Source organism: Xenorhabdus sp. PB30.3, assembly GCF_963895965.1.
In the GTDB taxonomy this organism is placed as follows: domain Bacteria; phylum Pseudomonadota; class Gammaproteobacteria; order Enterobacterales; family Enterobacteriaceae; genus Xenorhabdus; species Xenorhabdus stockiae.
In genome coordinates, this window is the sequence record NZ_CAWQMW010000111.1 from 57,672 (window position 1) to 115,342 (window position 57,671).

The window sequence follows — 57,671 nt, forward strand, 5'->3', positions numbered from 1 at the left end:
CATATGCAAGTCTCCATATACAAGGGCATCTTTAGCATGCCCTTCGTTTCCACTAGGTAGATATTACTTCTGCAATGCTCAATAAATTTTGTCATAATATCCGCTATCCTGAAGTTAAGAATAAAATCAGATGTCTAATATAAAAGATCAAAACATGCTCAGTGGGCGCTTTCGTGGCTATTATCCCGTTGTTATTGATGTAGAAACCGCGGGGTTTAATGCGCGGACAGATGCTTTACTTGAAATAGCTGCAACGACGTTAAAAATGGATGAAGAAGGTTGGCTCGCGCCGGCTGATACGCTGCACTTCCATATTGAGCCCTTTGAAGGAGCCAACCTTGATCCCGCCGCGCTGGCATTTACAGGTATTGACCCGACTAATCCATTACGGGGTGCCGTCAGCGAATATACTGCGCTGCATGCCATTTTTAAGATGGTCCGTAAAGGTATGAAAGGGAGTAATTGCAATCGTGCCATTATAGTTGCTCATAATGCCAGTTTTGATCACAATTTTGTTATGGCAGCGGCTGAACGCTCTGGTTTAAAACGTAATCCATTCCATCCTTTTGCCACGTTTGATACGGCTGCGCTGAGTGGTTTGGTACTTGGTCAGACTATTCTGGCAAAAGCCTGCATTACAGCAGAAATCCCTTTTGACAGTAATCAGGCACACAGTGCTCTCTATGATACAGATCGGACGAGTCTGCTTTTCTGCGAATTGGTTAATCGCTGGAAGCGACTAGGTGGTTGGCCTATGGCCACTCCGGACGGCGAAGCCTGATAAACTAAGAGCCTATTTTATTAGGCTCTTAGCTCCAATAATGATTATCAAATATTACTGGTTGTCTTCTTGCTCACGGTATTTATCCGCAGTTTCTTTAATCAATGTTTGTAGTTCACCGCGTTGATACATCTCCATCAGGATGTCACATCCCCCGACTAACTCACCATCAACCCAAAGCTGAGGGAATGTCGGCCAGTTAGCATACTTAGGTAATTCAGCACGGATATCCGGGTTTTGCAAAATATCCACGTAAGCAAAACGTTCACCGCAGGCAGATAAAGCCTGAACAGCCTGAGCAGAGAAACCACAGCTTGGCAGCTTCGGTGAGCCTTTCATGTACAGCAAAATCGGGTTTTCATTAATTTGGCGTTCGATTTTCTCAATTGTCGTCATTTTTACTTCCTTAAACCGCAGGTGCTGTTTATCAGCATCAGAAAAGATTGATTCAGAATACCACTTTCTGGTGCTGATTTTCTACAGCGAACGTGCTGCTACAAATTTTTATCATGAACAACATTTTGTAATCGCTGAGGTTTCCATACCCTATAAATATTTAATCCATTAAAACTGAACAGTTCTACATCAGCTCATCATTAAATCGCATCTTTTTCCCTGTTATTTAGCAGAAAAGTTGTTAAGATAATCACTAAAATAGCAACATGATAATAAGCTTAAATTTGCTCTATCCATGATTAATACTTTACGAATCATGGTTTATAAAGCCAAAAACCCGATATTAAAAGGAGTATGCAATGTCTTTTGAATTACCAGCATTACCTTATGCTAAAGATGCCTTAGAACCTCATATCTCAGCAGAAACTCTGGAATATCATTACGGCAAACATCACAATGCTTATGTTGTGAACCTGAACAACCTGATTAAAGGTACAGAATTTGCCGGAAAAACACTGGAAGAAATCATCAAAACTTCTGATGGCGGTATCTTCAATAATGCTGCGCAAGTATGGAACCACACTTTCTACTGGCACAGCCTGTCACCAAACGGTGGTGGTGAACCTACCGGCAAAGTGGCAGAAGCAATTAACAAAGCTTTCGGCTCTTTTGCTGAATTTAAACAGCAATTTACTGATGCAGCCCTGAAAAACTTCGGCTCCGGCTGGACATGGCTGGTCAAGAAAACTGATGGTAGCCTGGCTATCGCTAATACTTCCAATGCAGCAACTCCGCTGACTGGTGAAGATAAGCCTGTTCTGACTGTTGATGTTTGGGAACATGCTTATTACATCGATTACCGCAATGCACGCCCTCAATATCTGGAGCATTTCTGGGCTCTGGTTAACTGGCAGTTTGTGGAAGAAAATCTGGCTTAATTAGCCTATCAGTTAAATACAAGGGTAAGTTTTTCCGGTTCTGCACACGTGTCCCATTCATGGATACTTTCTGAAATCGTGAAAAACTTCCCCTTGAAAAAATAGATGGCGTTTCACCACAATATTATTTCCGGACTTAAGGTTATTTCCGGACTCAAGCGATCAAACAGAGACTCGCCAGAAAAACAATCATGACTAACGCACTACAGGCAGTCAATAATCCCAATTTCAGATCTGTATCCATAAACCATCCTCATCGTGAAAATTAAGACTCAGCAACATCATAAATTTTAAGTGGTTATTTATCTCAAAGATTAAAAATCGCACTGTGATATTTAATACATATACTTTATAGCATCGATTACTGCTTTCACTTTTGAGCTAGATCAGACAAAATTCACGGTTTCTCGCTAAATTATTGCCAGTTATCTTCCTATATACAAATATAATACTGGCAAATGATTAACAAAGTTCTATATCCAGATAAAGGGTATACAAATTTAGACCAAAAGGTCAGGAGTCCTTTTTATCATGGCAACGATTAAAGATGTGGCTAAACGCGCTGGTGTTTCAACCACAACCGTATCCCATGTTATTAATAAAACCCGTTTCGTCGCCGAAGATACGAAGGCCGCAGTATGGGCTGCCATTAAGGAACTGAATTATTCTCCCAGTGCTGTTGCCCGAAGCTTAAAAGTCAACCACACAAAATCTATCGGGTTATTGGCAACCTCAAGTGAAGCACCCTATTTTGCTGAAATAATCGAGTCTGTCGAAAATAGTTGTTATAGCAAAGGCTATACATTGATTTTATGTAATTCCCATAACAACCTCGACAAACAAAAAGCTTATCTCGCGATGCTGGCGCAAAAGCGCGTAGATGGTTTATTAGTTATGTGTTCAGAATATCCTCAACAATTGCTGGGGATGCTGGAGGATTATCGCAATATTCCTATGGTTGTCATGGATTGGGGGGAATCCAGAGGGGACTTTACGGATGCCATTATTGATAATGCCTTCCACGGTGGTTATTTAGCTGGCCGGTATTTGATTGAACGTGGGCATCGTGATATTGCCTCCATTCCCGGTCCACTAGCCAGAAACACCGGTGGCGGACGTCATCAGGGTTTTCTCAAGGCACTGAAAGAAGCCAATATCACTATTCGGGATGAATGGGTTGTTCAGGGGGATTTTGAGCCTGAATCAGGTTATCAGGCAATGTGTAAGATCTTAAACCAGAAACATCGCCCTACTGCTGTGTTCTGTGGCGGGGATGTGATGGCAATGGGAGCTATTTGTGCTGCCGATGAAATGGGTTTACGCGTTCCTCAGGATATTTCCATCATTGGTTATGACAATATCCGTAATGCACGCTATTTCACACCAGCACTGACAACCATTCATCAACCTAAAGAGCGGCTGGGACAAATGGCTTTCTCCACGCTACTTGATAGAATTATCAATAAACGTGAAGATGCCCAAACTATTGAGGTCCACCCGCGTCTTGTAGAGCGTCGCTCTGTTGCCGATGGTCCTTTTATTGATTATCGCCGCTAACAGTTAGTCTTCTTGTAGCCATTCAGCATTAAGCGTTGTGTTATCACCAAGATACTCAAGCAACCAGCTTAATGCAGGTGAATGGCTTTTTTGCGACCATGTCAGACAGCACGGGCTATCAGGTAACGGCTGCTCAAGTTCAAGCACACACAATTTTCCCTGACGAATAAGCGGTAATGCCCGGTGTTTAGGTACCATTCCCACACACAATCCCTCCATTAGACAGGATAACCCCGCTTCCCAGTCAGGAACAACCAGCCGCCGCTGATTATCTAAAGCCCATGTATCACGTTTAGGCAGGGCACGTGATGTATCCTCAAGACATAAACTGGCATAAGGCCGCAATTGGTCATCATTTAATTTTTCCGTTACGAGCACCAACTCATGCTCAGGGCTGGCAACACACAGCCATGGCATAAAACCCATATCCCTGAAACTGTATCGCTCGCCAACCGGAGAAGCGCGTGTTGCTCCAATAGCAACATCAACACGCCCATCCACCAGCGCATCCCATACACCATTAAAAACTTCGGGATAGATAAATAACTCAATATCCGGAAAATGACGATAGAAATCCAAAATAAGCTGACGTGTCCGTTCTGGTTTAACAACCTGATCAACAGCGATACTGAGTTGTCCGCGCCATCCGTTTGCTACCTGCTGACATTGGTGCCGGGTATGATTCATTTTTTTGATAACAGAACGGGCATCCTTAACAAAAATGGCTCCTGCTTCAGTTAACTCTACGTCACGGTGACGGCGTTCGAACAGAGAAACTGCCAGCCATTCTTCAAGTTGCTTTATCGTATAACTGACAGCAGAAGGCACACGATGAAGCTCTGATGCAGCCGCACTGAAACTTCCTGTTCTTGCCACCGCATCAACAACTTCCAGAGAATATTCAGACCACATGTTTCTTCCTTTTAATTTTTTTCATCGCATGGTACAAATAATACCGTTTCACAATCAAAAATCACGCCATATAAAATAAGCTCCATATTTCTTTATCAATTACCACACCGATTGACTAACGCGATTTATTAACACAATGACAACAAATAAAAACTCTCTTCCATTTATGTTTTATCTTGCTGGCCTGAGTATGCTCGGCTACTTAGCCATTGATATGTATCTACCCGCCTTTGATGCTATGAGTAAAGATTTAAACACATCAAAAGGTGCTATCAGTGCAAGCCTTAGCATTTTTCTCGGCGGTTTTGCCGTTGCTCAGCTTTTATGGGGATTACTTTCTGATCGTCTGGGAAGAAAGCCTGTTCTGATTATCGGTTTATCCCTGTTTTGCCTCAGCTGTCTGGGCATACTTTGGATAACAGATGCGACTCAATTACTTGTCCTGAGATTTATTCAGGCTGTTGGGGTCTGCTCTGCTGCCGTTTCCTGGCAGGCTCTGGTTGTCGACAGATATGATGCTGAACGCACGAAACGTGTTTTCGCTATGATTATGCCATTAGTGGCGCTTTCCCCTGCCCTTGCACCATTATTAGGCGCATGGTTACTGTCACACACAAGCTGGAGGGTTATCTTTCTTGTCTTGATGGTGGTAACGCTGTTACTACTGATACCCACACTTTTTCTGGCGAACAAACGTGTTCCCATTGATACCAGCGCAGATAATCATAGTGCTTCTTTCTTCACCTTATTGAAGTCATCAGTTTTTAGCGGCAATGTTTTGATTTATGCTTCCTGTAGCGCCGGCTTTTTTGCCTGGTTAACAGGTTCACCAACTATTTTGAATAGTATGGGTTATGACGCGACAGATATCGGTTTAAGTTATATTCCACAAACTTTGGCATTTATGGTGGGTGGGTATGGCTGCCGTATTTTGTTAGAAAAAGTTAAAAGTGAAACTATATTTCCTATCTTATTGGCAGGTTATGCCATAAGCATGGTACTTATCTATTTAGCTGCCTGGTTCTATCCTTCTTTCATCGTTATTCTTATTCCTTTTTGTGTTATGGCAGCAATGAATGGCGCTTCTTATCCGATTGCTGTAGCAAATGCTCTTTCCGTTTATCCGAAAGACAGCGGTAAAGCTGCCGCATTGCAAAATGCTTTACAATTAGGCCTTTGCTTTATTGCCAGTATGCTTGTTGCTATGTTTATGAAAAGTCCTCTCTTATCAACGACAACAGTGATGGTAGCCACCATTATCCCAATGGTGATAGGTTATTATTTACAAAAGAGAAAGGATGATATTAGTAACTAATTATCAATCAATTAGTCACCATTCAATATAATACCTAAGAATATTCTCAACGAAAGGCCATATAATAATATGGCCTTTCTCTTGCTTATTGTTTAAATATTATTTCACTCATATACTCATATGGATTCATTATTCTAAAAACTCGGAATTTGAGGTTTAGAAGAGCAATGAAGCTCTCTTTTATATCACGGAAGAACGACATAACTGCCTTTAAGTCATTTTCTGATTAGTTTCAATATTCCTATGGATTTCAAGATGCAGTTTAACGGCAAGAAAACAAATCCCGGGAAGCATAAATAACCAGTAACAAAGAGGTACCTCAAAATTCCACCACATAAATGTTGGAGAGTATATGAGTTCATCTTTCGTTGAAGAAAATAAAAAAATCACTGACCAGTGGCATAGGATTGCAAATGACCTGCTTCAGGAAGCAGGCATTCAAATTAATGGAAAACGCCCTTTTGACATACAAGTCAAAAACCCTGATTTTTATAAAAGAGTATTGAAACAGGGATCTTTAGGATTAGGCGAAAGCTATATGGATGGCTGGTGGGATTGTGAGCGTTTAGATGTTTTCTTTTATAAAATATTACGGGCTGGTCTGGAACACAAAATTCCAAAAAATTTTAAGGACATTTTGATGGTTGTGACTTCCCGCCTGTTTAATTTACAGTCCCCCAAACGGGCATGGATTGTAGGGGAAGAACATTACGATTTGGGTAATGACCTATTTACACTCATGCTTGATCCCAATATGCAATATTCATGCGGCTACTGGAAAGATGCGAATTCACTGGAAGAAGCTCAGTCTAATAAACTGCGGTTGATTTGCGAAAAATTACAGTTATCGCCGGGTATGACTCTGCTGGATATCGGTTGTGGTTGGGGCGGATTAGCCGCTTACGCAGCCAAACATTATTCCGTTTCCGTCACTGGAGTCACTATTTCAGTAGAGCAACAAAAATATGCTCAGGAGCGCTGTAAAGATCTGGATGTGAAAATTATCCTTGAAGATTATCGGGATCTAAACCTCCAGTTTGACAGAATCGTTTCTGTCGGCATGTTTGAACATGTAGGCTCCAAAAATTATGCTAACTATTTCGACGTAGTACGTAGGAATCTGAAGCCTGATGGTCTTTTCTTACTGCACACAATTGGTTCCAACCGGGATAAAGTGAATGTCGATGCGTGGATCGGTAAATATATTTTCCCTAATGGGCATTTGCCATCAATTGCAATGATTGCCAAAGCCAGCTCCGGGAAATTTGTGATGGAAGACTGGCATAACTTCGGAGCTGACTATGATCGTACTCTGATGGCATGGTATGAACGTTTTATTACAAACTGGGATAAAATAGCTCATAATTATAGCCCCCGCTTCAAACGAATGTTCAGTTATTATCTGAATGCCTGCGCCGGGGCATTTCGCGCCAGAGATATCCAGTTATGGCAGGTTATGTTCAGCCCACGTGGAATTGAAAATGGATTAAGAGTTCCGCGTTAATATTTTACTAGTGGGTTTGGAATACCATTAAAAAGCTACAGAAGTGAAATCTGTAGCTTTTTTCTGCAAAATTTTAATTACCTTCCAACTGTGATAATACTTTTTCTTGTTCTTTCTGCGCCATGAAGCGTTCAACAGTATCTACAATCGCTTGAGTCTGTGGATCAATTTCAATATTCACTTTATGACCGATACGCTTTTTACCCAATGTCGTGCGCTCTAATGTTTCCGGTATCAAATGAACACAAAAACGATTATTTACTACATCGCCAATAGTCAGACTAATTCCATCAATGCCAACAAATCCTTTATGCAGGATATATTTCATTAATTGTTTGTCATAAATACGGAACCATATTTCATGGTTATTTTCTGAAGTGAAAATTTTCGCAATTTCAGCTGTTGTAATCACATGCCCGGACATTAAATGCCCGCCAATTTCATCACCGAATTTTGCTGCCCTTTCCAAATTAACTAAATCACCAATCTTAAGCTCACCAAGATTAGTCAGACGCAGCGTCTCTTTCATCAAATCAAAGCTAATCAAGTCACCATCAATTTTTGTGACAGTCAGACAACAGCCATTATGAGAAACGGAAGCTCCCGTTTCAATATCAGGTAATAATTCAGCCGGAAATTTGACTATATGAGTCCGAAAATGTGTTTTTTCTTCAATAGCAACTATAGGCGCCTTTCCCTGAACAATGCCTGTAAACATGGGGAACCTCTTTCATCGTTTTACATAATAAGTTAGTGTAACCCACTAATCTCTTTTAAACACTATTTCACGTGTAATGTTATTACTCATTTAGACTAAATATCAAACAATGATTGGATTAGTAAAATGAGTCCTATACAATACCTATGTTAACAAGAGGTTGCTTTTCAAACAGTTCTGTTTGCTCGCAGAAATATTCCTTGTTTTTTCTATCGTCAATTTTTCAATTAAAAGGTGTAGTACGTGCAGAAATATTTAAATGAAGCGCGTAGTTTGCTCGCTCTGGGGATCCCCGTCATTATCGCTCAGTCTTCACAAACTGCGATGGGAGTCGTCGATACAGTCATGGCCGGTAAAGCAGGTGCAATAGAAATGTCCGCTGTTGCTATAGGGACATCAATCTGGCTGCCAGCTATTTTGCTTGCGCAAGGGATTTTGATGGCTTTAACACCGATCGTTGCCCATATGAATGGCTCAGGCCAGAGAAAAAATGTTGCAGGTCAAATCCAGCAAGGTTTTTGGCTGGCAACATTTCTTTCTATCTTTGTGATGACGATTTTATATAACTGCCGATTTATTATAGAAGCACAGCATAATGTAGATCCCGTTCTGGCACAAAAATCCATCGATTTTATCCATGCAATTATGTGGGGGGCGCCTGGTGCCTTGTTCTATCAGGTTTTACGCTGCCAGTGTGAAGGGCTGTCAAAAACCAAACCAGCGATGGTCATTGGTGTTATAGGGCTGTTAGTGAATATCCCTGTCAACTATATTTTCATTTACGGTAAGTTTGGTGCACCAGAACTTGGTGGTGTAGGTTGTGGGGTTGCAACTGCGAGCGTTTACTGGGTTATGTGTTTGTTACTACTTACCTATGTTAAACACGCACCATCCCAGAAAGATATTCATACATTTGAGAATTTTTCTCGCCCTCACTCGCATACACAAAAACGCATTACTCTGTTGGGATTGCCTATCGGTCTGGCTATGTTCTTTGAGGTGACATTGTTTGCTGTTGTCTCTTTACTGCTCTCCCCTCTTGGAGTAGTGGATGTTGCAGGGCATCAAATCGCGCTCAATTTCAGTTCACTGATGTTTATGTTCCCGCTGTCATTTGGTATCGCAGCTACTATCCGGGTGGGTTATAACCTCGGACAGAAATCAACTGAAGGTGCCAAAGTATCAGCTTATACCAGCCTTGCGCTCGGGTTAATAATTGCTAGCATAACCGCCGCATTCACGACAATATTCCGTGAACCAATTGCTATGATGTATAACGATAATCCTGAAGTGGTCATATTAGCATCTAATCTGATGCTATTTGCTGCTATTTACCAGCTTTCCGATTCTGTTCAAGTCATTGGCTCAGGTGTATTACGTGGATATAAAGATACGCGCTCTATTTTCGTTATCACTTTCATCGCCTATTGGATTTTCGGATTACCAAGTGGTTATATTCTGGCATTGACCAATCTTGTTACTGAACCTATGGGACCACAAGGTTTCTGGATTGGGTTTATTATCGGATTAACTGTTGCAGCAATTATGATTGGCTACCGGATTTTGTGGTTACAAAAGCAGCCTGATCATGCTGTCCTTGCTCGTTCTACCCGTTAATTTAGTACATTAAATTAATATCTCAAGGGGAAAAAGCTGCAAATTCACACTAAAAGATGTAATTGCGAGCAATCAAACACGAATTTGCATTTTTTCCCTTGCCAGATAGCTCAGCGATCGTTAATATTCGTCCCCGTTGTCACCCATAGAAATTTAGATTGCGTCCGTAGCTCAGTTGGTTAGAGCACCACCTTGACATGGTGGGGGTCGGTGGTTCGAGTCCACTCGGACGCACCAAATATCTGGTTGGCATAGCAACTCAAATTTATGTGCGTCCGTAGCTCAGTTGGTTAGAGCACCACCTTGACATGGTGGGGGTCGGTGGTTCGAGTCCACTCGGACGCACCATACAATTGATATCCTCCGTTTTATTATCTTTAATACCTTCACTATTTTTCTAATAACCACTCGAATTTTTTATAAAAACACTTTTTCCATCCACAATATTCAAGCTACTAAAAATTATTTTTTCACTGTTGCGCAACAACTCTCTGATTTTTCTGATATGAACATGCTCATTTTTTATTCTTTTCAGATAAATTTTTTCAAGAATCACTTTTTGATTCATTTCACAGAAATTAGCCTCTATAATACGGCCCTGTCATTAGTTGAATGGTTTCAGCCAATTAATTTACCGAATCCAGAAAAAATTGCAGATGATTAATCGCTCTAAATCCACATGGTTAATACATGCCTGGCTTGATGAAAAACAACCAATTGACACTTTTCTGCCATCCGTTTTCCATGTATGTTGCGCAACTTAAAATGCCAGACTAACAGAGCCAAGTGACACTGGCATATAATGTCAATGGTTGGTAATACACTCTTTTTAATCCATTAAAACCAGTAGTAGATAGATTGTCATGAAAAAAACCAAAATTGTTTGTACTATCGGGCCAAAAACTGAATCCGAAGAAAAACTGACCGAACTGCTTAACTCAGGCATGAACGTTATGCGCCTGAATTTTTCTCACGGTGACTACGAAGAACATGGTCAGCGTATTAAAAATATCCGCGCAGTCACTGCAAAAACCGGTAAAAAAGCAGCTATCTTACTGGATACTAAAGGCCCTGAAATCCGCACCATGAAGCTGGAAGATGGCAACGATGTTTCCCTGACAGCTGGCCAGACTTTCACCTTTACAACTGATCAATCCACTATCGGCAATCAGGAGCGCGTTGCCGTAACCTATTCAGGCTTACCAGCTGATTTATCTGTAGGTAATACAGTTTTGGTCGATGATGGCCTGATTGCCATGACAGTAAAAGAGATAGCCGGCACTGAAGTTATCTGTGAAGTTCTGAACAACGGTGACTTAGGCGAAAACAAAGGCGTTAACCTGCCGAATGTTTCTATCAACCTGCCTGCTCTGGCAGAGAAAGATAAGCAGGATCTCATCTTTGGCTGTGAACAGGGTGTTGACTTTATCGCTGCTTCTTTCATCCGCAAGCGTTCTGACGTTCTGGAAATTCGTGAACACCTGAAAGCTCATGGTGGTGAACATATCCAGATTATTTCCAAAATTGAAAATCAGGAAGGTCTGAACAATTTTGATGAGATCCTGGAAGCCTCAGACGGTATCATGGTTGCCCGTGGTGATCTGGGTGTTGAAATCCCGGTAGAAGAAGTCATTTTCGCGCAGAAAATGATGATAGAGAAATGTAACTCTGCACGTAAAGTTGTCATCACTGCGACTCAGATGCTGGATTCCATGATCAAAAATCCACGCCCTACCCGTGCCGAAGCGGGTGATGTTGCCAACGCAATTTTGGACGGAACTGACGCAGTCATGCTTTCTGGTGAAAGTGCGAAAGGAAAATATCCAGTTGAAGCCGTTTCCATCATGGCAACTATCTGTGAACGTACAGATCGCGTTATGGGCAGCCGGATTGAAAATACCAAAACACAGAAGTTACGTGTAACTGAAGCGGTTTGCCGTGGCGCAGTAGAAATTGCGGAAAAACTGGAAGCCCCTCTGATCGTTGTTGCAACCTATGGCGGTAAATCTGCAAGATCTGTGCGTAAATACTTCCCTAATGCACGGATCCTCGCATTAACTACCAATGAAATCACTGCCCGTCAGTTATTGCTGGTTAAAGGTGTTGCTACACAGGTAGTCAAAGAAATTGCCTCTACTGATGATTTTTACCGTATCGGTAAAGAAGCTGCATTAGCCAGCGGTATGGCAAGTAAAGGTGATATCGTTGTGATGGTGTCCGGTGCATTAGTACCAAGCGGCACAACAAATACATCTTCTGTTCATGTACTGTAATTATTTTTGATTACAAAGCAGATCGCTCGTTAATTGAGCGATCTGCGCTTATAAATAATCCCTCCATATTTTTGTCCCTCCCCCCGCTAATAAAAAAATGTGCTCCTGTAATAAACGCAAAAACAGGAATAAAAGATGTATAATAAATACACTAATTATTTTAAAATTATTGACGTTAATACGCATCATTAAAGCATTTTACTCACTTAACCCACGGATTCTGCCAGATAAAAATGTGTCAAAATAATAAAATAGGCAATGGGATATTGTTGGTTTATTACATCAGTACAGTGAAAAACTGGAAGATACATCACGTAATGTTTGAGATTTTTCTGATTTAATTATTCCTCTCATTACCGTTTTATTGTAGTTATCTAAAAATTATTAACTTATTTTAGAGCGAAAAACAGTAGAATTTGTTTATCCGGACAAAATTTATTCTCTTTCTAAAAAAGTTTGTGTAATAATTAGATAGCTACTTGAAGATTAACTTAATCTAGAGGGTATTGTGATGAATCGTACTAAAATTGTACTTGGCGCAGTAATTCTCGCTTCTACGATGTTAGCAGGTTGTACAAGCACAGCTAAAAAAGTTGACCAGCTTTCTTCTCAGGTTCTAACTTTGGGTTCCAAAGTTGACCAACTGAGCAACGAAGTTGGCTCAATGCGTTCTGATGTACAAACAGCTAAAGACGAAGCAGCTCGTGCTAACCAACGTCTTGACAACCAAGTTCGTTCCTACAAAAAATAAATTTGTAGCATTTTCAAGAATGGCGTACTTAATAAGTACGCCATTCTTTATGTATATCTTGGATTATCTACAGGTTAGGTCATGACTTAGTCTGATAGACTGGTGTGGGCTGATTCAACGGAGGTAGTTTAACGGGCTGAACGTTCAGAGTGTCGTCTTCACGCTCCTCCACTAACTGTGATATTTCTTTTTCCCTGTGGCTGGATGAAAGTCCTTTCTCATTTACTGCTACTGGTATTCCAGAACGACGAATAATTTCCTGATCGACCAAAACAACATTGGTTCCCTTGTTTCCAATAAATTTTGATAACCCTTCCGGGCGCTTAATTGGCATGGTCTGAGGATCATCGGCTTCTGTTTTTGACAACGGCTGATGAACTTCAACATAGCGTTTTCCATCCGGCTCTACTGCATATTTGATCGGTTCATTAATAATCTGAACACGGGTTCCTCTTGGAACATTGTGAAAAAGCGCTTTAATGTCATCAGGACGTAAACGTATACAACCGGAGCTAACACGCATGCCAATACCAAAATTGGCATTAGTGCCATGTATCAGATATTCTCCACGCCCGGCTGACAGACGCAAAGCAAAATCACCCATTGGGTTATCTGGCCCGGCAGGTATTACAGCAGGCAGAATAATCCCTCGACTCGCATAATCCTTGCGAATATTTGCAGTAGGCGTCCATGTGGGATTTTTAATAAGCTGGCTGACTGAGGTTGTCATTGTTGGTGTATTGCGCCCAAGCTGCCCGATGCCGATTGGATACACAATGACACTATCTTTCCCTTTCGGATAATAATAGAGCCTCATTTCAGCCAGATTAATAACAATACCCTGACGGGGGGTATTGGGAAGCAACATCTGTGATGGGATGACCAGCTTGGTTCCGGGTTTAGGTAAATACGGATCAACACCAGGATTGGCTTCTAACATCGCCAACAGACCTATTTGGTATTTAGCGGCTATGGCTTCCAGCGGAAGTCCATCATTAGGAACGACATAGATGGAATTCTCACCAATCAGGCTACTGTTAGCAGGTGGTAGCGGATATTCCACCGCATAAGCCATATTAGCTATCCCGCAGAACGACAACATGCCGATCAAGAAAGTACTGATAAAAGTCAAAAATCGCTTCATACACACTTCCTCAATGATATTTGAATGCCAGTGGTTAATTAATAGCCTCATATAAGGCTATTTTACCCCCTTTGCCACAATAAAAACTAAGAAAACTGCTTTTATATACCAAATATTAGGACAATATCGCTGTAGTCAAACGAGATGTGCAACATAATTGTTGCTGTCCGTTATAAATATCAATCTGCCAGACCTGATGGGAACGTCCAAGATGGATTGCTTTGCAGACTCCTTTAACTATACCATCACGCACGGCTTTAATATGATTCGCATTAATTTCTACACCGACAACTTTCTGTTCACCTTCAGAGCAAAGATAGCCAGCAAGTGAACCCAGTGATTCTGCCAACACCACAGATGCCCCACCATGCAAAATCCCGAATGGCTGTTTAGTTCGTTGATCAACCGGCATTGTGCCTTCAAGAAAATCATCACCAAGACGGGTTATTTCTATTCCAACATATTCTAGCATGCAGTCATTTCTCAATTGATTTAGCATGCTGACATCTGCGCTACGTTTCCAAATTTGTTGTTTCTGAATCACTACACTATCTCCAATAAAGCTTGTAATGGGTGTTTAAGTACTTTTCCTTCTATGCGCTTCACCTGACTACGGCATGAATAACCCGTGCTGAGGCAATGCTCCAAAGCAAGGTTGCTCAATGCTGGCGCCCATGAAAGCCGGTAAATACCCAGCGAGTTTTCGAGATTCTTTTTTTCGTGACCATACGTTCCAGCCATACCACAGCACCCCACGTTGACGTTATTTAAATTAGCGCCAAAGTGGTGAAAGATGTCACTCCACTGTTTACCGCTGTTAGGTAATGCTGTCACTTCTGTACAGTGACCAAACAGATACCAGTCATGACTAGGTGTTACATTGTCACATTTTTCTGTTGGAATAATTTCTGGCAATATATTAACCAGCCATTCATGAACTAATTGGACATTAAAATTACCCCGATGTTCACCGAGAATATCCCTGTATTCATCCCGATAACACAGAACTAAGGCTGGATCGACACCCACCATCGGAATATCCAATTGTGCCGCCCGATTCAGAAAATCAGCCGTTTTCCGGGCTGTCTTAGCAAACTTATTTAAGAATCCTTTGACGTGTTGCGCTTTTCCATTGGGAGAAAACGGTAACAACACTGACTGATATCCCAGTTTCTCAACCAGTCGCACAAAATCAGTTACCACTTTTGCATCGTGGTAACTGGTGAAAGGATCCTGAACAATAAGTACATGCTGTTTGCGCTGAGATGAGGATAAGGTTTCAAGCTGTTCCAGTGTCGTTCCCACCGCATAATGTCCTGCGAGTTGTTGCTGCAATGTCGGATAGGAAAGCTGAGGTAGATCAGCCATACCAATAGTATGCTGGCTGAGTTTTTGCACCCATGGCTGCCGCAGGAAGAAATTAAATACGCGGGGTGCTTTTGCCATTAATGGAGTACTGTCTTCAACATTAGCGACGATGTGATCACGCAACGGACGTAAATAACGGCTATGGTACAAAGCCAGAAAACGGGAACGAAATGATGGCACATCAATTTTAATCGGGCATTGTGTCGAACAGGCCTTGCAGGCCAGACAGCCTGACATCGCTTCTTTTACTTCATGTGAAAAATCATACTCTCCCCGCCATGCCTGCCAACTATAACGTGTTTTTTCAATCAGACCACGCAGGCTGGGGCGCGACTGGTCAAGCCCATGCTCCAGTAATTCAGGTTTAACACCCTGCTCCGTCAAAAGCCGCAGCCATTCCCTGACAAGAGTAGCTCTCCCTTTGGGCGAATGGATCCGATGCTGGCTTATTTTCATTGAAGGACACATCGGGCTTTTAACGTCAAAATTGAAGCATAGGCCATTACCATTACACTCCATTGCTCCACGGAATGTGCTTCTGACATTAACGGGGATCGCTCTGTCAAAAGTGCCTCGCTTGGCCGCATCAACCTTCATCATGGGAGCATCAATGCCGATCGGCGGGCAGATTTTTCCCGGATTCAGCCTGTTAAGCGGATCAAATGCGGCTTTAATCCGACGCAGTTCGTCGTATAATATTTCACCAAAGAAAGCGGGGCTATATTCTGCCCGAAAGCCTTTTCCGTGTTCTCCCCATAACAATCCACCATATTTGGCCGTCAAGTTAACTATTTCATCGGAAATCTGCTTCATTAGCATTTCCTGCTGAGGATCGCACATATCCAGTGCAGGACGAACGTGTAAAACACCTGCATCCACATGGCCGAACATACCATAATTAAGCTGATGGCTATCCAAGAGCTGGCGAAATTCAGCTATATAATCAGCAAGGTGCTGAGGAGGAACACACGTGTCTTCCACAAATGGAATGGGTTTGGCTACACCTTTACTATTGCCAAGTAAACCAACAGATTTTTTCCGCATCGCATAAATGCGTTCAATATCATCTAAATGGTGGCAGGTCTGGTAACCGATTATCCCGGCCTGATTGTTCATCATCAATTCATCAAGGCGCTGACAGAGCATATTAACCTGTTGATCAATTTGCTGTTCATCATTGCCACTGAATTCAACAATATTCAGCCCTTGCATATCCTTATCAGGCACATCGGTAATCAGCTCTTTTACTGAGTGCCAGATGATATCTTCCCGTGCAAGGTTGAGAACTTTAGAATCCACAGTTTCAACAGACAGTGCCTTAGCTTCAACCATAAATGGAGCGTTACGCAAGGCTGAATCAAAAGAATCATATTTTACATTTACAAGGCGCCTGACTTTTGGCAAAGGCGTAATATCCAGCGTTGCTTCGGTAATAAAAGCCAAAGTACCTTCAGAGCCCGTTAAGATGCGTGTCAGGTCAAAAGATTGCAGATCATCACTATAGACATGGCGTAAATCATACCCCGTCAAAAACCGATTAAGTTTTGGGAACTTTTCAAGAATTAATTCCCGTTGTTCACGACAGCGTTCGAGTACGGTTTTATAGATATGCCCGACGGTTGAATTTTCTTTCGCAATCGATTCCGCCAATGTTGTATTCATTGGGCGGGTATCAAACATTTCCCCACCCAGTAAAACAGCCCGGACGCCAAGTACATGATCTGACGTTTTTCCATACACCAGCGACCCCTGACCGGATGCATCGGTATTGATCATTCCACCCAATGTGGCACGGTTACTGGTTGATAATTCAGGAGAAAAAAAATAACCGAAAGGCTTTAGATATTGATTGAGCTGATCTTTGATAACTCCGGCTTCAACTTTAACCCACCCTTGTTCCGGGTTAATTTCCAGAATTCTTTTCATATAACGGGACATATCCACAACAATGCCATTGTTGAGTGCCTGCCCATTCGTACCCGTTCCGCCTCCCCGGGGGGTAAATGTCAGCGAATGGAAGCGCTTTTCTCCCGCAACTCTTGCCAACAGTGCAACATCAGCAGTTGAGCGGGGAAAGATAACCGCTTGTGGTAACAACTGATAAATACTATTATCTGTCGCCATAGTGAGTCGATCAGCGTAATTGCTGGCAGTATCGCCTGTAAAACCGGCTTCCTTCAGTACAGTCAAATATTCCTTTACCAGTTCACTGACTCGGGGGGCTTGTGGTATACGTGGGATCATTGGCTCATTGCCCCTTTTCTAATAATTGTCCACATTGCTATAGTTATATACTACCTTCATTGTCGGGTTCAGACAGGGATCTGAACAGGCAGGCTTTTAACAATATCACAATATTTGCCAGTTTTGAGCAACATGTGAAATAACGTTATATTTATTTACCATTGTGGATCCCGACAGTATTTTTAATCGCCGAGAGAAATCATTTCATGGAAAAATCGCAACCACATCAGGATTTACCCAAGCTGCTATTTGTACTGTTCTTCATTTTACTGCTCATTACAACCAGCTTTTGGGTTTTAAGTCCATTTGTTTTAGGGTTCATCTGGTCAGGAATGGTGGTTATCGCAACTTGGCCGCTAATGGAAAAAATACAGCGACGTTTATGGGGAAAACGTTGGATAGCAGTTTCCATTATGACGTTACTGCTCATTTTATTATTTGTTATTCCCATTGCATTATTGGTCAGCAACCTGCTGGAAAACAGTGCACCACTCATTGAATGGGCAAAATCTCCATCCAATATGCACCTACCTCAATTGGAGTGGCTAAATAAAATTCCGGTCGTCGGTCAGGATTTATATATTAAATGGCAGAACATCATCTCTGAGGGCAGTAATATGCTCATGGCTAAAATTCCGCCTTATATCGGAAAAGCAGCCACATGGTTTTTTGCTCAGGCTGCCAATGCTGGCCGGTTTCTATTCCACCTGACCTTAATGGTGCTGTTCAGTGTTCTACTTTACTGGAAAGGTGAACATGTGATGCAGGGAATTCGCCATTTCGCTATCCGGCTGGCAGGTAAACGAGGCGATGCGGTTGTTGTACTGGCTGCACGTTCTATCCGCGCTGTTGCCCTTGGTGTAGTTGTAACTGCCCTTGTGCAGGCCATCGCAGGCGGCATTGGGTTAGCAATTGCAGGTATTCCCTATGCTATGGTTCTGACTGTTCTGATGTTCGTGCTCTGCGTTGCACAGTTAGGCCCTCTGTTAGTTCTTATTCCATCTATTATCTGGCTTTACTGGACAGGCGAAACAACTCTGGGAACAATTTTAGTGGTCTGGAGTTTAATTCTGGTCACTATGGATGGTGTTCTTCGGCCTTTCCTTATTCGTCTGGGTGCCGATTTACCTATGGTTTTAATTCTTACTGGCGTCATTGGCGGCATACTTTCGCTCGGCGTAATTGGTTTATTTATCGGGCCGGTTGTACTGGCTGTTTCTTACAGCCTATTACTGGCATGGATGGATGAAGTACCCAAACCCGAAATTAAATAGAAGTCACTAAGCGGTATTTCAAAAAAATTCATATGCAATAATAAAACACAAAGCGCGGAAAATTATTTTTCCGCGCAATTATCATTAAAGTAAATGTATTATCTGGTGCCTATAAAAAATACACATTCATTCCATCAGTAAATAATCTCAAAAAACTTGTTACGAGAAAGTTGCTTTTTAAATTTGTTTTTCCAATTCTGATTTATTAAGAGAATTCTTAATGAATAAACTGATTTATTAAATTAGTATTCATTTCATCGAAACTATGTTTCCCATGAATAGCAGTCTTAGTTTGTATACGCCACAAACTGAGATGTGTGAAGTAATATATATTGCTGTGTGTAGTCTTTGCCTGTCAGCCCATGATAGGCTTTTTTTTTTGGAAAAAATTCCCATTGGAATTATATAAAATACCACTCGCATTAAAAAAGATCGTGTTATAAAGAAAAAAGCCTGAAAATATTTTTAACAGGCTTTTTAATTTATGTCTGAATTAGATGGTTATTAATTATTTCCTGCTAAAGAAACCCAGGTTTTCACCACTGTATCAGGATTTAATGATAAGCTGTCAATTCCTTCTTTCATTAACCACTCGGCAAAATCCTCGTGATCTGAAGGCCCCTGACCGCAAATACCAACATATTTTCCCTGACGCTTGGCCGCCTGAATAGCCATAGAAAGTAATTGTTTCACCGCATCATTACGTTCATCGAATAATTCGGAGACAACACCTGAATCACGATCCAAGCCTAATGCCAATTGAGTCATATCATTTGAGCCGATAGAGAAGCCATCAAAATGCTCGAGAAATTGTTCTGCTAATAACGCATTTGATGGGATTTCACACATCATAATGACTTTCAGCCCATTTTCACCACGCTTCAAGCCTTGTGATGCCAACTCTGATACAACGGCTTCGGCCTGCGCCACTGTACGTACAAACGGGATCATGACTTCAATATTTGTTAATCCCATAACATTACGTACCCGTTTGACTGCTTCACATTCCAGCGCAAAACACTGGCGGAAGCTGTCAGAGACATAACGACCGGCACCACGGAAACCAAGCATCGGGTTTTCTTCATGCGGTTCGTAGAACTCTCCACCCACCAGATTCGCGTATTCATTCGATTTGAAATCAGACAAACGGACAATGACGCGTTTAGGCCAGAATGCAGCGGCCAGCGTGGCAATACCTTCAGTCAGGCGTCCAACATAAAATTCAACAGGATCATCATAGCCTGTCATTAAAGATTTAATCTGTGCCTGTAATTCAGGAGATTGCTCAGAAAACTCAAGCAGTGCGCGGGGATGAACGCCAATCATGCGGTTTATGATGAATTCCAGACGCGCCAGCCCTACACCTTCATTCGGCAGGCAGGCAAAATCAAATGCGCGATCCGGATTACCAACGTTCATCATGATCTTAACATCCAATTCTGGCAGCTCATCAACCTGCGAACTTTGGATGCTGAAATCCAGTTTATTCCGATAAACAAAACCCGTATCCCCTTCTGCGCAGGAGACCGTGACCAGTTCACCTTCTTTCAGGCGTTCTGTTGCATCGCCACAACCCACAACAGCAGGAATACCCAGTTCACGGGCAATGATAGCAGCATGGCAGGTACGCCCTCCACGATTAGTCACAATCGCTGCTGCTTTTTTCATGATTGGCTCCCAATCCGGGTCAGTCATGTCTGTCACCAGCACATCGCCGACCTGAATGCGATCCATTTCACTGAGATTGTGAATAACCTTAACTGTACCAATACCGATTTTGTGCCCGATTGCACGGCCTTCCACCAGCACACTGCCTTGTTCATTAAGCTGATAGCGTTCCATCACCTGCTGATTGGAACGGACTGTTTCAGGGCGTGCCTGTACAATATACAGTCGACCATTATGCCCGTCTTTCGCCCATTCAATATCCATCGGGCGACCATAATGTTTTTCAATCAATAGGGCCTGCTTTGCCAATTCTTCGACTTCATTATCGGCAAGAGAAAAGCGGTTACGTAATGCCTCAGAAACATCTTCTGTCCGAACCTGCTGACCGTGTTCTTTGCTGTCTGCATAGACCATACGTATTTTTTTGGAGCCCAGATTACGTCGAACTATCGCTGGGCGATTATTTTTTAATGTAGGTTTATGCACATAAAATTCATCAGGATTTACTGCGCCCTGCACAACCATCTCACCTAAACCATAGGCAGATGTAATAAACACAACCTGATCAAAACCGGATTCAGTATCAATCGTAAACATGACACCGGATGATGCCAAATCAGAGCGTACCATCCGCTGTACACCTGCTGACAGCGCCACGCCACGGTGGTCATAGCCCTGATGGACACGGTAGGAAATAGCACGATCATTAAAGAGAGATGCGAAGACATGTTTAATGGCAACCATCACCGCATCAATACCCTGTACATTCAGGAAAGTTTCCTGCTGCCCTGCAAAAGAGGCATCCGGCATGTCTTCGGCCGTTGCGGAGGAACGGACAGCGAAAGAGGCATCAGGCTCACCTTCAGACAGTTGCAAATAAGCTTCCCGGATATCTTTTTCCAGTTGTGCTGTAAATGGCGTATCAATCACCCACTGACGGATCTGTGCACCAGCCTTAGCTAATTGATTGACATCATCAACATCTATTTCATCCAATAATTGATAAATACGCTGATTAACACCACTTTGTTCCAAAAAATCATTAAATGCCTGTGCTGTTGTAGCAAAACCATTGGGAACAGATACACCAAGGTCGGCCAGATTGGTGATCATCTCACCAAGCGAGGCGTTTTTACCACCGACCCGATTAACATCATTCATGCCTAGTTGGTTATACCAAAGTACATTACATGGGGTGAGGCCATTATTGGACATTGAAACTATCCTTTTTACATTCGGAGGTACAAATCGGAAAATTAGTGCTGCTCTTTACAGCAGGAAATAGCCTAGCACAATGTATTGCTATATATGGAAAGGTGAATCGATCAACCCAGCAATATTATTTTTTTACAGGTATAATCCAAAACACTATCTATAGTTGTTATTTGCAATAAAAACGATTCAGCTAATATTTTAATATATTCACCTACCCACTAATAAAAGAAAATACAATGATAGAGATCCCATTCCCGCAAAATCAGGAAAATGAACCACTGGAGCGTAGTGTCTTTTTCATCTCCGACGGTACAGCAATTACAGCAGAAGTCCTCGGCCATGCTGTATTATCTCAATTCCCAATTACGATGACGTCTTATACCTTACCCTTCGTCACCAGCAAAATAAGAGCCGAAGAAATCAGAAACCAGATAAATAATCTTTATCAGGCCACAAATATCAGACCACTGGTTTTTTATTCCATAATTTCCGGCGAGGTTAAAAATATTATTACCAGCAGTGACGGCTTTTGTCTGGATATAGTCCAGACTCTCGTCGCACCATTGCAGCAGGAAATCGGGCTGGAACCAAAACCAGAGCTACACCGTACACACGGTTTATCTAAAAAAAACCTGAGTCAGTATGATGCCCGCATTGCAGCCATTGATTATGCTCTGGCACACGATGATGGCATTTCACTGCGTAATCTCGATCAGGCACAAGTGATTATTCTGGGTGTTTCACGCTGTGGAAAAACCCCTACCAGCCTTTACCTTGCCATGCAGTTTGGTATTCAGGCAGCAAACTACCCTTTCACTGATGATGATATGGATAACCTACAACTCCCTGCCGGGCTCAAGCCGTTTCAGCACAAATTATTCGGCCTGACGATAAATCCTGAGAGGCTGGCGGCCATCCGTGAAGAACGCAGAGAAAACAGCCGTTATGCTTCTTTACGACAATGTCGTATCGAACTTGCTGAAGTTGAAGCTCTATTTCGTAAAAATAAGATTAATTACTTAAATACCACCAATTATTCTGTCGAAGAGATTTCAGCCAAGATTATTGACAGTATGGGACTGAAACGGCGTATGTTCTGACCCAAAGAATCAGCATAATTCAGGCATCATTAAAATTTCATACACAAGCGTTTCGCTTAAATTGACATTAATGTTTTGTTGAATTTATCGGAGGCTGAGTTATTGTAATTTCCATCACGCCAGGCTGCGCCTCAAAATGAAGTAGAATTCGAGAAAGTATATGTACAAAACAGATGAGCTACGAACCTGCTCTATTGATAAGCTGATAACAGCTAAAACCCTTTCTGAACAGTATCCGATATCAGAAAAAATACGCCAAAATGTGACGCTGTCACGAAAACGCATTGAAGCCATTCTCACTGGTAACGATCAACGTTTACTGGTTATTATCGGTCCCTGTTCTATTCACGATACCGATGCTGCTCTTGATTATGCATCACGCCTGCAAGTATTGCGTGAAAAATATCAGCATAGTCTGGAAATCGTCATGAGAACCTACTTCGAGAAACCGCGGACTGTTGTCGGCTGGAAAGGATTAATTTCAGACCCTATGCTGGATGGTTCCTGTCAGGTCAATAAAGGGATCTCACTTGCGCGCAATTTATTAATTAATATCAATGAATTGGGAATGCCTACCGCGACAGAATTTCTGGATATGGTGACCGGGCAGTATATTGCGGATTTAATTAGCTGGGGCGCTATTGGTGCCAGAACAACTGAAAGCCAAATCCATCGGGAAATGGCTTCCGCCCTTTCGTGCCCTGTCGGATTTAAAAACGGTACTGACGGCAATACTCACATTGCGATTGATGCAATACGCGCAGCAAGTGCCAGACATATGTTCCTGTCACCAGATAAAGACGGGCAAATGACAATTTACCAGACCAGTGGAAATCCCTACGGGCACGTTATTATGCGGGGCGGAAAAAAACCTAATTACTACGCTGAAGATATTAACGCAACCTGTCAGAAACTGCGTGAATTCCGCTTACCGGAAAGGTTAATCATTGATTGCAGCCACAGTAACTGCCAGAAAATTCACCGTCGGCAACTGGATGTCGCCAGAGATATCAGCCAGCAGATTAATTCTGGTTCAACAGCCATTGCTGGTGTTATGGCGGAAAGTTTTTTAGTTGAAGGTTCCCAAAAAATTATGTTGGGAGAACCTCTGGCCTATGGGCAATCGATTACTGACCCATGTCTTAGCTGGCAGGATACAGAAGAATTCCTTCATATACTGGCCGAAGCAGCTAAAAAACGTTGCTGAATACCTCTTCTTTAGTATCTCTTTTAGGCTTCTGTGCATAATGGAAGCCATATCCCGTGAAAAAACATTTAGCTACCTATTCTTCCTTATATAAAAAAATAGCTTGAAGTTAATCATCATAGAAACGATAATTATTCTCAATATTAGAATAATTATTGTTCATATTGGCTATGAAAAAACTAACTGACTACCCGTACTACCACATTACCCCTTTGCAACAGCAGATCCTTTTGGCATTACATCGTGGTTCAACCTTAAACAAAATCTTATTTTGACTTAATCATAATCCTGAAAAGACATGTTCATGTCATGGGATTAAAACCACTCGTATGTTTTAAAACACCGTTAAATCATGGAGATAACTTGCATGTCCCGGATTCAGCTACCAAACCTGAGATTGTCTGCATTAAGTATTGTTATTTTAACAGGGTTGTCTTCTGCTCACGCAGCCACCACTCCAACTGAAAAAAAAGATACAGCAAAAAGTAAGCATAAAGACACGATAACGGTTTATGCCACAGGTAATCAGCGTGATAGTTTTGAAGCTCCAATGATGGTAACAGTTGTTGAAGGAAATTCAGCCAGCAGTAAAGTTGCAGGTAATGCTAACGATTTACTGCGTAAAATCCCGGGGATTAATGCCGCTGATTACGGGCGCGCTAACGGGCAGGATATCAGCCTGCGTGGTTACTCCCAAAAAGGGGTTTTAATGCTGGTTGACGGTGTTCGTCAGGGAACTGATACCGGGCATATTAATGGTGTTTTTCTCGATCCGGCGTTGATTAAACAGGTTGAAATCGTGCGGGGGCCATCCGCCCTGCTCTACGGTAGCGGTGCATTAGGTGGTGTGATTGCATATCAGACAGTTGATGCAGCAGATCTCTTGCAGGACGGGAAAAATAGCGGTTTTCGTGTTTTCAGCCGTGCGGGAACAGGAGATCACAGCTGGGGGCTTGGAGCTGCAGCCTTTGGTAAAACCGAGAATCTTGATGGCCTGTTTACTTTCAGTACCCGCGATGTTGGCAATATTCGCTATGGCGGTGGTGTAAAAGGTCGAAACGATGAAAACATCGGCAATGTGATGGCGAAAGGCACATGGAAAATTGATGATATCCAGTCAATTGGTGGTGAATTACGTTATTACCGCAACAAAGCTCATGAGCCGAAAGATCCACAGGATATTAATGACCATAGCAGAAACGTCTTGGCTGATCGCACAACAGCACAGCGTGATATGCAGCTGACTTATAAACTGAATCCGTCGAGCTATAACTGGCTGGATCTGAGAAATGATATTTATTATTCCGATATCGCCATCAATACCAAAACGAAAGAAAAAGGCTTTGAAGGCCGCAGACAAGAAACTTTCGGTATAAAACTGGAAAACCGTTCTCATTTGAGTGCAATGCCTTTTGCTGCACACCAATTTACTTATGGCACTGAAGTTTATAAACAGAAACAAAAACCAAGCCGTGATAATCTCAATGGATTTCCAAAAGCAGATATCCGTTTCGCATCCGGCTGGGTACAGGATGAAATAACTATTCGTGATCTGCCTGTTTCAGTTGTCGTTGGTACGCGCTATGACAATTACAAGGCTTCAAACGATAACAAAAACAATAAGTACAAAGATATCAGTGCCGACAAATGGTCATCAAAAGGCGCTATCAGCATCACTCCTACAGACTGGTCGATGCTGTTTGCTTCCTATTCTCAGGCATTCCGTTCTCCGACCATGGGAGAAATGTATAACGATTCTGAGCATTTCCCAGGAAACAATTGGAAACCTAACCCTAACCTACGCCCTGAAAGCAATGAAACTCAGGAATATGGATTTGGGCTACGTTTCGATGATTTGTTAACTTCTCACGATGGTCTGAAATTTAAAGCCAGTTACTTTGATACCAAAGCGAAAGATTATATCAATACGTTCGTAGAAACCAAAAAAGGGTTTTTTACGACCTCTGTGAATATTCCTAACGCCAAAATCTGGGGTTGGGATGTTTCAATGAATTATGGCACTGACTGGTTTTCATGGGATCTGGCTTATAACCGCACCACAGGTAAAGATGGACAAACTGGCAAATCTATTGATGAGCTAAGCCCGGATACCGTAACCAGCACATTAGATATCCCTCTTTCTGATACCGGCGTATCTATTGGCTGGGTAGGTAAATTCACTAGCCAGACTAATTTTAAAGATAAAAATGGGAAGAAAAATGCTTCCCAACAGTCAGGCTACGGTGTCAATGATTTCTATATCAGCTACCACGGCGAAAACCAGCTAAAAGGTGTCACAACTTCTGTCGTGCTCGGCAACGCTTTCGATAAGCAATATTACTCAACATTGGGTGCTCCACAGAGTGGCCGTAATGCCAAACTGTTCATCAGCTACCAATGGTAAATAATAAAAGTACTATTTTTAAACTATACCCCATTTTTTTAAGGAGCTAGCAACTGTGAATCAGTCACTTTATGAACGTTACCAACAGGCAAAAGCAGATAATAAAGCCAAATATGCACGCGATCTGGCGGCTTATCTTAATGTCAGTGAAGGAGAATTACTGCACAGTCGTGTCGGTATCGACGCGAAACGTCTGAACGTTGATGCTCCTACTCTGCTGCAAGAACTGGCAACTGTTGGTGAAACCAAAGCCATTACCCGTAATGACTTCGCAGTTCATGAGCAGGTTGGTCGTTACGAAAATACCAAGTTTAGCGAACATGTTGGCTTGATCCTTAATCCACGTGAACTTGATTTGCGTGTGTTTTTCGATCACTGGAGCAGTGTTTTCTATCTGGTAGAACCAGCGAAAAACGGTCTGCGTCACAGCGTTCAGTTCTTTGACCGTCAGGGTGATGCGTTGCACAAAGTGTACACCACCGCTAATACAGATATGGCCGCATGGGAAGCACTGATTGAAAAATACCAGACAGAAGAAAACTCTGCTCTGGAAGTTCAACTGGCAAAATCCCCTGAATATGCAGAAATGACTGAACAACTGAAAGTGCAGTTGGATGAAGAATGGCGTGCCATGACTGACGTTCACCAGTTCTTCATTATGATGAGCCGCCATAATCTGAACCGTCAGCAAATCTTCAATGCTGTCAAAGATGATCTGGCATATCGTGTAGATAACTCCGCTCTGACTCAGATCCTTGAAGTTGCACACAAAGATCAAAATGAAATTATGATCTTCGTCGGCAACCGCGGTTGTATCCAGATTTTTACTGGTAAACTGGAGCGCTTGATGCCTTATCAGGAAGAAAACTCTTCCCAGAAGTGGGCTAACATTTTTAATCGCAATTTCACATTGCATCTGATTGAAAGTGCTATCGCTGAAAGCTGGATCACACGTAAACCAACAACAGATGGTTTCGTCACCAGCCTTGAGTTGTTTGATGCTGAAGGTAACCAAATCGCCCAATTGTATGGTCAGCGTACTGAAGGTACTCCTGAGCAGGCACAATGGCGTGATCAGGTTGCCGCTCTGCCTAAACTGCAACCAGAAAAGGAAAATTGTGTAGCATGAAAAAGTGGCTTCTAACATTTATGCTTACCATCTCTGCCAGTGCGTTCTCTGCTGAACGTATTGTCACAATCGGTGGTGATGTGTCTGAAATTGTTTTTGCACTGGGTGAAGGGCAGTATGTCGTTGCCAGAGACAGTACCAGCAAAAATCCTCAGGAAATACTTTCGATTCCTGATGTGGGATATATGCGTATGCTCAGCTCAGAAGGAGTTCTGTCTATGCGACCATCACTGGTGATCGCAAGCGAACTGGCTCAACCTTCTCTGGCACTCAAGCAAATCGAAGATTCCGGTGTAAAAGTCATTAAAGTGACAAGCAAAGCCTCGTTAGAAGCCGTTCCTGAAAAAATTAAGACCGTCGCTAAGGCGGTCAAACAGGAAAAACGTGGTGAAGAGCTAATCACTCAATATCAGCAGCAGCTGGCTACAATCACCACGTCAGAGATCCCAACAAAAGTCATGTTTGTCATGAGCCACGGCGGGATCATGCCAATGGCTGCCGGTCAGAAAACAGCGGCAGACCAGATTATTCACGCCATTGGTGCTCAAAATGCCATGCAGGGATTCAATGGATACCGCCCTCTATCTCAGGAAGGTGTTATCGCCAGTCAACCTGACTTGCTGCTAATCAGTACTGATGGCCTGAAGACTTTGGGTGGAATGGATAAACTGTGGCAACTTCCGGGAATGAGTTTCACGCCCGCTGGCAAGAAAAAACAGGTCGTCGTTGTGGATGAAATGGGCCTGCTCGGATTCGGTATCGAGACACCCGCTGTCATGAAAAAAGTCCGTGAGGCTGCGGAGAAAGTGCAATGAGTCGTTCTCAATCCCCCAGCCTTGGCTTGATGTTACTGACTGTATTGCTGTTTATTCTGGCAATCAGCTCAGCCAACATGGGGGCATTGCCTCTTTCTTTTAAAACACTGTGGGAGTCCTCTTTGGAGGACCCACACTGGCAGATTTGGTTAAACATTCGTCTTCCGCGCATTTTGCTGGCTATTCTGGTTGGAAGTGCACTGGCTATGTCTGGTGCTGTCATGCAAGGGCTATTCCGCAACCCTCTCGCTGATTCCGGGCTATTAGGGATCAGCAGTGGTGCAGCACTGACAGTGGCACTGACTATTGTTGTACCTCTTTCCTTACCTGCGAGTATTGCATTATACGCCCATATCATTGCTGCTTTTATCGGCAGCTTACTGGTTTCATTCCTGATATTTTCGCTCAATAAATACAACCACGGCAATATGTCAAAATTGCTGCTTGCCGGTATTGCCATTAATACCCTGTGCGCATCGTTTATCGGTGTATTGAGCTATATCAGTGATGATCAGCAATTACGGCAATTCACCATTTGGATGATGGGCTCATTAAACCAGATTGAATGGCCAACACTGATTATTGCCGCTTCTATTATTATTCCGGTTTGCCTGCTGACGCTCAGTCAGTCACGAAAACTGAATCTCCTTCAGTTAGGAGACGAAGAAGCACATTATTTAGGTATTAATGTTCAGCGGACTAAGTTTCAGTTACTTCTACTGAGTGCCCTACTGATTGGCTGCGCTGTGGCATTGAGCGGTGTTATCGGTTTTATCGGCCTTGTCATTCCCCATCTTGTCAGGTTGCGCTTTGGTGGCGATCACTCATGGTTACTGCCAATTTCCGCATTAGGTGGAGCATGCCTGTTATTAACTGCGGATACATTAGCCAGAACACTGGTGGCTCCCGCTGAAATGCCGGTCGGCCTTATCACTGGTTTAATCGGTGCGCCTTACTTTTTATGGTTAATTCTTAAACCATCAGGGGGCCGTTTGTAATGGAGCCAATAATGCAAAAAAGTTTGCTCGAAGCTAAAAACCTGAACTATTTCATCGGGCAACGTCAAATTATCAAGGATGTATCTCTTTCTCTTAATCAGGGGGAAGTTGTTGCAATTATTGGGCCTAACGGCGCAGGTAAATCCACTCTGTTACGGCTGTTAACAGGTTATGTTTCTCCAGCCAGTGGTGAGTGTCTGTTACAGGGCACTTCCCTTGCTGACTGGGAGCCGCAAAAACTCGCTCGTATTCGCGCAGTAATGCGGCAATATAGCTCGCTTTCCTTTCCTTTTAGTGTTGAAGAAATCATTGCGATGGGGCGTGTTCCCCATGAAAGCACCCATAAGAAAACGGCAATCAATGAAGCGATTGCATTGACCGAATGTGAAGAGCTGAAACATCGTAATTACCAACAGCTATCCGGAGGAGAACAGCAACGGGTTCAGTTGGCCAGAACACTGGCTCAGCTCTGGCACCCGGAGCCTACAGGATCTTGCTTGTTTTTGGATGAGCCAACATCAGCACTGGATCTTTACCACCAGCAGCATACATTACGACTTGTTCATAACCTTACCCGGCAGCGTCCTCTGGCTGTCTGTTGTGTATTGCATGACCTGAATCTGGCTGCACTCTACGCAGATAAAATTCTCCTGTTACATAAAGGAGAATTAGTCGCCTCAGGTACACCACAAGATGTTCTGCGTGACGATATTCTTAAACAATGGTATCGGGCTGATTTAGGCGTTATGCAACACCCTGAAACTCACCAGCCACAGATTTATCTCCGTCAATAGTTTATTTCCTTTCTAGAGGCAACTTTTGTAAATATCAGCAAAAATTGCCTCAATAATCACATCGGATATGCAATATCAGAGAAGAATTACTTCATATCCATCAGCCGTTGTTGGCGGGCCGATGGTAGATACCAAAATGTCGCTATCAGGCATAAAGCATAACCCAACATTTCACAGCCTTCTTCCACCATATTTTTGACTGCTCGATTAAAATGCTCATCCATTAGCTCTTGCCAAAGTGCCCCCATACCAAACAATCGGGAAAATACTAATACGCATAAAAGCCCGCAAATCATCATTGAATAACTTTGATGACGGGTGAAATGCACAAGCCCAACAAGAGTTTTAGAACCCTGCGTGACAGCGTAACTGATGCAGAGCAAAGCCAGAGGAATAGCAAACCACGCCCATGCTCCGTGGAAAATAACATCAAAATATACATCCAGCTCTCTGATTAACAGGCAACTAAAAAAGCCAGCCATCAAAATAAGCGATGTCCGTAATTTCGAATTTCTCTTTGCTTCATAAAACAGCAAAGTTGCAATGATAATTAGAGAAAGCTCCTGAAAAATTTCTGTCAGTGACTCTTCCTGTACATTGTTATGTAAATAATTAACATCTAAAAATAACAAACCCGTTGTTCCCGCTATCACCAATGCATATAAAATAAAAAACATCAATTTTTTGGCTAAAAAGATAAACATGCTAAATACCCACCAAGAAAAACAACAAATTCAGAACAAAACCACACAAAAAATCACATATCCCTACAATAAAAAAGCACCCAGTAATGAGTGCAGAAGCTGATTTTATCTGGTTCGGAAATATATTTTATACTTTCCATGCCCTTAAATTCCTTTCAGACAGTATCAGATAAAATATTCGCCTCTATTTTGTCCAATATGAAAAATAGTGCTAAGTGAAAACGGAAGAAAAAAATATCCGGAGGTATAACCAGGGATTAAATATAATTAATCCTTATTAATTTAAGATCGCACATTTTGCGTATACGCTATAAAATATATTATTAAAATGAGCCATTCCAATAATATTAATTATCATTTGTATATCACTCTTTTTTAGCACAAGCCCACATTAGTGGGAGGTATATATGTTAGAAAGTGTTATCAACGATATTGTTAAATGGTTAGAAAACCAGCTTCAACTGACTGAAGGTATTAAAATAGATGCCATTGCCCATAAAAGTGGTTATTCAAAATGGCATTTACAACGCATTTTTAAGGAATTGAAAGGCTGTACATTGGGTCAGTATGTACGTCGGCGCCGCCTTCATGAAGCCGCCAAGTCGTTACACGAAGATGACTTGCCGATTCTAGATATTGCCCTGCAATATGGTTTCAGTTCGCAGGCTACATTTACACGGATCTTTAAAAAGCACTTTAATACCACACCGGCTAAATTCCGAGAAAATGGCAAATTACCTGAGTTAAAGACATTCTTATTTTGCGAAGAGTAACTCATAGTAATTATCATTCTTTATGGTCAACTTCCCTGTTGTTGACCTTCTTTCAGGGCTAACCTCTGCCAATTATTTTTTCTATTTCAGTTCATTTACTAACCAATATGAAAATTGCTGTAACTCTGCATCCAGTAAGGGGTATTGTTCTCTGATAGCCTGAATTATCTGCTCAACAGCTTCAGGCTGATATAGCACTCCTGCCAGTTTTTTTGCCAGTACTTCAAATGGTGCGGGCTCAAGACTGTCAGTGAAAATTTGGCAACGACTAATAACTCCATGCTCAATATCAACATGCAACTCAATACCTCCCCAAGAAAACCGTGTATCCAGAGTATGGCTGAATGCGGGGGCTTGCCCGAAGTTCCATTCCCAGCTACTTTGCTTCTTAAAGACATCCACAAAACCGGGCAAATCTGGTAACGCTTGCGGTGAAATAATTTCCGGCGCCACCATTTCGCCAAAATACTCAAAAAACGCATCGGTGATCCCTGCACATACTTTTTCATGCGTAATGTCTGGCAACAAATCTGACAGATTTGCCACTCTGGAACGAACAGAAGTAATGCCTTTAGCCTGTAATTTTTTAGGATCAGGGTTGAGATAATCAGCAAGGCGGTTCAAATCTGCATTAATCAGCAACGTCCCATGATGAAATCCGCGATCTTTAGTTTCCCGATATGCAGAGCCTGAAATTTTACGCTCTCCTTCCGGAGATGATAAAACCAGATCATTACGACCAGAAACCATCGCATGAATACCTGATTTTTTTAGTCCGTCCAGAATAATCTGAGTAGAAATCTCTTTGTTATAGGCTGGCTTACCAGCCATGAAGGTAAAACAGGTATTCCCCAAATCATGAAAAACGGCACCACCGCCACTACTGCGCCGAGCTAGCTTTACACCATCCTGCTCCATACGCCGCGTATTGCATTCCTTCCACGGATTTTGCGCACGCCCTATGACAACTGTATTGGCATTGCGCCATAGGAACAAAACACTCTGCTCTGGTGACATTTGCCGAAAAATACACTCTTCAACAGCGAGATTAAACCAGGGATCATAAGAATCAGACAGCAGCAATCGTAATCTAGACATTACTTGTCTCCAGACAAAGAAAAACAATGCCTTAGGATATCATAACGCTCAGATTAAATTGGTGATTCAGGTCGTGGTCATATTCTGCGGGCTTGCCAAAATACACGCTGCCAATAAACATTATCAAGAGAGGAACGCATAACACCATTGCTGGTAGAGGCATGAATAAATTCATTATTGATATCATAAATCCCAACATGTAATCCGTTAGCACCACTACCGGTTTTGAAAAATACCAGATCACCCGGCATCAAATCCTTTTTGCTGATCCGGGTTCCCAGTTGAGTTTGCTGATTTGTTGTCCGTGGAAGGAGGATATTAAAGCGATCATGAAATGTACGATAAACAAAACCCGAACAATCCACACCCCGCCGATCCATACCTCCATAGCGGTAAGGTGTCCCCTGCCATTGTTCAAGTTGCTCTTTTAATTTTGCGATAACCATAATCGGATCAGACAGAGCTGCTCGCGATGGTGGTAGCTGTGATTGCGGAATATGGTTAGAACAACCGATAAGTAACAGGCTAAATAGCAGGCATAAATGCCTGATTTTTATTGACATCAATCAGCTCTCCTGCTTTCTGGCCTGCTAATAAACCAAACACCGAATAGAATTAGCAAGATGCCTATCGTTTTTAATGGTGAGGTATTTTCATTAAACCAAGGTAATAATACTGCCATTAAATAAACAAAAATGTAACTCAGGCTTAACAGTGGATACGCTTTATTCAATGGCAGATATTTCAAAGTAAAAAACCAGCAGAACATAGATAATGCGTAACTGGTAAGCCCTGCCATCACCACCAGCAAAGGATTAAGATTCAGCCACAACCAGTCTATACTGAACCAATGTAGCAATAAGGATAGTTCAGGTAACCGAGCCATTCCCCACTTCAAAAATAGCTGCGCGACCGTGACCAGTAAAACATTCGCTACTCCCCAAAAATACCCCTTCATTGATTCAGACTCATTAATAGGATCCCCGACATAATGGCTAAAACACCGATCCAGTGTTTTAACCCCACTTTCTCCTTATACAAAAATTGCCCGATTAATGTTATTACCACAAAATTAATGCTCAGCATCGGATAGGCGATGCTGAGTGGTAAAAATTGCAGTAATCGCAGCCAGAATAGCATTCCGGCCCCCAAAAGAAGCATAGCAGCCACTAGCCATACCACCACGAGTGATGTTTTATAGGGAGTCTTTTTTCCCCAACAGATAACCGCTTGTTTCTGACAAATCTGTCCTGCACAGGTTAATAAACTAACAAGTATCAATAATCCTGCACTGCTATTCATCATGGTTGCTTCTTATAAATGACAAGAACAAAACGGGATTTTCGCTGTACAAAATCCGGTTGGGGTAATTCAGGCAGTTTTCCTTTTGACGATAATAAAAAAACAACGGCAACCTGACCGTTTTTCCGTGCGCTGGTCAGCCAAACGGGAAATTGCTCTAGCGTTATATATCGGTTTTGGCTATCCGGATAATCCAGCCCATACGCCAGTTCACCCTTGTTTTGGAATAAATAGATATCATTGCGCTTTAATTCCCACGCCAGTGCCGCCGCTACTCCAACGGATGCCGATAAAATATATTTACTTTCTGCTAATTCTTTTTCGTTTTGTTGGATGAAATCTTGTGGAAGTTTAGAATTAATCGTTTTATCAGGCAGTGCACTACCTATTGATAGGCTAAGCATAATTGAACAGGCTGCGGCCCATTGCCAGTGCTTGCCATTATGTCTGAAACATAAATACCCGACGATACCCCAGACAGCAAATGTCAGAATCCCCAATACCCATTTATGTAACTCATTAGACTGATAAAGAGGATTTTTGGGGAATATCTCCAAAAATACCAGTGCCAGTATTGCAATCAGGCCAATGAAAACATTGACTAATCCATTAAGCTTCAATGCCTTTATTTTGCCATTTCTCATACTATCAACGGCGTATTTTGCCATCATCAATGCTAAAGGTCCCATACACGGCAGGATATAGGTCAGTAATTTCCCTCTCGATATACTGAAAAATATCAAAGGAATACAGAACCAGCATAAGAGAAAAAACATTTCAGGATGATTTTTCTTCGCTTTCCAGCCGGTAAATAATGCCCCCGGTAATAATCCTAACCACGGAATAACACCCAAAATCACTATCGGCAGATAAAACCAGAATGGTGATGCATGTTGTGCATTCTCGGAAGCAAAACGCTGGATATGTTCTATCCAGAAAAAATAATGCCAATAATCAGGCTCCCGAACAGCAACTGCAATCACCCACGGCAGACTAATCAAAACAGCGCCGATAATGGCAATCGGACCAAAACGAAGCATCTCCAGAAAGCGTTTCTGGTATATCGTGACTGGTATCATCGAGATCACCGGCAGAACCAGTGCCAGAAAGCCTTTTGTCATAAAAGCCATGCCACAGGTTATACCCAGCACAAACCAGGCAAAAACCCGCTCTCGGGTACTACTGGCTTTCAGTGCCCAGTAACAACTGACAATTCCTGCCGTGACCCACAATGAAAACATAGGATCGAGAACACTATAAGTCCCGACAGAAAACACAATAAACATGGAGATATAAATCAGGCAGGAGATAAATGCTGTCTGACGGCACTGCCACATCATCATAGCTAATCGATAAAGAAGAAATGCGCTGAGCAAGATACTGAATACTGAGCCAAAACGCACTGCGAAATTACTATCGCCAAAAATCCACTGACTAATGCTATTTATCCAATATCCGGCCACTGGTTTTTCAAAATAACGGATATCCAGAAAATAAGGCACGATCCAATCGCCACGCTGTAACATATCCCGGCTGATTTCAGCATATCGAGTTTCATCTGGTTGCCATAAAAGACGTCCATTCAAAGGGATCAAGTAAGTAAAGATAAAAAAAAGAGCCATTAAAACGGCTCCAGCTCTACTCATTCGAACATTCGACATATTTTTTTATACCTCTTGTTGACAACCTAACCAGCCTTCACGACCAGGAAAATCGGAACGAACGATTCTCCCAACTGGCAATGTTTCCGGGTTTTCAGGTAGTAAATGACCTAATTTACAAAACTGAATATCTTGCTGGTGCAGCATATCCAATAATGCCTCAAACTGTGATGATTTAGACATTCCTTCAACTTCTGCGTGAATGGTATAAACAGGAACACCGCGGGCATTTTGAATAGCACCCAGAATAAAATGGTTAAAATTGATATCACTGACCTGCGTGCCGATAACTTCATCATAAGTTGGCAATGTCACCGGGATTTGAACGGTTCCTAAGCTTCCATCAGGCAAAAGTGGCCTGAATGGATGTGTTCCACGGCAATCACTGTTGTAATCAAAACCAAATTGCTGTTTAGCCACCAGCACCCGCTCATCTGCGCGCCAGCCAGCAACAGCCGAGCATGTTACAGCCTGCCCTGTCTCCTTTTCTAATGCATCAACACCAAGCTGTATCTGTTCTGCTAATTCTGCTCCTGACCAACGACCGGCTTTTGCCTGCCAGCTTTGATGATCCCAGGCATGCAGACCCACTTCATGACCTTCTTTTATCGTCTGTTTCATCAAATGACCTAAATCTTTTGCAATTTTCTTTCCCGGCCAAGCAGTACCGGCTAACAAAATATCCGGGCCGTACAGAGAAACAGCATTTGATCTCAACATCTTCCACAAAAATTTAGGTTTCAGCAGCCGCCACAAGTGACGCCCCATATTATCCGGGCCGACACTGAAAAAAAAACTGGCCTGAATATAATGACGCTGTAAAATTTTAAGTAAACGCGGTACACCTTCCCTGGTGCCCTGATAAGTGTCTACGTCAATTCTTAAGCCCACTTTTTGCATCATATTTACCCTGTATGTTGCTTTTTCCTTTTCAGTTCCTGCACGGCATCACGCAAGAAGAAATCCAGTGTTTCATCGATCGTCTGTTCCATACCGATAGTCGGTTTCCATCCCAGCAGACGTTCCGCATTTTTAATACTGGGCTTACGATGCTCAACATCCTGATAACCCTGACCGTAATAACTGCTGCTTTCGATCTTTTTAAATCCGGCAAAAGGAGGAAAATTCCCACGTAATTCATGTTTTTCAAAGCTATTCAGCAATATTTCAGCTAATTGACGAATACTGGCTTCATTCGTCGGGTTACCGATGTTAATAATCTGCCCATCACATAAGCCATTTTTATTTTCAATAATTCTGAACAGCGCTTCAATCCCATCATGAATATCAGTAAAACAGCGTTTTTGTTCTCCGCCATCAACTAATTTTATCGGGGAGCCTTCGACCAGATTTAAGATTAACTGAGTAATTGCTCTGGAACTGCCAATACGTGCTGAGTTTAAATTATCCAACCGTGGTCCCATCCAGTTAAATGGACGGAACAGGGTAAATTTCAAACCTTCTTTTTCGCCGTATGCCCAGATAACACGATCAAGTAGTTGTTTGGATACGGAATAGATCCAGCGCTGTTTATTAATTGGTCCCACGATAAGGCGCGATGTGTCTTCATCGAATTCCTTATCATCACACATGCCATAAACTTCGGAAGTAGACGGGAAAATAATCCGCTTGTTGTATTTCACACAATAACGAACAATTTTCAGATTTTCTTCAAAATCCAACTCAAATACACGCAGTGGATTACGGGTATATTCGATAGGCGTAGCGATGGCGACTAACGGCAGAATAACATCACATTTTTTGATGTGATATTCGATCCACTCAGTGTGAATACTGACATCACCTTCAATGAAGTGAAAATGAGGGTTACCAATAAAGCGCTCTATCGCAGAAGAGCCAATATCCATACCGTAAATATCGTAATTACCATCATTCAGCAGACGTTCTGTCAAATGATTACCGATAAAGCCATTTACTCCCAGAATCAAAACTCGCTTACGGCGGGGGATCTGTGCGGTGGCTTTCTGCCCAACCTGAACACCGGTAACTATGCCCATCTCCTGAGCAAGCCGGCTACCCTGAACGTAGATACCTGATTCGCTCTGTCCACTAACAATTTCCAGAGCGCCTGTTCCACACGCAATAACCAGCGGGTCGATGGAGAGCACTGTTCCGGCCTGTTTATCGTGTGTTGTATTCAGTGGAACCGAGCGCCAGATTGTGATTTTTCGCCCACCGAGAAACGTAAATGCGCCGGGATAAGGTTCTGTCACTGCCCGCACAAGGTTATTGATCTCTTCAGACGATTTATGCCAGAAAATTTCACCATCTTCAGTGGTTCTACGACCAAAATAAGTAGCCTGACTTTCATCCTGTGGGATTGAAAGGTAATTATCTGCTTTAAAACGAGGCAGAATATCATTCAGTAATTCAGTTGCTGCTTCACGGATTTTCCCATGTAAGATCAATGAAGTATCAGTTTTCTCAATCTGTACTGCCTGTTGTGCAACAACATCTCCGGCATCGGCCTTTGCTGACATTTTATGTAATGTCACACCTGTTTCTGTCTCACCATTTAAGATCGCCCAGTTAACCGGAGCACGACCACGATATTTTGGTAGCAAAGAGCCATGCAGATTAAACGCACCTTTTTTTGCCAATGATAAAATATCCTGGCTGAGCATATCGCGATAATAAAACGAAAAGATAATATCTGGCTGCATTTCTCGGATATGTTCAACCCAGAGCGGATGATTCACATTTTCCGGCGCAAATACGGATAAACCTAAATCCGCACCTGCACGAGCCACAGAAGAGAAAAAATTATTTTCATTTGGATCATCAACATGTGTAAAAATAGCCCGGATATCGAAACCTGCTTTCACTAATGCATTAAGTCCGGCACAACCAATATCATGGTAGGCAAAAATCACTGCTTTCATTCTTTTTCTTCCTGATTATCGTTGGTCTTTTTATCCCCGACCACTTTTTGAATAAAGTAACGTGGGCGGGCACGAACATCGTTATATATGCGACCGATATATTCTCCGAGTAACCCCATTGCGACGAATTGAGCGCCAATAAACATAAAAAGAATGGCAAATAGGGTAAAGACGCCTTCAGCTGCCCATATAGCACCAAAAATCAGGCGCAAAGCGATCAGTAATACAGCCAACAGAAAACCCGTCACGGCAATAATACTTCCCACTACACTCAATAACCGTAACGGCGCTGTCGTCAGGCAGGTCAGCAGGTCATACATCAGATTTATCAACTTCATAAAACTGTATTTGGAATCACCGAATTCGCGTTCTGCATGGGTTACATCAATTTCAGTTGTTCGGCGAGCGAATGTATTGGCAAGAATAGGAATAAATGTACTGCGTTCATGGCATTGCAACATCGCTCGCACAATATGGCGGCGATATGCACGCAACATACAGCCGTAGTCGCCCATAGAGCGCCCCGTCACTTTCGTTATCATTGCGTTGATCATTTTAGAGGCCGTTTTACGGAACCATGAATCCTGTCGGTTGGCACGGCGTGTACCGACAACATCATATCCCTCTTCAGCAACCTTCACTAAACGGGGGATCTCTTCTGGCGGGTTCTGCAAATCTGCATCAAGTGTGATTACAAGATCACCGCTTGCCTGATGGAACCCCGCCATAATTGCAGAATGCTGCCCATAATTACGGTTCAGCAAAATTGCAATGACATAACTTTCGGGATCTTCAGCTGCACTAGTTAAAATCTCCGCAGAGCTGTCACGGCTGCCATCATCCACCAGAATTAATTCATATTCCTGATTGAGTTGCTGGCAGGCAGAGATAGTTCTTTTTAATAATTGAGGCAAACTTTCTTCTTCGTTATAAACAGGAATAACCACCGAAACTTTTCTAATTTCTTCAAATCCCACTGTTTTTACTCCGCAATAATTTCCAATACCGCATTAACAACCCGATCCACATCGTCGTTACTCATATCTGGAAAAAGGGGTAACGAACAAAGTGTCGCTGAATTCCATTCAGATTCAGGCAGAGACAGAGTTGGATAGCGTTCCCGATAATATTTTTGTGTATGTGCCGCTCTGAAATGTAACCCTGAGCCAATATTGCGTTCTTTCAAACGAGTCATGAAAGTGTCACGGTCAATACCGCAGACTTTTTGATCAACGCGTACCATGAATAAGTGATGAGAATGCTGGTGTTCATATTCAGGAACGCTCAGCATTTTTAGAGGAGAATCATGAAGAGCAGCGGTATAACGGGCTACCAGCTCCCGACGGCGGGCATTCATGGAGGCCAGTTTCCCTAACTGAACAACCGCTATCGCCGCATGAATATCTGACAGGTTGTATTTGAAACCCGGTTCAATAACCTCAGCCTGTGGCTTCCGGCCCTGAAGCTGCCGATCAAACGCATCAACAGCCAGACCGTGGAATTTCAGACTGCGGATTTTTTGCGCCAGTTCATCATTATCTGTAACAAACATGCCACCTTCAGCGCATGTCATGTTTTTGATAGCGTGGAAAGAAAAAATAGCGGTTCCTCGCTCACCTACCCATTCATTTTTATAGCGGGTTCCTACTGCATGAGCCGCATCTTCAATTAAGGGAATACCCGCTTCTTCCGCAACCACACGTAAAGCATCAAGATCACAGGGAGCACCTGCATAGTGGACTGGAATAATCGCTTTGGTTTTCGGAGTAATCGCCTGCCTGACCGTTTCCGCACTGACCATCAATGTATCACGATCAACATCGACCATGACCGGTTCAGCGCCTGACAGGCAAATCATATTAATGGTGGAAACCCAGGTTTGGGAAGGTGTGATAACTTCATCGCCGGGGCCTATTTTCAATGCCAATAATGCCAAGTGCATCCCGGCTGTAGCAGAATACAAAGCAATAGCATGTCTGCAACCAAACATTTGAGCAAAATTCTGTTCTAGCTGCTGGTTTTGTGGCCCCGTAGTAATCCAACCTGAATGTAAAACCTGTTCTACTGCCTCAACCTCTTCACGCCCAATCGATGGACGGGAGAATGGTAAAAAATTGTTCATAATCGCCTTGCGTAGCCTGACTCATTTTATAATTGGAAGACATTCTGACGAACACTTCATAGACAAAATAACAACAAGCAAACAAACTGAGGGCAATCAACGAAAAAAGAGAGAAAAAACAATCAACCAAGGTGATTTCTACCTTTGAAGATTAGAGATGATCTACCCTCCATAACTTATAGTCAGTATTTTGGATATGTCTAATATTTACTTCAAAAATTTCGGATAAATTTCTTTCATTCATCACATTATGTGGTCGACCAGACATAATCAACTCACCACGAGCGAGCAACCATACATTGTCGGCCTGTTCATAAGTGTGATTAAGATCATGGCTACTCAATAAAACAGTCCCTCCCAATACACAAAATTGGTTAATTAATTTATCTAAAATAGCTTGCTGTGTGATATCAAGATTATTAGTCGGCTCATCAAGCAGCAGTAATTTCCCTATCGGATTAAGTTCAGGCCATACCTGCAAAAAAGCGCCCGCTAATCTCACCCGCTGCCACTCGCCTCCAGATAATTGTCCAATTGTTGAAGCCAGTAACGCCGTCAGTTTCAGTTGCTGACAAATTTCATGTAATACCTTTTCACCTTCAGGCTGGGACGCCAACTCAGGGCGATACATATCCAGATATTGAAAAACAGGCATGGCGGGAGCTGAAACCGACTGAGAGAACCACGCCCGACACTGCGCCAGTTCCCTCTGCCGATAATCACTTAATTTTTTACCGTTAAGGTGAATCGTGCCATCATGAGGTAAAATACCGGCAATAGCCGCAAGCAAAGTACTTTTTCCTGAGCCATTCAGCCCTACTAAATGAACTTTCTCTCCGGCCTTGACGGAAGCAGACAGCGAATTCAGTCTGTTGTTGACAGTAATATTATCCAATACTAAAAGTGGTAGCTGAATCATACTATCTTCCCTATTCTCGTTTTTTGGTACTTCCCCATCATTTTTTAAGCTCTTTATATCCGTGGCGCTTTCAATAACAACCAGATAAAAACAGGTGCTCCCAGAGTTGCTGTAACAACCCCTATCGGTATTTCCGCATGGGATAAAGATAAACGAGAAAATAAGTCTGCCAGTAATAAACAACTGCCGCCGGCTAATGTGCAGGCCGGTAATAATGTTTTATGATCCGTCAAACCAATCAGTCTTAAAATATGGGGAATAACTAACCCGATAAAACTAATTGCTCCGGCAAGAGCCACACTCAAACCAACCAGTAATCCCACTGCTGATACAAATAAATTACGCCACTTATGATGCGAAATCCCTAATTGCTGTGCCTGTAATTCACCCAGAGAAAGATAATTAAGTGTTTTCCCGGTTCTACTTAACCAAAGGATCAGCGGGCACAATGCAATCACCAGCCATATTTGGCGCCAGTCAATACCACTGAAACTACCCATCATCCAATACATTAATTGGCGTAAGTCGAGACTGGTACTGAAATAAACCATCCATGTCATTACGGCACCAAATACTACTCCGAAAGCAACCCCGATTAATAATAAACGTGCATTGGTCATTTGGTGCTTTTTAGCAAATCCCAACAGAATTGCAGTCATAAAAAGTGCCCCTAAAACCGCACCAGCACTTAATAGCCACAATGGGGCAATACCATGAAAAATGAGGATCAAGAAAACAACCACTACCCCTGCCCCATTACTGACACCCAATAATCCGGGTTCAGCCAGCGGATTCTCAAATAACGCCTGCATAACTGCACCTGACACCGCTAGACTGGCACCAACGACAAATACTGCCAATGCTCTGGGCAATCTCAACTGCCAAATAAACAACTGGGCGGAATCAGACAGCCATTGAGTTGGCCAGAACCATATTTCACCGGCAGATAGCGATAAAATAAATAATCCAATAGATAAAATAAGCAGTAGAGCTATCACTCGGTAATCACGTTTTTTCTGACGAGTGAGGAGTTCAGAGACAGAATAAATCGGTAAACGATATTTTGATAACATGAGAAGTGAAAATATTCAGGATAAAGAGCAAGAAAAAGACCGCTTAATCGCGGCCTTTTCATATTTTATTCTTTTGGTAACGCTTTTTCTACCCGACTCTTCAACTTTTGCCCAGGGCGAAAGGTGACGACCCGACGAGCAGTAATAGGTATATCCTCGCCAGTTTTCGGATTACGACCTGGACGTTGATTTTTATCTCTCAAATCAAAGTTACCAAATCCAGATAACTTAACCTGCTCCCCATTCTCCAAAGAACGACGCACTTCTTCAAAGAATATTTCCACTAGATCTTTAGCGTCACGTTTGCTAATACCCAGTTTTTCAAACAGATTTTCTGACATTTCAGCTTTAGTAAGCGCCATAAGTTCAGTCCCTCAAGGATGCTTGGAATCGCTGTTCTAATGCAGCAACGCATTTGCTAACGGTCGCAGCAATCTCTTCTTCTTCCAGTGTACGCGAGGTATCCTGCAAGATTAAGCTAATAGCAAGGCTTTTATAGCCTTCCGCGACACCTTTACCACAATACACGTCAAATAAGTTTATGCCAACTATATGATTTACGCCAACTTTCTTACATTCAACCAGAATATCTTCTGCAGCTACATTTTCAGGCACAACTATCGCGATATCACGGCGATTGGATGGGAAGCGAGAAACTTCCTTCATTTCAGGAATTATGCGGTCCGCAAGTTTGTCCCACAACAATTCGAATACCACGGTGCGGCCATTCAAGTCAAGTTTACGTTCCAACTCTGGATGAACGACCCCGATGTAACCAATGTATTTATTTCCCAGATAAATCCCAGCACTTTGTCCGGGATGCAAGGCAGGATGTTCTTCTGCTTTAAAGGAAATCTCGGATAGTTTACCCGTCAGTTCTAAAACGGATTCTAAATCACCTTTCAAATCGAAGAAGTCAACTGCTTGTTTTTCAATCGACCAATGCTCATCGAAACGATTTCCGGCGATTACACCACCAAGCATCAATTCCTGACGAATACCATATTCTGCGCTTTCATCAGGCACAAAACGTAGACCTGATTCAAATAATCGCACTCGGTGTTGCTGACGGTTCTGATTATAAGCAACTGTCGTCAGCAATCCGGTTAGCAAAGACAAGCGCATTGCTGACATATCAGCCGAAATCGGATTTGGCAGAATTAATGCTTCCTGTTGCGGGTGTAATTGCTGCTGGAGCTTAGGATCAACAAAGCTATAGGTGATAACTTCCTGATAACCTTTGTCCACCAGCATAGTTTTGACGCGCTTAAGAGATAAATCCGCTTCACGGTGTGAAGTCATGACCAAATCAGCGCGTACAGGTACATCAGGAATATTGTTGTAGCCATAAATACGGGCAACTTCTTCAACCAGATCTTCTTCAATCTGCATGTCGAAACGCCAGCTCGGAGCTACTGCTTCCCAATTACCATTCTGAACTGTTACCTGACAGCCCAGACGGCTCAGGATGTCCGTTACTTGCTCATCAGCAATATGATGGCCAATCAAACGATCCAATTTATTACGAGTCAGTGTAATAGTTGCTGGCTTTGGTAAATGAGACTCACTGGTAACATCGATAATCTCACCAGCTTCCCCACCACAGATAGCAACCAGTAACTGTGTTGCGTATTCCATTGCTTTAAATTGCAGCTGCGGATCAACGCCACGTTCGAAACGATGAGAGGCATCTGTATGCAAACCATAACGACGGGCACGACCAGTAATTGCCAATGGTGCAAAGAAAGCACACTCCAACAGAATATGTTGTGTTTTTGTACTAACACCAGAATATTCGCCGCCAAAAATTCCTGCCATTGCAAGTGTTTGCTTTTCATCAGCAATCACAAGCGTATCAGCAGAAAGTTCCACTTCATTTCCATCCAGTAGGGTTAATTTTTCACCCTGCTCTGCCAAACGAACAATAATGGAACCGTCTAAACGCTCTAAATCGAACGCGTGTAATGGCTGACCCAGCTCAAGCAACACGTAATTAGTCACATCAACAACAGGATCGATAGAACGAACACCACCACGACGCAGTTTTTCGCGCATCCACAGTGGCGTTTCTGCTTCAACATTGACGTTATTGATAACTCGCCCTAAATAACGCGGACAAGCTTCTGGTGCGTCAACACGAATAGAGAATGTCGCATCTGTAGCAGGTTTAACAGGTTCGATTTCCGGCTCATTCATGGACAATTTATTGATAACGGCAACATCGCGGGCAACGCCCTGAATGCTAAGGCAGTCTGCGCGGTTAGGCGTAATGCTGATTTCAATCGCACTATCATCCAATTTCATGTAATCACGCAAATCGGCACCAATTGGCGCATCAGCTGGTAATTCAATAATACCATCGTGATCATTGCTAATTCCCAGCTCAGAAAGCGAGCAAAGCATACCTTCTGACGGCTCACCACGTAATTTAGCCGCTTTAATTTTAAAATCACCGGGCAATACAGCACCAACGGTAGCAACTGCTACACGCAGACCCTGACGGCAATTTGGTGCACCACAGACGATATCGAGAAGGCTATCACCACCAACATTAACTTTTGTGACGCGCAATTTGTCTGCGTTCGGGTGTTGAGCACATTCAACAACTTCACCGACGAAAACACCATTAAATTGACCCGCTACTTTTTCAACGCCATCAACTTCCAAACCCGCCATGGTGATTTGATCAGACAATTCTTCGCTACTAATGGCAGGATTCGCCCATTCGCGTAACCAGAGTTCACTGAATTTCATGAAATATTCCCGCCTTATTTAAACTGTTTGAGGAAACGCAAATCATTTTCGAAGAAAGCACGTAGATCGGTGACGCCATAACGCAGCATCGTCAAGCGTTCCATTCCCATACCAAAGGCAAAACCAGAATAAACTTCAGGATCAATGCCAACGTTACGCAATACATTCGGGTGAACCATGCCACAACCTAATACTTCCAGCCATTTGCCATTTTTACCCATCACATCAACTTCTGCGGATGGTTCAGTAAACGGAAAATAGGATGGGCGGAAACGAACCTGCATATCTTCTTCAAAGAAGTTATTCAAAAAGTCATGCAACGTGCCCTTCAGATTGGTGAAGCTGATATTCTTATCAACAATCAACCCTTCTATCTGATGGAACATTGGGGTATGTGTCTGATCGTAATCATTCCGGTATACCCGGCCTGGTGCAATGATACGGATAGGTGGCTGCCCCTCTTTCATTGTGCGGATCTGAACACCTGACGTTTGCGTACGTAGCAAACGTTTTGCATCAAACCAAAATGTGTCGTGATCAGCACGAGCCGGATGATGTGCAGGGATATTCAGCGCGTCAAAGTTATGGTAGTCGTCTTCAATTTCCGGACCAGCTTTAACAGAAAAGCCTAACTCACCAAAGAAAGTTTCAATTCGTTCAATCGTACGAGTGACTGGATGTAATCCGCCATTTTCCATACGACGGCCAGGCAATGAAACATCAACTTTTTCTGCTGCCAGACGGGCATTCAGAACATCTGCTTCCAATTTAGCTTTACGTGCATTCAAAGCTTCCTGGACTTCTTGTTTTGCCTGATTAATAACAGCCCCTGCCGCTGGACGCTCCTCGGCAGACAAGTCACGCAGCGATGACATCTGGAGAGTTAAATGGCCTTTTTTTCCCAGGTATTCAACTCGCACCAAATCCAACGCGGCAACATCCTGGGCTTCTTCTACGGCTGCTTTTGCGTTTGCAACCAGCTCAGTAAGATGTGACATCGTTTTCCTCTTCCTTCGGCCAGATGGCCTTTTAGTTGTTATCGACTATGCCCTCAGAATTTTTGTCTCTTAATGAGGTCATAAAAATAAAAAAGCCTCCAGACCGGAGGCTCAAGCGCTGTTTTTCGTTTCTTTTCTTACGCGCAAAGCCCCCTTATTTCAGGCGCTAAAGTAAAAAAAGAAACGAAAAAAGGCTAACTTCATCATTTTTATTCTCTCTCCTGTACCCTTTTCAACCCGACTATTTATAGACTGGCTAATCCAGCTAATAGTAAGCATATTTTCAAAAAAAGTAAAAGAGGGAGCAAAGGCTCCCTCTCTTAACCTGACTTATGCCAGAGCGCCCTTCGCTTTTTCAACCAGAGCAGCAAATGCTACTTTGTCGAATACAGCGATATCAGCCAGAATCTTACGGTCGATTTCAATCGAAGCCTTTTTCAGGCCGTTGATGAAACGGCTGTAAGACATGCCGTTCTGACGTGCAGCAGCGTTGATACGAGCAATCCACAATTGACGGAATTGACGTTTACGCTGACGGCGGTCACGGTAAGCGTACTGACCAGCTTTGATAACTGCCTGGAAAGCAACACGATAAACGCGCGAACGGGCACCGTAGTAACCTTTCGCTTGTTTTAAAATTTTCTTGTGACGTGCACGGGCAATAACACCACGTTTTACGCGAGCCATATACTTCTCCTATCGTCTCTGAGTTCTAATCTAAAAAAATGCTTGCTTATGCGTATGGCAGACAAGCAACAACCAGGCCCAGATCACCTTTGGAGACCATGCCTTTTGGACGTAAATGACGTTTACGCTTAGTTGATTTTTTAGTCAGAATGTGACGAAGGTTAGCGTGCTTACGCTTGAAACCACCACTGGCAGTTTTCTTGAAGCGTTTAGCTGCGCCGCGTACTGTTTTAATCTTTGGCATTTTAATATCCACTTCGCATTGTTAATTACAACGAACTAGTAAGGCGAACAGACTCCTTCCAAACTGGTTGGAGCCTGCTACTTGTATGCCTGACTATTTCTTCTTAGGAGCGAGCACCATGATCATCTGACGGCCTTCGATCTTCGATGGGAAGGATTCGACCACTGCCAGTTCACTCAAATCTTCACGAATGCGGTTAAGCATTTCGATGCCAATCTGTTGATGCGCCATTTCACGTCCACGGAAACGCAGGGTGATTTTGGCTTTATCGCCATCTTCCAGAAAACGAATCAGGTTGCGTAGTTTGACCTGATAGTCGCCTTCATCTGTACCAGGACGGAATTTAATTTCCTTGACCTGAATAACCTTTTGTTTCTTTTTCTGTTCTTTGATTGACTTACTCTTCTCATAGAGGAACTTGCCGTAATCCATGATACGACAAACCGGCGGTTCGGCATTTGGGCTGATTTCCACCAAATCAACACCAGCTTCCTCAGCTTTTTCAAGAGCTTCTCTCAGATTGACAATACCAATCTGCTCGCCATCTAACCCAGTTAAACGAACTTCAGAGGCGCGAATCTCTTCATTAATGCGATTTGGGCGCGCCGGTTGAATTCTTTTTCCGCCTTTAATACCTTATTCCTCCAATTGACGAAGATTGCGACTGCGTATTTCTGCCAGCAACTTCTCTGAGAACTCGCTGACATCTATGCTACCTAAATCCTTACCGCGGCGGGTACGAACGGAAACTTTTCCTGACTCGACCTCTTTATCACCACAGACAAGCATGTAAGGTACACGACGCAGAGTGTGTTCGCGAATTTTAAAGCCAATCTTCTCGTTTCTCAAGTCTGCTTTTGCACGAATGCCTACATCTTGAAGTTTTTTAACCAATTCCTGTACATAATCTGACTGACCATCGGTAATATTCATGACAACCACCTGTTGAGGTGCCAGCCATGTCGGGAAAAACCCGGCATATTCTTCTGTCAGGATACCAATGAAGCGTTCAAGGGAACCCAGAACAGCTCGGTGGATCATTACAGGAACCTTACGTTCGTTATTTTCACCGACATACGACGCACTCAAACGCGCCGGCAATGAAAAATCGAGCTGCACAGTACCACATTGCCACGCTCGATCCAAACAATCATACAAAGTAAATTCAATTTTAGGTCCATAAAATGCACCTTCACCCGGCTGGTACTCAAATTCAATATCATTTGTTTTCAAGGCCTCAGCGAGATCTGCCTCTGCTTCATCCCACTGTTTATCAGTACCAATTCTTTTTTCCGGGCGAGTCGATAGTTTAACAACAATCTTCTCAAAACCAAATGTACCATATACATCATAAATCATTTTGATGCAGCTGCTGACTTCCTGAAGAATTTGATCTTCAGTACAGAAAATATGTGCATCATCCTGAGTAAAGCCACGAACCCGCATCAGGCCATGCAGAGCGCCTGAAGGCTCATTACGATGACAGCTACCAAATTCAGCCATACGCAGCGGTAAATCCCGATAGGATTTTAGCCCCTGATTAAAAATCTGGACGTGTCCCGGGCAATTCATCGGTTTTACGCAGTATTCACGGTTTTCCGACGAAGTGGTGAACATATTTTCTTTATAGTTTTCCCAGTGTCCAGTTTTTTCCCACAGGATGCGGTCCATCATAAATGGGCCTTTCACTTCCTGATATTGGTACTCTTTTAACTTGACACGAACAAACGTTTCTAGTTCACGGAAAATTGTCCAGCCATCATTGTGCCAGAAAGCCATACCCGGCGCTTCTTCCTGCATATGATATAGATCAAGCTGTTTACCAATTTTACGATGGTCACGCTTTGCCGCTTCTTCCAGACGTAATAAATAAGCACTCAGCTGCTTTTTATCTGCCCATGCAGTACCATAAATACGTTGCAACATTTTGTTGTCGCTGTTGCCACGCCAGTATGCACCTGCAACTTTCTGCAATTTGAAATAATGGCAGAAACGCATGTTAGGTACATGTGGGCCACGGCACATATCTACGTATTCTTCGTGATGATACAAACCTGGTTGATCATCACGGCTGATATTCTCATCCAGAATCTGGATCTTATACTCTTCACCACGAGCTGCAAAAGCATCACGAGCTTCCTGCCAGGTTACCCTTTTCTTGATAACATCATAATCTTTCTTGGCAAGCTCCATCATGCGTTTTTCAAGCAGCTCGATATCTTCCTGCGTCAAAGAGCGATCCAAATCGATATCGTAATAGAAGCCATTATCAATCACCGGACCAATTGCCATTTTGGTGTCAGGCCACAGTTGTTTGATTGCATGACCCAGCAAATGCGCACATGAATGGCGGATAATTTCCAGACCTTCTTCATTTTTACTGGTAATAATGGCCAGTGTGGAATCTGTTTCGATTAATTCACACGCATCTACCAATTCGCCATTAACACGACCAGCGATACACGCTTTTGCCAAACCAGCCCCGATATCGCGAGCAACATCCATGACAGAGACGGCGTGCTCAAATTGACGTTGACTACCGTCAGGAAGAGTAATTACAGGCATTTAAAATCCTTATCTACAGTGGTGACCCACACGAAAGATCACTTGTATGAAATATTTACCTCAAGAATTCAATACGTTAATTGCGGGCACTTGCTGCACCATGCAAGTTATGTACACAGTTAAGTACACAAAATGACAAACGACTCATGTACACCGCTTTAACTCGACAGAGGATGTTATCACCCATATCATTCAGCAACAAATAAAAAGAACAACATAGGTATTATTATTCAATGGGCATAAATTCTTTTAGCCAAAAAAACGGCAGTTTTCCTGTAATTTCTCAGTCTCCAAGATTTCCTCACTTCAAGGTTTGAAAAGACTTGGACGCTAATCACTCAACTTATGCTTAGACAATTCTGCATTTATTTTTTTTATTCGCCCCGGTGATACACTTAACGTTAAAAAACAGATCCCCAGCAACTCTAAAATAATCATCAGAAATATCATGACTACCGTATTCAGGCTACTGATATCCTGACCATCCACATATAATATTTTAAATGCAATAAAAAGCATCAAAACAAAAATAACAACAGACATTAATTTCTCAATCCAATAATTGAAAACATAAGAAGCATCAATTTTTATTTTTGCAAAATCCGAATTCACCATGACATATTTTTTTAATCTTTTAATATCGAATATATACCCTGCTTCAATGCCTAGACTGGTCAATTGTATGACTAAGTGCCTAAGATCCTTTGATTTAATCTTAGTCACTTTAAACATAATCTCAGAAGTAATAATATCTTTAATATAGACTTTATCTTCCTCAGTCAGGTATTCATCATATTTCTCAAGATAATCAATATTGTTTGTGAGCCTTCTATTCCTAAAAAAATTCAGGCTGCTATAGACATTTTTAAGCATGACCCAGATACCTCCAAGAAATGCTGTCAAAGCAGACAATATTGATGCTATAGCAGAGTAATTTTTTATTACCCAGTTCAGCAAGTCATCAAACATACATTCACCATTATTGTTTACATAGATAACTATAGTATGAATGCCATATTCAAATTTTCCTGTTTGATACCACTTGCATGGCTAATACTGATGCTGACGAGATAATTCTGTCCTTATGTAAAAACCACCAAAATGAAGGTGGTTTAAAGATGATAACCTGCGTTAATTTATCTATTTTTATCTGGTTGACCATTATGGTTGCCAAAAACTTGTTCAGGAGGTGAATCCCATCCATCACTTCTGGTTGTTTGATATTCTTGATTCAGTGGATACCAGATTTTGTTTTCAGGTTTACTTTTTTCTCCGACAACCAATAACCTAACTTCGGATCCTGTATTATTTATTACAGTGTGACAAATCCCTGTGCCAGCCGGAAAACCAACGGCATCTCCCGGCTCTAATCGATACAGTTCTCCGTTAATCCACACATCAGGTGTTCCCTCAAGCACATACACGAATTCTTCTTCATTCTTTTCTGCGTGGGGGTAAGACGTTCTACGACCGGGTAAAAGGCGCTCGTGGTGGATACCCAGTTTCTTTAGTCCCAGAGATTTACCAAGAGCAGAGCCTATAGTGAAAATTTCATTGCTATCGGGGTATCCTGCTCTCTCTTCTTCTTCGTTTTGTGTCCAATGCTGAATAAATTCAGGTCTTCTGTTTTCTCGTTTTAATGACATGACACTTCCTTTATTATTAAAAAATTATTAGTAGTAGGATAATTACATTGTTCTGAAAATATATTTAGATAACTATATTGGGATGGACGAACGTAGCCAACAAAGAGCAACTGGAGAGACGGAGCGTATTTGTAAAAGAAAGCTATTATGTCCTCTTGATAACTAATAGAAAAAATAATAAATCACATATTCAATTCAGTGTGACAAAAATCACTCTAAATTAAGATAGGCATTCTTCACTTTCCATAAATAACGAGGGGCCTGTGGTGCAGGATGATTATTCTGGACATACTGATAAAACTCATTCGGTGTCATTCGGTTAATTTTATTAATTGCCAACTTACGATCTGAATCAAATGTCCGCAATAATGCTCCAGCGCCATTAACATAGGCAACTATTGTTGCATAATATAAAGTTTCAGGGTTAATAATTCCGCTTAGATGCTGTTTTTTCAAAATACTAATATAGGCAGTACCAAGATCAATATTCGTTTCAGGGTCTTTCAATTCACGCATAGTTGGCTGCCCTGACTTACCTTTCAGTCGATAGGCATCCTTACCTGCTGTAGAGGCTTTAATCTGCATCAATCCAACTGCATTAGATTTGCTGATAACTTCTGGGCGAAAGCCGGATTCAACCTGAATAATTGCCCTGATCAAAACTTCATCCACCCCATAACGTTTTGCAGCCTGTGCAATAAAATTATCAAAGGGTGTTGCTCTTCTCTGATTATTCAATTTATTCTGCGACACCATAATGCCATCGCTGCCGAATATTCTTTTCGATGTTGATTTATGGTCATTTCTTACTTGTTGAGACTCCTGATTTGTACATCCTGTTAGCAATATCATCAGAAAAATATGAACATGAATAAACTTTAATCTCACGAAAAGTTCTCCTAAACTAAAATTAACCTTATAAAGCATATATAATTTTATGAATAAAATGAAAATATTTTTATATATCTCATCAAAATAAATTGAGGCAGTTATATTCAATGAACTTCAAAACACTAGACAACATGTTGTTTTTTTGTTCGCATGATGATTTTAGAAACCAGAAAAATTCAGGATAACCTGCAAAATTATCAATCATATCACTGTATCACCTTGACTTTATAAAGATGATATTGATAATCATTATCAACAATCGCATGCATAACAAATAAGGTTTACAATAATGAACAAAAAACGTTCTTTTTCTATTTTCCCGATACTCCGTATAACTATTACCCTCTTCACTATTACCTTATTCAGCCTGCAAGCTCATGCAGATAAAAAATTCAGGGTTGTAACTACATTTACCATTATTCAGGATATGGCTCAAAATGTCGCAGGGGATGCTGCTATTGTTGAATCTATTACAAAACCCGGCGCAGAAATTCACGATTACCAACCCACCCCCAAAGATATCATTAAGGCGAAGCGAGCTGATCTAATCCTCTGGAACGGGTTAAATTTGGAACGTTGGTTTGAACGTTTTTTTGAAAATATGCAGGATATTCCCGTCGCTATAATCACCGAAGGTATTACGCCACTCCCGATCCGCGAAGGGCCTTATAATCAGAACCCTAATCCCCACGCTTGGATGTCTCCGAATAACGCACTTATTTATATCGAAAATATCCGTAAGGCTTTAGTCAAAAACGATCCACAAAATGCAGATACTTATAACCGTAACGCCAAAATTTATGCTGACAAGATAGCCAAACTGGATGCGCCATTAAGAGAACGCCTGTCTCGTATTCCTGAAAATGAACGCTGGCTGGTAACCAGTGAAGGTGCATTTAGCTATCTCACACAAGACTATGGTTTCAAAGAGGTTTATTTATGGCCAATTAATGCCGAAGCACAAGGTACACCACAGCAGGTCCGCCGTGTCATCGATACGATGATAGAACATAAAATCCCTGTTGTTTTCAGTGAAAGTACTGTTTCAGATAAACCCGCAAAACAAGTCAGCAAAGAAACCGAAGCACGATATGGCGGCGTACTTTATGTTGATTCCCTCTCTACAGCAAAAGGCCCTGTTCCTACCTATATCGATCTGTTGAATATGACAGTCGATACTATCGCAAAAGGATTTAATCAATGAAAAACGCATCGTCATTATTTGAAAAGCCACATTTATTAGTTGATAACGCTACTGTCACTTACAACAACGGCCATACTGCAATTTATGATGCGAGCTTTGATATCACAGGCGGCACCATATGTGCATTAGTAGGAATGAATGGCAGTGGGAAATCGACATTATTCAAAACTATTATGGGGTTAGTTACTCCATCTCAAGGAAAAGTTACCCTTAATGAGCAATCCATAAAAACAGCACTGAAAAAGAATATCATTGCATACGTTCCACAAACTGAAGATGTAGACTGGAACTTTCCGGTTCTGGTTTCTGATGTTGTGATGATGGGGCGCTATGGGAAAATGGGCTTCCTTCGCAGGCCCAGTAAGCTAGACCATCAAATCGTAAATCGCTCACTAGAGCGGGTCGGGCTGATTGAACTACGTGACAGACAAATCGGTGAACTTTCTGGTGGACAGAAAAAACGGGCATTTCTGGCACGCGCACTGGCTCAGGAAGGAAAGGTTCTACTTTTAGATGAACCTTTTACCGGGGTAGATGTTAAAACTGAGAATGCCATTATTGATTTGCTACGTGACCTGCGTGATGAAGGACACCTAATTTTAGTCTCCACACATAACCTCGGCAGTGTTCCCGAATTTTGTGACCATGTTATTTTGATTAATCGCACCGTTCTGGCCAGTGGCCCAACTGAAATTACATTCACGCAGAAGAATCTGGAAACCACATTTGGCGGTGTTTTACGTCATATCAATCTCTCCGGCCCTGAACTCCATGACGATGACGATCCTCGTTCCCTGACCGTCATTACAGATGATGAGCGCGCTGCCGTATTTTACGGTCATGATAATCATGTTCCTCCACGACAAAGTCAAAAACAGAAGGATGAACAGTTATGATGGAACTGTTGCTACAACCATTTAATTATAACTATATGGTGAAAGCCATGTGGGTAAGTGCCATTGTCGGCGCTGTCTGTGCTTTTTTGTCAGCCTATTTAATGCTAAAAGGCTGGTCACTGATGGGGGATGCTCTCTCCCACTCTGTGGTGCCCGGAGTTGCCGGTGCCTATGCCCTCGGTTTACCTTATGCCGGTGGTGCTTTTTTTACCGGTATGCTTGCAGCATTATCGATGACTCTCGTACGCCACATCACACGATTACGTGAAGATGCCGTTATTGGGTTTATATTTTCCACTTTTTTCGCTGCCGGGTTATTGATCGTTTCTTTAAATCCAACATCCGTTAATGTACAAACCATCATCCTCGGCAATATTCTGGGGATCGCTGATGAAGATGTTTTACAGGTAGAAATCATTATTGCTGTATCTTTTATTGTTCTGATGCTGCTCTGGAAAGACCTGCTGGTTGTTTTCTTCGATGAAAACCATGCCCGATCCATCGGGTTATCCCCATTACGCCTGAAAATTATTTTCTTCACTTTATTAAGCGCCTGCACTGTTGCAGCCTTACAAACAGTTGGCGCTATTTTGGTTATTGCTATGGTCGTGACTCCAGGAGCAACTGCGTATCTACTGACAGATCGTTTTAAGAATCTGCTTATCATTTCAGTTGCCATAGGCGCCTTAACCAGTTGTATAGGTGCTTATATTAGCTACTTCCTTAATGGTGCAACCGGAGGAGTCATTGTTACCTTACAGACTCTGATTTTCCTGCTGGCTTTCTTCTTTGCACCTAAATACGGTATGTTGGCCTCTCGCCAACGAGCTAAAAAAGAATCTCAGGCAATTACTCAGGGAGAGCACTCATGAATACCTTGATTGAGTTCATCACGGAACCTTTTATGCATGATTTTATGCAACGTGCCATTGTCGCTGCGATCGTCGTGGGAACTGTCTGCGCAGTATTATCGTGCTATTTAGTGCTGAAGGGTTGGTCATTAATGGGAGATGCCATTTCCCACGCAGTATTACCGGGAATTGTTCTGGCATTTGTTGCAGGAATACCACTTGCAATAGGTGCTTTCCTTTCCGGAATATTTTGCGCCTTTGCCACTGGATATCTGAAAGAGCATAGCCGGGTTAAGGAAGATACCGTCATGGGTGTTGTGTTTTCTGGCATGTTTGCATTTGGTCTGGTACTTTTTACCCGCATAGATACAGAACAACATTTGACCCATATTTTATTCGGCAGTATCCTCGGTATTACCCAAAATGAACTGATCCAAATAATGTGCATTGCAGGGTTCACTCTGGCCGTTGTTCTTCTGAAACGTAAGGATTTCATGCTATATTGCTTTGATCCTAATCAGGCAAAAGTTGTTGGTTTACCAGTAAAACTGCTGCATTATGGCTTATTATCTCTTTTAGCTCTAACCATTGTTGCTTCATTACAAGCTGTTGGGATTATTCTGGTCATTGCAATGTTAATATCCCCCGGGATTATTGCTTTTATTCTATGTCGGAATTTTGAGCATATGATGATTGTTGCCATAATAGCATCAGTCACATCCAGTGTTCTTGGTACAATAGTCAGCTTCCACATTGATGGTGAAACCGGCGCATGCATTGTTATCATTCAGGCTATTTTCTTCGCATTTGCCGTTATTTATGACCAAATAAAATTAGCCAGAAAGAAAATGCATAGAAAACAGGCCAAGGATATATTATCCCCATCAGTGTGAGTTTCAGTAAAATCAAATTAGGGGGCCTATATCTAATTTAAATATGGCCCGCTAATCAGGATTTAAATTCTGTTTTAAACTGTTCAACCACTGCATCTGTATGTAATATGAGCATAGTAATTGTCAACTTAATGAGGTGAGTCATGTGGCAAACTGTTAGCCGTCTATTAAGTGAACATTTTGAAGAGGCAGAAATCCGCAACAAGACAGAATTATCAGGAGGAGATATTCACCGCTCTTGGTCTATTGAGTATGGTGCTCAGCATATCTTTGTTAAGTCCAATACGAAAGAAATGTTGCCTATCTTTAAAACAGAAGCAGAACAACTGGAATTATTAGCCCGTAGCAACACAACCAGAGTACCTGAAGTCTATGGCGTTGGGCATGACCGTAATCATAGCTTCCTTTTACTCGAATATCTTCCTATCAAGCCATTTGATGCCCACAACGCGTACTGCTTTGGCCAACAACTTGCCCGGCTTCACCAATGGAATGAACAACCCAAATTTGGTTTTGATTTTGACAACATGCTTGGCACGACAATTCAACCTAATGGGTGGCAAAAACGCTGGAACCAATTTTATGCAGAAAAGCGTATTGGCTGGCAATTACAACTTGCATCAGATAATGGCATGGTATTCGGAAACATCGATGCAATTGTCGAAAAAGTTAGCAATAAGCTGCACTCTCATCAGCCTGAGCCATCTTTATTACATGGTGATTTATGGCCAATGAATTGCGCATCTTTAGATCACAATAGTGTCGTTGCATTTGATCCTGCCTGTTATTGGGGGGATCGTGAGTGTGATCTCGCTATGCTCCCTTTTTACCCTGAGCTCCCTCTACAGGTTCTTGATGGCTATCAAAGTGTTTGGCCACTACCGTCAGATTTCATTGAACGGCAGCCTCTCTATCAACTCTATTATTTATTGAATCGCTGTAACCTTTTTGGCGGGGATAATTTTACCACTGCACAAAGTATCATCGATAATATATTATCCGAATAAAAATCCGTTCTGATGCAGAATAGCTACATAATCAGATTTAAAATCTAATCGAAGAGTTAACTAGAGCAATCCACACTTGTTTGTTTATTAATTTATTAAAAAAAAATCAAAGGAGTTAAGAAAATTAAATTGTAACAAAAGATTAATTATATTAATTTCTCTTTGTGAAATTTATGAAGCAGACAAATATATACTTAATACATTTCCAGCTTAAGCTACGCAGTAGCAGTAAGAAAGCGAATTCACTGGAATAGTGATTATGAAAATACTGGAAGGGAGGAGTAAGCATTGCCAACAAAGAAACAATCTGAAAGGCAACAGATACGATGTAGCTGCGGAACTCAGTATCCCGCAGCTA

The 57,671-nt window shown here is 42.3% G+C and carries 52 protein-coding genes, 2 tRNA genes and 1 other annotated feature; of the genes, 24 read left to right on the forward strand and 30 right to left on the reverse strand.

Translation table 11 applies throughout. The features are described from left to right. Positions 1–130 precede the first annotated feature (130 nt). Entirely contained in the window at positions 131–781 is a 651-nt protein-coding gene (rnt, locus tag AACX38_RS06910; protein ID WP_228862845.1) for a ribonuclease T, read from the forward strand. Positions 782–835: 54 nt separating this feature from the next. Here rnt and AACX38_RS06915 read toward each other — a convergent pair whose 3' ends face one another. Next, a complete protein-coding gene (locus AACX38_RS06915) occupies positions 836–1,177 on the reverse strand; it encodes a Grx4 family monothiol glutaredoxin (RefSeq protein WP_099121554.1) in 342 nt (113 codons plus the stop codon). 359 nt (positions 1,178–1,536) lie between these two features. Here AACX38_RS06915 and sodB point away from each other — a divergent pair, with 359 nt between their 5' ends. Then, entirely contained in the window at positions 1,537–2,115 is a 579-nt protein-coding gene (gene sodB / locus AACX38_RS06920; RefSeq protein WP_099121555.1) for a superoxide dismutase [Fe], read from the forward strand. Positions 2,116–2,646: 531 nt separating this feature from the next. Continuing rightward, positions 2,647–3,672, forward strand: a complete 1,026-nt coding sequence (gene purR / locus AACX38_RS06925; protein ID WP_099108154.1) for an HTH-type transcriptional repressor PurR — start codon at positions 2,647–2,649, stop codon at positions 3,670–3,672. A gap of 3 nt (positions 3,673–3,675) precedes the next feature. Here the strand turns inward: purR and punR are convergent, their stop codons facing one another. Further along, entirely contained in the window at positions 3,676–4,584 is a 909-nt protein-coding gene (gene punR / locus AACX38_RS06930) for a DNA-binding transcriptional activator PunR (protein WP_228862846.1), read from the reverse strand. A gap of 136 nt (positions 4,585–4,720) precedes the next feature. Here punR and punC point away from each other — a divergent pair, with 136 nt between their 5' ends. Continuing rightward, a complete protein-coding gene (gene punC / locus AACX38_RS06935) occupies positions 4,721–5,899 on the forward strand; it encodes a purine nucleoside transporter PunC (protein ID WP_099121557.1) in 1,179 nt (392 codons plus the stop codon). Between the two features lie 352 nt (positions 5,900–6,251). Beyond that, positions 6,252–7,403, forward strand: coding sequence for a cyclopropane fatty acyl phospholipid synthase (gene cfa, locus AACX38_RS06940; RefSeq protein ID WP_228862847.1), 1,152 nt, complete (start codon positions 6,252–6,254; stop codon positions 7,401–7,403). Between the two features lie 73 nt (positions 7,404–7,476). Here cfa and AACX38_RS06945 read toward each other — a convergent pair whose 3' ends face one another. Next, positions 7,477–8,121 (reverse strand): riboflavin synthase subunit alpha, encoded by a 645-nt coding sequence (locus AACX38_RS06945; RefSeq protein WP_099108158.1) that lies wholly within the window; start codon positions 8,119–8,121, stop codon positions 7,477–7,479. Between the two features lie 243 nt (positions 8,122–8,364). Between AACX38_RS06945 and AACX38_RS06950 the strand changes: the two genes are divergently transcribed. The 5 genes from AACX38_RS06950 to AACX38_RS06970 all read left to right on the forward strand — a co-directional run bounded on the left by AACX38_RS06950 (position 8,365) and on the right by AACX38_RS06970 (position 12,762). Then, positions 8,365–9,738, forward strand: a complete 1,374-nt coding sequence (locus tag AACX38_RS06950) for an MATE family efflux transporter (protein WP_228862848.1) — start codon at positions 8,365–8,367, stop codon at positions 9,736–9,738. 160 nt (positions 9,739–9,898) lie between these two features. Next, positions 9,899–9,975 (forward strand) — tRNA-Val (locus tag AACX38_RS06955). A gap of 34 nt (positions 9,976–10,009) precedes the next feature. Beyond that, positions 10,010–10,086: transfer RNA gene (locus tag AACX38_RS06960), tRNA-Val, on the forward strand. A gap of 515 nt (positions 10,087–10,601) precedes the next feature. Further along, positions 10,602–12,011, forward strand: a complete 1,410-nt coding sequence (gene pykF, locus AACX38_RS06965; RefSeq protein ID WP_228862849.1) for a pyruvate kinase PykF — start codon at positions 10,602–10,604, stop codon at positions 12,009–12,011. A gap of 511 nt (positions 12,012–12,522) precedes the next feature. After that, the gene (locus AACX38_RS06970; protein WP_099108162.1) at positions 12,523–12,762 is read left to right on the forward strand and encodes a major outer membrane lipoprotein; all 240 of its coding nucleotides are present in this window, start codon (positions 12,523–12,525) and stop codon (positions 12,760–12,762) included. A 79-nt stretch (positions 12,763–12,841) separates the two neighbouring features. On the opposite strand, the gene AACX38_RS06975 is transcribed toward AACX38_RS06970, so the two are convergent. The 3 genes from AACX38_RS06975 to ydiJ all read right to left on the reverse strand — a co-directional run bounded on the left by AACX38_RS06975 (position 12,842) and on the right by ydiJ (position 17,518). Beyond that, complete coding sequence (locus AACX38_RS06975) at positions 12,842–13,906, reverse strand: L,D-transpeptidase family protein (protein WP_099121562.1); 1,065 nt, start codon at positions 13,904–13,906, stop codon at positions 12,842–12,844. A 115-nt stretch (positions 13,907–14,021) separates the two neighbouring features. Next, positions 14,022–14,378, reverse strand: coding sequence for a hotdog fold thioesterase (locus tag AACX38_RS06980; RefSeq protein WP_228862850.1), 357 nt, complete (start codon positions 14,376–14,378; stop codon positions 14,022–14,024). A 71-nt stretch (positions 14,379–14,449) separates the two neighbouring features. Then, positions 14,450–17,518, reverse strand: a complete 3,069-nt coding sequence (ydiJ, locus tag AACX38_RS06985; RefSeq protein ID WP_228862851.1) for a D-2-hydroxyglutarate dehydrogenase YdiJ — start codon at positions 17,516–17,518, stop codon at positions 14,450–14,452. Positions 17,519–17,724: 206 nt separating this feature from the next. Here ydiJ and ydiK point away from each other — a divergent pair, with 206 nt between their 5' ends. Next, complete coding sequence (gene ydiK / locus AACX38_RS06990; protein WP_099108165.1) at positions 17,725–18,792, forward strand: AI-2E family transporter YdiK; 1,068 nt, start codon at positions 17,725–17,727, stop codon at positions 18,790–18,792. A 504-nt stretch (positions 18,793–19,296) separates the two neighbouring features. Here the strand turns inward: ydiK and ppsA are convergent. Further along, entirely contained in the window at positions 19,297–21,675 is a 2,379-nt protein-coding gene (gene ppsA / locus AACX38_RS06995) for a phosphoenolpyruvate synthase (RefSeq protein WP_228862852.1), read from the reverse strand. Between the two features lie 236 nt (positions 21,676–21,911). Here ppsA and ppsR point away from each other — a divergent pair, with 236 nt between their 5' ends. The 7 genes from ppsR to AACX38_RS07030 all read left to right on the forward strand — a co-directional run bounded on the left by ppsR (position 21,912) and on the right by AACX38_RS07030 (position 30,122). Beyond that, on the forward strand, positions 21,912–22,775 hold the full coding sequence (gene ppsR, locus AACX38_RS07000) for a posphoenolpyruvate synthetase regulatory kinase/phosphorylase PpsR (RefSeq protein ID WP_193757170.1): 864 nt from the start codon (positions 21,912–21,914) through the stop codon (positions 22,773–22,775). Positions 22,776–22,935: 160 nt separating this feature from the next. Then, complete coding sequence (locus AACX38_RS07005) at positions 22,936–23,982, forward strand: 3-deoxy-7-phosphoheptulonate synthase (protein WP_228862853.1); 1,047 nt, start codon at positions 22,936–22,938, stop codon at positions 23,980–23,982. 367 nt (positions 23,983–24,349) lie between these two features. Then, positions 24,350–26,386, forward strand: coding sequence for a TonB-dependent hemoglobin/transferrin/lactoferrin family receptor (locus tag AACX38_RS07010; protein ID WP_228862854.1), 2,037 nt, complete (start codon positions 24,350–24,352; stop codon positions 26,384–26,386). Positions 26,387–26,441: 55 nt separating this feature from the next. Continuing rightward, positions 26,442–27,515, forward strand: coding sequence for a hemin-degrading factor (locus tag AACX38_RS07015; protein ID WP_228862855.1), 1,074 nt, complete (start codon positions 26,442–26,444; stop codon positions 27,513–27,515). Beyond that, positions 27,512–28,330, forward strand: coding sequence for a heme/hemin ABC transporter substrate-binding protein (locus tag AACX38_RS07020; RefSeq protein ID WP_228862856.1), 819 nt, complete (start codon positions 27,512–27,514; stop codon positions 28,328–28,330). Before AACX38_RS07015 ends, AACX38_RS07020 begins: the two co-directional genes overlap by 4 nt. Further along, complete coding sequence (locus AACX38_RS07025) at positions 28,327–29,328, forward strand: FecCD family ABC transporter permease (protein WP_099121569.1); 1,002 nt, start codon at positions 28,327–28,329, stop codon at positions 29,326–29,328. Before AACX38_RS07020 ends, AACX38_RS07025 begins: the two co-directional genes overlap by 4 nt. Before the next feature lie 8 nt (positions 29,329–29,336). Beyond that, complete coding sequence (locus tag AACX38_RS07030) at positions 29,337–30,122, forward strand: heme ABC transporter ATP-binding protein (protein WP_370630587.1); 786 nt, start codon at positions 29,337–29,339, stop codon at positions 30,120–30,122. Positions 30,123–30,208: 86 nt separating this feature from the next. On the opposite strand, the gene AACX38_RS07035 is transcribed toward AACX38_RS07030, so the two are convergent. Next, complete coding sequence (locus AACX38_RS07035; RefSeq protein WP_099121571.1) at positions 30,209–30,826, reverse strand: hypothetical protein; 618 nt, start codon at positions 30,824–30,826, stop codon at positions 30,209–30,211. 407 nt (positions 30,827–31,233) lie between these two features. Here AACX38_RS07035 and AACX38_RS07040 point away from each other — a divergent pair, with 407 nt between their 5' ends. After that, positions 31,234–31,599 (forward strand): helix-turn-helix domain-containing protein, encoded by a 366-nt coding sequence (locus AACX38_RS07040; protein ID WP_099108175.1) that lies wholly within the window; start codon positions 31,234–31,236, stop codon positions 31,597–31,599. 81 nt (positions 31,600–31,680) lie between these two features. Here the strand turns inward: AACX38_RS07040 and AACX38_RS07045 are convergent, their stop codons facing one another. The 22 genes from AACX38_RS07045 to AACX38_RS07145 all read right to left on the reverse strand — a co-directional run bounded on the left by AACX38_RS07045 (position 31,681) and on the right by AACX38_RS07145 (position 52,459). After that, a complete protein-coding gene (locus AACX38_RS07045; protein ID WP_228862857.1) occupies positions 31,681–32,697 on the reverse strand; it encodes a lipoate--protein ligase A in 1,017 nt (338 codons plus the stop codon). A gap of 77 nt (positions 32,698–32,774) precedes the next feature. Continuing rightward, positions 32,775–33,260 (reverse strand): C40 family peptidase, encoded by a 486-nt coding sequence (locus AACX38_RS07050; RefSeq protein WP_228862858.1) that lies wholly within the window; start codon positions 33,258–33,260, stop codon positions 32,775–32,777. Then, entirely contained in the window at positions 33,260–33,655 is a 396-nt protein-coding gene (gene arnF, locus AACX38_RS07055; RefSeq protein WP_228862859.1) for a 4-amino-4-deoxy-L-arabinose-phosphoundecaprenol flippase subunit ArnF, read from the reverse strand. The genes AACX38_RS07050 and arnF overlap by 1 nt, the downstream gene beginning before the upstream one ends. Continuing rightward, positions 33,652–33,999 (reverse strand): 4-amino-4-deoxy-L-arabinose-phosphoundecaprenol flippase subunit ArnE, encoded by a 348-nt coding sequence (gene arnE / locus AACX38_RS07060; protein WP_228862886.1) that lies wholly within the window; start codon positions 33,997–33,999, stop codon positions 33,652–33,654. The genes arnF and arnE overlap by 4 nt, the downstream gene beginning before the upstream one ends. Beyond that, positions 33,999–35,660, reverse strand: a complete 1,662-nt coding sequence (gene arnT, locus AACX38_RS07065) for a lipid IV(A) 4-amino-4-deoxy-L-arabinosyltransferase (RefSeq protein ID WP_228862860.1) — start codon at positions 35,658–35,660, stop codon at positions 33,999–34,001. The genes arnE and arnT overlap by 1 nt, the downstream gene beginning before the upstream one ends. Before the next feature lie 6 nt (positions 35,661–35,666). Beyond that, the gene (gene arnD, locus AACX38_RS07070) at positions 35,667–36,560 is read right to left on the reverse strand and encodes a 4-deoxy-4-formamido-L-arabinose-phosphoundecaprenol deformylase (protein ID WP_228862861.1); all 894 of its coding nucleotides are present in this window, start codon (positions 36,558–36,560) and stop codon (positions 35,667–35,669) included. Positions 36,561–36,565: 5 nt separating this feature from the next. Continuing rightward, a complete protein-coding gene (gene arnA / locus AACX38_RS07075; protein ID WP_228862862.1) occupies positions 36,566–38,563 on the reverse strand; it encodes a bifunctional UDP-4-amino-4-deoxy-L-arabinose formyltransferase/UDP-glucuronic acid oxidase ArnA in 1,998 nt (665 codons plus the stop codon). After that, positions 38,560–39,540, reverse strand: coding sequence for an undecaprenyl-phosphate 4-deoxy-4-formamido-L-arabinose transferase (gene arnC, locus AACX38_RS07080; protein WP_228862863.1), 981 nt, complete (start codon positions 39,538–39,540; stop codon positions 38,560–38,562). The genes arnA and arnC overlap by 4 nt, the downstream gene beginning before the upstream one ends. Positions 39,541–39,545: 5 nt before the next feature. Continuing rightward, a complete protein-coding gene (gene arnB / locus AACX38_RS07085; protein ID WP_228862864.1) occupies positions 39,546–40,685 on the reverse strand; it encodes a UDP-4-amino-4-deoxy-L-arabinose aminotransferase in 1,140 nt (379 codons plus the stop codon). A 151-nt stretch (positions 40,686–40,836) separates the two neighbouring features. Next, positions 40,837–41,604: a vitamin B12 ABC transporter ATP-binding protein BtuD gene (gene btuD, locus AACX38_RS07090; protein WP_099121579.1), complete on the reverse strand. Its 768-nt coding sequence runs from the start codon at positions 41,602–41,604 to the stop codon at positions 40,837–40,839. Between the two features lie 53 nt (positions 41,605–41,657). Further along, on the reverse strand, positions 41,658–42,677 hold the full coding sequence (btuC, locus tag AACX38_RS07095) for a vitamin B12 ABC transporter permease BtuC (protein WP_228862865.1): 1,020 nt from the start codon (positions 42,675–42,677) through the stop codon (positions 41,658–41,660). Between the two features lie 65 nt (positions 42,678–42,742). Then, on the reverse strand, positions 42,743–43,039 hold the full coding sequence (ihfA, locus tag AACX38_RS07100) for an integration host factor subunit alpha (protein ID WP_099121581.1): 297 nt from the start codon (positions 43,037–43,039) through the stop codon (positions 42,743–42,745). Between the two features lie 4 nt (positions 43,040–43,043). Then, positions 43,044–45,431, reverse strand: a complete 2,388-nt coding sequence (pheT, locus tag AACX38_RS07105) for a phenylalanine--tRNA ligase subunit beta (protein ID WP_228862866.1) — start codon at positions 45,429–45,431, stop codon at positions 43,044–43,046. A 14-nt stretch (positions 45,432–45,445) separates the two neighbouring features. Next, positions 45,446–46,429 carry a phenylalanine--tRNA ligase subunit alpha gene (gene pheS, locus AACX38_RS07110; RefSeq protein WP_099121583.1) on the reverse strand — a complete coding sequence of 328 codons (984 nt, stop codon included), beginning with the start codon at positions 46,427–46,429 and terminating at the stop codon, positions 45,446–45,448. 85 nt (positions 46,430–46,514) lie between these two features. Then, positions 46,515–46,639 (reverse strand) — a sequence feature (Phe leader region). Continuing rightward, positions 46,589–46,708 carry a pheST operon leader peptide PheM gene (pheM, locus tag AACX38_RS20740; RefSeq protein ID WP_153043651.1) on the reverse strand — a complete coding sequence of 40 codons (120 nt, stop codon included), beginning with the start codon at positions 46,706–46,708 and terminating at the stop codon, positions 46,589–46,591. It overlaps the preceding feature by 51 nt. Positions 46,709–46,759: 51 nt before the next feature. Further along, the gene (gene rplT, locus AACX38_RS07115; RefSeq protein ID WP_010847342.1) at positions 46,760–47,116 is read right to left on the reverse strand and encodes a 50S ribosomal protein L20; all 357 of its coding nucleotides are present in this window, start codon (positions 47,114–47,116) and stop codon (positions 46,760–46,762) included. Positions 47,117–47,162: 46 nt separating this feature from the next. Then, complete coding sequence (gene rpmI / locus AACX38_RS07120; protein WP_006118955.1) at positions 47,163–47,360, reverse strand: 50S ribosomal protein L35; 198 nt, start codon at positions 47,358–47,360, stop codon at positions 47,163–47,165. A gap of 93 nt (positions 47,361–47,453) precedes the next feature. Next, positions 47,454–47,993: a translation initiation factor IF-3 gene (gene infC / locus AACX38_RS07125; protein WP_099108187.1), complete on the reverse strand. Its 540-nt coding sequence runs from the start codon at positions 47,991–47,993 to the stop codon at positions 47,454–47,456. A gap of 3 nt (positions 47,994–47,996) precedes the next feature. Continuing rightward, entirely contained in the window at positions 47,997–49,925 is a 1,929-nt protein-coding gene (thrS, locus tag AACX38_RS07130; protein ID WP_228862867.1) for a threonine--tRNA ligase, read from the reverse strand. Between the two features lie 330 nt (positions 49,926–50,255). Beyond that, positions 50,256–50,894, reverse strand: a complete 639-nt coding sequence (locus tag AACX38_RS07135) for a hypothetical protein (RefSeq protein WP_228862868.1) — start codon at positions 50,892–50,894, stop codon at positions 50,256–50,258. A 167-nt stretch (positions 50,895–51,061) separates the two neighbouring features. Continuing rightward, complete coding sequence (locus AACX38_RS07140; protein WP_228862869.1) at positions 51,062–51,571, reverse strand: cupin domain-containing protein; 510 nt, start codon at positions 51,569–51,571, stop codon at positions 51,062–51,064. Positions 51,572–51,781: 210 nt separating this feature from the next. After that, entirely contained in the window at positions 51,782–52,459 is a 678-nt protein-coding gene (locus AACX38_RS07145) for a transglycosylase SLT domain-containing protein (protein ID WP_339385665.1), read from the reverse strand. Positions 52,460–52,751: 292 nt separating this feature from the next. Here AACX38_RS07145 and AACX38_RS07150 point away from each other — a divergent pair, with 292 nt between their 5' ends. The 5 genes from AACX38_RS07150 to AACX38_RS07170 all read left to right on the forward strand — a co-directional run bounded on the left by AACX38_RS07150 (position 52,752) and on the right by AACX38_RS07170 (position 57,313). Next, the gene (locus AACX38_RS07150; protein ID WP_099121587.1) at positions 52,752–53,666 is read left to right on the forward strand and encodes a metal ABC transporter substrate-binding protein; all 915 of its coding nucleotides are present in this window, start codon (positions 52,752–52,754) and stop codon (positions 53,664–53,666) included. Continuing rightward, positions 53,663–54,562: a manganese/iron ABC transporter ATP-binding protein gene (locus AACX38_RS07155; RefSeq protein WP_228862871.1), complete on the forward strand. Its 900-nt coding sequence runs from the start codon at positions 53,663–53,665 to the stop codon at positions 54,560–54,562. The genes AACX38_RS07150 and AACX38_RS07155 overlap by 4 nt, the downstream gene beginning before the upstream one ends. Further along, complete coding sequence (locus tag AACX38_RS07160; RefSeq protein ID WP_228862872.1) at positions 54,559–55,434, forward strand: metal ABC transporter permease; 876 nt, start codon at positions 54,559–54,561, stop codon at positions 55,432–55,434. The genes AACX38_RS07155 and AACX38_RS07160 overlap by 4 nt, the downstream gene beginning before the upstream one ends. Continuing rightward, complete coding sequence (locus tag AACX38_RS07165) at positions 55,431–56,306, forward strand: metal ABC transporter permease (RefSeq protein WP_228862873.1); 876 nt, start codon at positions 55,431–55,433, stop codon at positions 56,304–56,306. Before AACX38_RS07160 ends, AACX38_RS07165 begins: the two co-directional genes overlap by 4 nt. A 143-nt stretch (positions 56,307–56,449) precedes the next feature. Further along, entirely contained in the window at positions 56,450–57,313 is an 864-nt protein-coding gene (locus tag AACX38_RS07170) for a fructosamine kinase family protein (protein ID WP_228862874.1), read from the forward strand. Positions 57,314–57,671: the final 358 nt, after the last annotated feature.

What these genes read in the sequence shown, in the direction of transcription:
- rnt (WP_228862845.1), top strand. Translation starts at nt 131, where the DNA reads ATGTCTAATATAAAAGATCAAAACATGCTCAGTGGGCGCTTTCGTGGC.
- AACX38_RS06915 (WP_099121554.1), bottom strand. Translation starts at nt 1,177, where the DNA reads ATGACGACAATTGAGAAAATCGAACGCCAAATTAATGAAAACCCGATT.
- sodB (WP_099121555.1), top strand. Translation starts at nt 1,537, where the DNA reads ATGTCTTTTGAATTACCAGCATTACCTTATGCTAAAGATGCCTTAGAA.
- purR (WP_099108154.1), top strand. Translation starts at nt 2,647, where the DNA reads ATGGCAACGATTAAAGATGTGGCTAAACGCGCTGGTGTTTCAACCACA.
- punR (WP_228862846.1), bottom strand. Translation starts at nt 4,584, where the DNA reads ATGTGGTCTGAATATTCTCTGGAAGTTGTTGATGCGGTGGCAAGAACA.
- punC (WP_099121557.1), top strand. Translation starts at nt 4,721, where the DNA reads ATGACAACAAATAAAAACTCTCTTCCATTTATGTTTTATCTTGCTGGC.
- cfa (WP_228862847.1), top strand. Translation starts at nt 6,252, where the DNA reads ATGAGTTCATCTTTCGTTGAAGAAAATAAAAAAATCACTGACCAGTGG.
- AACX38_RS06945 (WP_099108158.1), bottom strand. Translation starts at nt 8,121, where the DNA reads ATGTTTACAGGCATTGTTCAGGGAAAGGCGCCTATAGTTGCTATTGAA.
- pykF (WP_228862849.1), top strand. Translation starts at nt 10,602, where the DNA reads ATGAAAAAAACCAAAATTGTTTGTACTATCGGGCCAAAAACTGAATCC.
- AACX38_RS06970 (WP_099108162.1), top strand. Translation starts at nt 12,523, where the DNA reads ATGAATCGTACTAAAATTGTACTTGGCGCAGTAATTCTCGCTTCTACG.
- AACX38_RS06975 (WP_099121562.1), bottom strand. Translation starts at nt 13,906, where the DNA reads ATGAAGCGATTTTTGACTTTTATCAGTACTTTCTTGATCGGCATGTTG.
- AACX38_RS06980 (WP_228862850.1), bottom strand. Translation starts at nt 14,378, where the DNA reads ATGCTAGAATATGTTGGAATAGAAATAACCCGTCTTGGTGATGATTTT.
- ydiJ (WP_228862851.1), bottom strand. Translation starts at nt 17,518, where the DNA reads ATGATCCCACGTATACCACAAGCCCCCCGAGTCAGTGAACTGGTAAAG.
- ydiK (WP_099108165.1), top strand. Translation starts at nt 17,725, where the DNA reads ATGGAAAAATCGCAACCACATCAGGATTTACCCAAGCTGCTATTTGTA.
- ppsA (WP_228862852.1), bottom strand. Translation starts at nt 21,675, where the DNA reads ATGTCCAATAATGGCCTCACCCCATGTAATGTACTTTGGTATAACCAA.
- ppsR (WP_193757170.1), top strand. Translation starts at nt 21,912, where the DNA reads ATGATAGAGATCCCATTCCCGCAAAATCAGGAAAATGAACCACTGGAG.
- AACX38_RS07005 (WP_228862853.1), top strand. Translation starts at nt 22,936, where the DNA reads ATGTACAAAACAGATGAGCTACGAACCTGCTCTATTGATAAGCTGATA.
- AACX38_RS07010 (WP_228862854.1), top strand. Translation starts at nt 24,350, where the DNA reads ATGTCCCGGATTCAGCTACCAAACCTGAGATTGTCTGCATTAAGTATT.
- AACX38_RS07020 (WP_228862856.1), top strand. Translation starts at nt 27,512, where the DNA reads ATGAAAAAGTGGCTTCTAACATTTATGCTTACCATCTCTGCCAGTGCG.
- AACX38_RS07025 (WP_099121569.1), top strand. Translation starts at nt 28,327, where the DNA reads ATGAGTCGTTCTCAATCCCCCAGCCTTGGCTTGATGTTACTGACTGTA.
- AACX38_RS07035 (WP_099121571.1), bottom strand. Translation starts at nt 30,826, where the DNA reads ATGTTTATCTTTTTAGCCAAAAAATTGATGTTTTTTATTTTATATGCA.
- AACX38_RS07040 (WP_099108175.1), top strand. Translation starts at nt 31,234, where the DNA reads ATGTTAGAAAGTGTTATCAACGATATTGTTAAATGGTTAGAAAACCAG.
- AACX38_RS07045 (WP_228862857.1), bottom strand. Translation starts at nt 32,697, where the DNA reads ATGTCTAGATTACGATTGCTGCTGTCTGATTCTTATGATCCCTGGTTT.
- AACX38_RS07050 (WP_228862858.1), bottom strand. Translation starts at nt 33,260, where the DNA reads ATGTCAATAAAAATCAGGCATTTATGCCTGCTATTTAGCCTGTTACTT.
- arnF (WP_228862859.1), bottom strand. Translation starts at nt 33,655, where the DNA reads ATGAAGGGGTATTTTTGGGGAGTAGCGAATGTTTTACTGGTCACGGTC.
- arnE (WP_228862886.1), bottom strand. Translation starts at nt 33,999, where the DNA reads ATGAATAGCAGTGCAGGATTATTGATACTTGTTAGTTTATTAACCTGT.
- arnT (WP_228862860.1), bottom strand. Translation starts at nt 35,660, where the DNA reads ATGTCGAATGTTCGAATGAGTAGAGCTGGAGCCGTTTTAATGGCTCTT.
- arnD (WP_228862861.1), bottom strand. Translation starts at nt 36,560, where the DNA reads ATGCAAAAAGTGGGCTTAAGAATTGACGTAGACACTTATCAGGGCACC.
- arnA (WP_228862862.1), bottom strand. Translation starts at nt 38,563, where the DNA reads ATGAAAGCAGTGATTTTTGCCTACCATGATATTGGTTGTGCCGGACTT.
- arnB (WP_228862864.1), bottom strand. Translation starts at nt 40,685, where the DNA reads ATGAACAATTTTTTACCATTCTCCCGTCCATCGATTGGGCGTGAAGAG.
- btuD (WP_099121579.1), bottom strand. Translation starts at nt 41,604, where the DNA reads ATGATTCAGCTACCACTTTTAGTATTGGATAATATTACTGTCAACAAC.
- btuC (WP_228862865.1), bottom strand. Translation starts at nt 42,677, where the DNA reads ATGTTATCAAAATATCGTTTACCGATTTATTCTGTCTCTGAACTCCTC.
- ihfA (WP_099121581.1), bottom strand. Translation starts at nt 43,039, where the DNA reads ATGGCGCTTACTAAAGCTGAAATGTCAGAAAATCTGTTTGAAAAACTG.
- pheT (WP_228862866.1), bottom strand. Translation starts at nt 45,431, where the DNA reads ATGAAATTCAGTGAACTCTGGTTACGCGAATGGGCGAATCCTGCCATT.
- pheS (WP_099121583.1), bottom strand. Translation starts at nt 46,429, where the DNA reads ATGTCACATCTTACTGAGCTGGTTGCAAACGCAAAAGCAGCCGTAGAA.
- pheM (WP_153043651.1), bottom strand. Translation starts at nt 46,708, where the DNA reads ATGCTTACTATTAGCTGGATTAGCCAGTCTATAAATAGTCGGGTTGAA.
- rplT (WP_010847342.1), bottom strand. Translation starts at nt 47,116, where the DNA reads ATGGCTCGCGTAAAACGTGGTGTTATTGCCCGTGCACGTCACAAGAAA.
- rpmI (WP_006118955.1), bottom strand. Translation starts at nt 47,360, where the DNA reads ATGCCAAAGATTAAAACAGTACGCGGCGCAGCTAAACGCTTCAAGAAA.
- thrS (WP_228862867.1), bottom strand. Translation starts at nt 49,925, where the DNA reads ATGCCTGTAATTACTCTTCCTGACGGTAGTCAACGTCAATTTGAGCAC.
- AACX38_RS07135 (WP_228862868.1), bottom strand. Translation starts at nt 50,894, where the DNA reads ATGTTTGATGACTTGCTGAACTGGGTAATAAAAAATTACTCTGCTATA.
- AACX38_RS07140 (WP_228862869.1), bottom strand. Translation starts at nt 51,571, where the DNA reads ATGTCATTAAAACGAGAAAACAGAAGACCTGAATTTATTCAGCATTGG.
- AACX38_RS07150 (WP_099121587.1), top strand. Translation starts at nt 52,752, where the DNA reads ATGAACAAAAAACGTTCTTTTTCTATTTTCCCGATACTCCGTATAACT.
- AACX38_RS07155 (WP_228862871.1), top strand. Translation starts at nt 53,663, where the DNA reads ATGAAAAACGCATCGTCATTATTTGAAAAGCCACATTTATTAGTTGAT.
- AACX38_RS07160 (WP_228862872.1), top strand. Translation starts at nt 54,559, where the DNA reads ATGATGGAACTGTTGCTACAACCATTTAATTATAACTATATGGTGAAA.
- AACX38_RS07165 (WP_228862873.1), top strand. Translation starts at nt 55,431, where the DNA reads ATGAATACCTTGATTGAGTTCATCACGGAACCTTTTATGCATGATTTT.
- AACX38_RS07170 (WP_228862874.1), top strand. Translation starts at nt 56,450, where the DNA reads ATGTGGCAAACTGTTAGCCGTCTATTAAGTGAACATTTTGAAGAGGCA.